This is a genomic window from Microbacterium sp. CCNWLW134 (assembly GCF_037083565.1).
Lineage (GTDB): Bacteria > Actinomycetota > Actinomycetes > Actinomycetales > Microbacteriaceae > Microbacterium.
Genome location: NZ_JBAOJU010000001.1, coordinates 1,731,206 through 1,786,470, shown reverse-complemented (window position 1 = coordinate 1,786,470; position 55,265 = coordinate 1,731,206). Strand labels below are relative to the sequence as shown.

Below are 55,265 nucleotides of genomic sequence, written 5' to 3'. Positions count from 1 at the left end.
GCGGATGTCGTAGCAGATGATCTCCAGCTCGGAGTTGATGCGGAACGTGAACGTCCCCGTCGCGCCCTCCTGCCCGGGCGCGGCGACGCCGTCGTTGTTGATGACCTGATCGGGGGTCGCCATGACCGTGAACGCGCTGGTGAACGTGTCCGGCTCCGCGACCTCGGTCTCGGCGTGCGCGGGCATCGCGACGGTGAGGGCGGCCACTCCGGCCAGGGCACCGATCGTCACCAGGCGGGCGGATGTCTTCTTCGTCATTTCCTCGAACCTTCCGATCTGGACGCGCCGGTCGCATCCGTTGTCGGGGTCTACGAGGCGGAAGGCTCGTACGTTCATCGACGAGCAAAAGTCACCGTGCGATGAACGGATGAACGCTGCCGGCGGTATCACCTGGTGATCGCGAGGCCGTCCCGGCGCCCGGGCGATCACTAGCTTGTGAGGAGACGGGGTGGCAATCAGCGCACGACGGGACGAGGGGGAGAGGATGACCTCGGACCCGCGCCCGACGGAGGACTTCGACGTCCGACGGGCCTTCGCAGAGAACGGCGGCGCTCTCCTGGGGTACGCCGTCAACGCCCTTCGCGACCGTCCGCTCGCCGAGGACTGCGTGCAGGAGACCTTCCTGCGCGCGTGGCGTTCCCGCGACCGCTTCGACGCGGCCAAGGCGACCGAACGCACCTGGCTGTTCGCCATCGCGCGCAACGTCATCGTGGATGCGCTCCGTGCTCGCGCCCGGCTTCCGCGCATCGGCGATGACGCCGAAATCGAGACACGGATGGCGGACGCCATCGACCCGCTGGAACGTCTTCGCATCATCGAGGGCCTCGCGGCGCTCAGTGACGCCCACCGTACGGTCGTCGTGGCGGTGCATGTCGAGGGGCGCAGCTATCAGGAACTCGCAGACGCCACCGGCATCCCCGTCGCCACCTGGCGGACGCGGGCCTTCCATGGGCTCAGGGCCCTGCGGAAACATCTCCAGGAAACCGAGGAGGAATGATGCGCACCCCCGATGACCGCATCGCCGAACTGATGGCCGCCGCGCTCGCCGGCGAGCTGACGGCCAGCGAATCCGAAGAGTGGGAGGCGCTGCGGCGACGCCGCCCCGACGTCGAGGACGAGTTCCGCGAGCTGGCCGCGCTGTCGGGTCGGCTCCGCGAGGGCGATGTCACCTGGACCCCGCCTCGCGATACCGATGCGCTCGGCGACCGCATCCTCCGCGCCGTCGACGCGGAGACCGTGTCCCGCGCGACGGGGTCGCCGGTCACCGCGACGCCCGCACGCGGTCCGCGCGGGTGGATCGCTCCGCTCGTGGCCGCTGCGTGCCTGGTCGCCGGCGTGGCCGTCGGCGTGTCCTGGCCCGATCCGGCGGTCACGACGCCATCGGGACCGCCCGGGACGCTCGGGGCGATCGAACCGGTCGATCTGAACGGTGTGCCCGACGGTGTCGGGATCGAGGCGGACCTCGTGGCCCACACCTGGGGCACCGAGACGGTCGTCGAAGCCACGGGGCTCGACGTCGGCGCGACCTACGAGGTCGTCCTGATCGACGAATCCGGTGTGGAATACTCCGCGGGAGCGATGCTGGGCTCGGAGGTGCCGATCGAGTGCCGCCTCAACGCCGCCGTGATGCGCACCGAGGCGGTGCGTCTCGAGGTCCGCTCGGAGGATCGATCGATCCTCGCGCAGGCGGATCTGCCCGAGGCCTGAGACGCCACCGGGTAGGCTCCTCGAGGCATTGTCCGGGCCCGAGAGCCCGCCGCACCGACTCGAGAGGATCCCGATGCCCGACCTGCAGACCGTCACGCGCGACGCCCGCGTCATCCCGTTCATCGACGAGGGCGAAGGGCCGGTCTCGCTCGTCCTCATCCCCGAGCACAGCCTCGAGGGCGACGCGCTGGGCGCCATCGCGCACTATCTCGCCGAGGAGGCCGGGTTCCGCATCATCCGCATCGACGAGCCCGCCGACGGCGATGCCACCGTCGCCGAGCGTGTGGCGGATGTCATGGCCGTCCTCGACCACGTGGGCCTCGACGATTCCTGGGTCGGTGGACACGGCCCCGGTGGCACGGTCGCGCGGGCGGTGGCGGCCGAGCACACGGCGCGCGTCGACGGTCTGCTGCTCCTCGGAGCGGAGGACACCGATCTTCCGCTCGCACCGGGCATTCCGATCCTCATCATCCAGGGGACGGATGACGCGGTGACCCCGCCGGCGAACGGGGAGCGTCTCCAGGCGTCGGCTGCCGACCGGGCGACCGTGCGCACGGTCTCGGGCGACCACCTCTTCCCGATGTCGCACCCGATCGAGACGGCGCTGTTCATCGAGGAGTACCTCGACTGGGACTGACCCGCGCTGCTCAGCCCTCGAGGTGCAGGATGACGCGGTTCCTGCCGTCACGACTCAGCACCCGCCCGAGCCCGAGGATCATGCGGGCCTGAAGACCGTACTTCGCGTGGAAGAGCGCGGTGCACCGCTCGATCTCGTCCACGTCGTGCTGGATCGTCGCGGTCGCTGAGACGATCGCCGCGCCGGGGTCGACCCTGCCGGCGCGGTCGCTCGGGCGCAGCGTCACGGCGGGGTTTCTGCGGATCCGCTTCACTTTTCCGCTGTCGGCGCCCGTGGTGACCACGAGCCGGTCTGCGTCACGGGCGACCCAGACGGTCGTCGGCACTCCGATACCGTTGCGCCGGAATGTGGTGAGCGAGACGAATTCCTCGGCCGCGAGGGCGATCAGATCATCGGAGGCCATTCTCGGCACGCTACCTGCTGTGCAGGGCCTCGGGGCGGGATCAGCGATTCCCAGCGGGATCCCACCCGTCGACGACGCCCGGCTGGCACACTCGGCTCATGTCCATGGCTGATCCGTTCCTGCCCCTCCCGCCGCGCCGTGACGACGATTCTCCGTTCCAGCGCGAGAACCACTCGCGCGGCGATGAGTCGGAGCCGGATGTCTTCATCGAGCCCGAGGACGGCAGCGCGTCCGAAAGCGGCGAGCCGCCGCTGCTGCCGACGCACTTCCGCACTCCGACCGGTCAGAGCGTCGATCCCGAGCAGGATATCGACCCCGGCGCCTGAGCGCCGGAGCGCCTACCGCGCCGGCCCCGGGTTGGCAAGGGGGCCCCCTTCGGTCGTATCGCCGGAGTAGACATGAGGCATGAAAGTCATCGTCTACGCCGGGAGCGAGTTCCTGACGGGGGATGACCTCGCGACGGCTCTCCTGGAATACAGCGAATCCCTGGGTGCTGCCCACGCCGCCCACATCGTCGAGATCCCGGTCCGAGAGCCCGACGGCTCCACGGTGGGGGCGACGTTCCTGGTGGGGCCGGCAAGTCAGATCGTGGTGAAGGACGCCCCGCTGTCGGGGGCGGAGCTCTCGGCGCCCGACGTGGTGGCGCAGCTGCAGTCTCTGACGAGGGAGCAGCGACCCGTGATGCGGGTCGCCTCCGCTTCCGGTGAGGGGCTGAACTGGGGCGAGGAGTTCTAGGGCGACGGCGCCGCAGCGCCGTCGAACCAACCGTACGTGTTGAACCATGCGGCGCGGTCGGCGGCGTCGCGGTCGTCGGCGGGCCCCGCGAACGCGTCGTGGTCCTCGAGCACACCGTCCTCGAGGGCGACGAAACCCCAGCAGACCGGGCACACGGCCCGGCCGTGCGGAAACCCACCCGGCAGCGACGGGGCGGCCGACGTCCTCGTGCCGCTTCCTCCGCACCACGGGGGATCAGCCGCCGCGTCCGACCACATCTTTCCGGTGCCGACGCGGTTGTGGAGGCCCGGGTGGCCGGTGGGGCGGGTGCACACCGCGCCGGCGCTTCTGCTCCGACACCAGATCCTCGCGGTCGCCATCCCGAGATTGTAGACAGGCGGATGCCGCATCGCGGCCGTCGATGAAAGGATGACCGCATGCCCGAGTCGCCCGAAGTCCAGGTTCTCGCCGACGTCCTCGACGACGCCGTGACCCATCGCCGGATCATCGGTGTGGACGTGGGTGAGTTCCGTTCGTGGAAGACGCGGGACCGACCGGCCGAGGGGCTCGTCGGCGCGACGATCACGGGCGTCACGCGCTTCGGCAAGCACCTGGACATCGACACCGATCGAGGAGACCTCGTGGTCACCCTCGGCCGCGCCGGGTGGGTCCGTCACCGCGTCGATGCGGAAGCGGCTGACGACGAGACCGCAGACTCGTCCGGTGCTTCGACGCCGCCGGCTGCGGTGATCGCCACGCTCGACCTCGACGACGACACCGCGCTGGAGTTCACCGACGCCGGCGAATGGCTCTCGCTGGCCCTGTCGCTCGTGGACCACCCCCAGGACGTGCCCGCGGTGAAGAAGCTCGGACCCGACCCGATGTCGCCGACCTACACCCGGGCCGATTTCGACCGGATCACCCTCGGCCGGCGCAAGCAGCTCAAGGCTCTTCTGCAAGAGCAGGAGAGCATCTCCGGTATCGGCAACGCCTATTCCGACGAGATCCTGCATCGCGCGAAGATCGCCCCGACGACGCATGCGGCGGCCCTCGACGACGGCGAGAGGGAGGTGCTTTTCGAGGCGATCCGCGACGAGCTGTCCGAGGCGGTACGTGCACGACGCAGCATCCCGCTGCCGCGATTGAAACAGGCCAAGGCCGCGTCGATGAGGGTGCACGGACGGACGGGCGAGGCCTGCCCGGTCTGCGGAGGCATCGTCGAGGACGTCCCCGGCTCGAAGGGAGCCGCCCAGTACTGTCCGGTGTGTCAGGGCTCAGTCGACTGAGCCGGCCCGTCCGCGCAGCGGGGATCGGATTAGCATGGAGGGATGACGACTCAGACCTCCGCCACCCAGATCCCCGCCGCGCAGACCGATGACGACGCCAAGCCCCTGGTCCCGGGCGAGAACCTCCTGGGTGCGCCGGGTGCAGCTGCGGGCTCGTGCTGTGGGGGCAGCGCCTGCGGCGTCTGAGTCCTCAGCCCACTCCGCGCACGCCCGCGACGCCGCTCAGAGCGTCTGACCGGCGTGCGTGCCCTCGGCGATCTCCTCGACGACCTTCGCATTGAACGCCGGGAGGTCGTCGGGTGTCCGGCTCGAGACGAGTCCCTGGTCGACGACGACCTCCTCGTCCACCCACCGGGCCCCGGCATTGGTCAGATCCGTCTTCAAGCTCGGATAGCTCGTGAGTGTGCGGCCGTCGACCGCGCCGGCCTCGATGAGGATCCAGGCGCCGTGGCAGATGACGCCGACCGGCTTCTGCTGGGAGAAGAAGGCGCGGGCGAAGGCCACCGAGGCCTCGTCCATTCGCAGATGGTCGGCGTTGACGACGCCGCCGGGCAGCACCAGGGCGTCGTAGGATGCCGCGTCGGCGGCGGTGACAGCCACGTCGACCGCCTGCTCGTGTCCCTTCTTGCCGGTCACACTCCCCGATGCGGGGGAGATCAGGTGCGCCTGGGCGCCGGCGTCCGTCACCGCCTGCCAGGGACTGGTCAATTCGCTGTCCTCGTAACCGTCGGTGAGGAGGAACGCGACGGTCTTGCCGTTCAGTTCGGCCATGACACTTCCTTTCGTGGGGTGCCCCCACGCTAGGCCGGTCCGCCGTCTCGGACCGGGACTTGCCCCCGACAACCGTGACGGCTACGCCTCAGTGCGCCGCGGGGAGGGGAAGCCCTTCGTCGGCGGGCTTGCGCACCAGGAAGGCGCTGAACAGCAGCGGCAGCGACACGATCGCTGCGAGGAGGAACGCTGCGTGAGCGCCCTGCGCGCCCGCATCTTCAGCGCCGGACGCCTCGGCGGCGGCCTGCACGCTCGACATCACGGTGATGAACAGGGCGATGCCGGCTGCCCCGGCGACCTGCTGCACCGTTCCGACCACCGCCGAGCCGTACGAGTAGTACTTCCGATCAAGCGACGCCAGCGACGCCGTGAAGAGCGGCGTGAACGACAGTGCGAGACCGATCGACAGCGCGGTCTGGCCCGCGGCGATGGCCCAGACCGGCGTGGTCGCGGTGAACATCGTGAAGACCCACAGCATCCCGACGGCGATCACGGTGCCCGGGACGAGAAGGACCCGAGTGCCGTACCGGTCGTAGATGCGACCCACGATCGGGCCCGCGAGACCCATGGCCAGGGCGCCGGGCAGGACGATGAGGCCCGACATGAACGGGTCGAGGCCCACCACGTTCTGCGCGTAGAGCGGCAGCACGGTGATGATCCCGAAGAAGGCCGCCGAGAGCAGCGTCATGTGGCCGGTGGCGAAGCTGAAGTTGCGGAAGGTGAACACCCGCAGGTCGAGCAGGGCGTCGTCGGTGCGCTGCAGCCGGATCTGCCGCCAGGCGAAGAGCGCCAGCGCGATCACACCGACCGAGAACGCCACGACGAGGGAGACGGTCGCGGTGGCCGACGCCGACGCCTCCTCGGCGGCGGTGCCGCCATGTGCCGCCGCGGCGCCGCCGATCTGGCTCAGTCCATAGACCAGGCCGCCGAAGCCGAGGGCGGAGAGGATCACCGAGAGCACGTCGATCGGGGCGCGCGTGGTCTCACCGAGGTTGCGGATCCAGATCGCCCCGACGGCGAGGGCGACCAGGGCGATCGGGAGGACGACACCGAAGTTCCAGCGCCAGCCGACCGTGTCGATGAGGAAGCCCGACAGTGACGGGCCGATGGCCGGAGCGAGGGAGATGACGATGCTGACCCGCCCCATCATGCGCCCGCGGGACTGCGGCGGGACGACGTTCATGATCGTCGTCATGAGCAGCGGCATCATGATCGCCGTTCCCGACGCCTGCACGACGCGGGCGACCAGGAGCATGGGGAAGCCGGGGGACAGGAACGCGATCAGGGTACCGAGCGAGAACAGGCTCATCGCGGCGATGAACATCTGCCGGGTCGTGAATCGGCGCAGGAGGAAGCCCGTGATGGGGATCACGACGGCCATCGTCAGCATGAAGGCGGTCGTCAGCCACTGGGCGGCGACGGCGGTGATTCCGAGGTCGACGATGAGACGCGGGATCGCGATGCCCATCGTGGTCTCGTTCAGGATCGCCACGAACGCTGCGGCCAGCAACAGCCAGATGATGCGGCTCTCGATCGGGCTGAGCGTCGCGGGCGTCGCGGCGTCGCGAACGGCGCCGGCGGTGGGGACGGTGTCGGTGGCTGCCACGGGGCTCCTCAGGGCGGGCGGAAGAAAGCGGAGGTTCACGGACGACGCACGCGCGCGCGTGATCCGCGAGGACTGTCTGAGGCTAACCGCCACCTCCGACAGGGCATTCCCGTCGGAGGCGGATCCGTTCTCGCCGGATCGTCAGAGCGCGGTGGTCGGCTCGGTGTCGTCGTCGTCCGCCGACCCGATCGGATCGGTGGGCTCGGGCTCGGGCTCGGCGGCCAGGAGTCCCGCCGGTGTCGGGGACACCAGCTCCTCCTCCGGCACGGCCTTCAACTCGTCGATCTCTGCACGGATCTCGGCGAGGTCCTCCCCGTCGCGGGCGGGCTGTTCCGGAGTGGTCTCGCTCATGGGTCACACCCTACCGAGCCGGTGGGGGTGGGCGTCAGTAGGCTGGCGAAGGTGAGTATGCGCGGGGGAGGCGGCGGGGGAGCTCCCGGCGGCTTCCGGCCGGTCGACATCGAAGCGCAGCGCCGGCTGAACGCCCAGGCGCCGAAGATCCCGAACCTGGGCCGCCGCGTCGTGGCCCTCTTCCGGCCGTACCTCGGACGAATCACGTTGACGGGCATCCTCGTCGTCGTCGGCGCCGGTGTCGCGGTCATCCCGCCGCTCCTGGTGCAGCGGATCTTCGACGACGCCCTGTTTCCCGTCGACGGGGGATCACCCGACATCCCCCTCCTCGCCCGGCTCGTCGCGATCATGATCGGCTTGTTCCTCCTCTCCGCCGTGCTGGGCGTGGTCCAGACGTGGCTCACCTCGACCGTGGGCAATCGCGTGACGGGCGATCTTCGAGTGCGCCTCTTCGATCACCTCCAGGCGATGGAACTGGCCTTCTTCACCCGGACCAAGACGGGCGTCATCCAGTCCCGACTGCAGAACGACGTCGGCGGGGTCTCCGGCGTCCTCACCAACACCGTCACGAGCATCCTCGGCAACGTCGTCACCGTCATCGCGTCGCTCGTCGCGATGATCATCATCGACTGGCGCCTGACGATCATCGCCGTTGTCATGATGCCGTTCCTCGTCATCGTCCAGCGCCGCGTCGGTCAGGTGCGCGCGCGGATCGCCGGAGAGACCCAGGAGTCGCTGTCGGAGCTGACCTCGATCACGCAGGAGACGCTCAGCGTCTCGGGCATCCTGCTGTCGAAGTCGTTCAACCGGCAGCGCACCGAATCGGCGCGCTATGCCGACGAGAACGTCAACCAGGTACGACTGCAGGTGCGGCGGGCGATGAGCGGTCAGGGCTTCTTCGCCGTCGTGCAGGTGCTCATGTCCAGCGTGCCGGCCGTGATCTACCTGGTCGCCGGGCTTCTGGTGACCGGCGGCGCCGACGCGATCACGGCGGGCACGATCGTCGCCTTCACCACGGTGCAGGCGCGACTGCTCATGCCGCTCATGGGTCTCATGCGCGTCGCCCTGGATCTGCAGACATCCGCCGCTCTGTTCGCCCGCATCTTCGAGTACCTCGACCTCACTCCTGCCATCAGCGATGCTCCCGACGCGATCGACGTCGCCGATGCCCCCGGACCTGTGGGGCGGATCGAGTTCCGCGACGTGGTGTTCCGCTACCCCGATGCGGCACCGCAGACGCGGCCCACCCTCGCCGGCATCTCGTTCGTCGCGGAGCCCGGGCAGCACGTCGCCTTCGTCGGACCCTCGGGGGCGGGGAAGACCACCGTGCTCTATCTGACGCCCCGCTTCTACGAGGCCGGTGACGGCGCCGTGCTCTTCGCCGGCGAGGACGTGCGCCATCTCACCCAGGAGTCGATCATCGACCGGATCGGGATCGTCCCGCAGGAGACGTATCTCTTCCACGCCACGATTCGGCAGAACCTCCGGTACGCCAAGCCCGATGCAACCGACGCCGAGCTCGAGTCGGCGTGCCGAGCAGCGAACATCCACCACGTCATCACCGGATTCGAGCGCGGGTACGACACCGTGGTCGGCGAGCGCGGCTACCGGCTGTCGGGCGGTGAGAAGCAGCGGATCGCGATCGCGCGGGTTCTGCTGAAAGACCCGCCCGTCCTGCTCCTGGACGAGGCGACATCGGCCCTGGACACCGTCTCGGAGCGGGTGGTGCAGGAGGCGCTCGACGCCGCGGCCAAGGGGCGGACCACGCTCTCGATCGCCCACCGCCTGTCGACCGTCATCGCCGCCGACGTCATCCACGTGATCGAGGCCGGGCGGATCGTGGAGTCGGGGACGCACAGCGAGCTCGTGGCCGCGGGGGGACTCTACGCCGAGCTCGCCGCGCAGCAGCTCGCCACGACGCGGGTGCTCGAGGCGGAGGCCGAAGACGAGCCGGCCGACCTCCCCGACCGTCGAGCGGACCGCGCGCCGGACGGGGCGCCCGAGCCGCAGATCGACGCCGAGCTCCGGCGCGATCGCGAGGAGGTCGCGCGGCTGCTCACCGAGCCGGTCGTCGTCCTCCCCGACCGTCCGCTGCCCTGAGCTCACCAGAGGGCGGCGGCCGACACCTCCGGCGTGACGACGCGGTCCGACCCGCGCCCCTGCAGGTCGCGGACGAAGGCGCCCAGTGCGCGCCGGTAGGCGTCGTCGGGATGGGTGCGGGCGATGCTCACGAGGGGCGGAAGATCCAGGGTCAGGATGAGCTCGATCCGCGCGCGCACGGCGGACGGGTGCCCCGCGGCATCCAGGATCTCGAGCCCGCCACGGAGTCCGTCGAGATAGTCGCGCAGCACCGGTAGGGCCTCCCTGTGCTGGGTGATCGACGACCCGTCCGCGCGTTCGCGCCATTCGACCACGACATCGGGGATCACATCGAACGACCGCGCGGCGGCGTACATCCGCTGGGCGAGGATCTGATCCTCGTACAGCCGCCCCTCCGGGAAACGCAGCCCCGCGCGCTGCCAGAAGTCATGCCTGCTGACCTTGGACCAGGCGACGATGTTGCCCGATGCCGCAGGATGCTCCTGGAGGGAGGTGCGTCGACGCTCGGGGTCGGTCGCGGCGGCGACCCAGGGCTGGACAGGTCCTGCGGCGTAGGCCCCGCTCTCGTCGGCTCGCAGCCGCACGTAGGCGCCCACGACGAAGTCGCTGCCGGTGTCGTCGAGGACGCTGATGAGGCGCTCGAGAGCGGTGGGTGTGAAGCGGTCGTCTCCGTCGAGGAAGGCCAGATAGGGGGTGTCGACCAGGCCCAGGCCCGTGTTGCGAGCCGCAGCCAGGCCGCGCCGTCCGGCGTGGCTGATCACCGAGAAACGCTCGTCCTCCGCGGCAGCCGCCGCGAAGATCTCCGCGGTGTCGTCGGTGGAGCCGTCGTCGACGAGCACGGCGCGCCACGCGCGGAACGACTGGGCCTGCAGTGACGCCAGCGCCTCCGCCACCCAGGGCCCGACGTCGAACCCCGGGACGATGACGGTGAGGGCGGGTGTCACGGGGCCGATCGTACCGCCCGGACGGCCGCGGCGACCTGGTCGGCCAACCCGTCGGCATCCAGGTCCGGGTGGTGGGGGAAGCTGAATCGGACGGCGGTCTGCGCGACCTCGGGCGCGAATCCCATCGCGAGCAGGACGTGCGAGGGCTCATCGCTGCCTGCCGCGCACGCCGATCCGCTGGAGGACACCACTCCTCGTCGCTCGAGCTCGAGCAGGATCGCCTCGCCGGAGGTGCCGGGGAAGACGAAGCTCGCCGTTCCGGGAAGTCTCTCGGTGGGGTGGCCGGTGAGTCGGGCCTCGGGCACCCGAGTGCGCACGCCCGCGATGAAGCGGTCCCGTGTGGCGCTCGCACGCGCGCTGCTGGTCACCCGTTCGGCTTCGGCCAGTTCGAGCGCCGTCGCGAGGGCCACCGCGCCGGCGACGTCTTCGGTTCCGCTTCGGCGCCCCCGCTCCTGCCCGCCGCCGTGGAACAGCGGTTCGACGGGGACACGGCCCCGAACGACGAGGACTCCCGTCCCCTTGGGGGCGCCGACCTTGTGGCCGGCGATCGCGAGACTGTCGGCTCCGGTGCCGGCGAGGGGGAGCCATCCGGCGGCCTGCACCGCATCGAGATGGAGGGGGATGCGTCGGGCGCCGGTGACGGTGGCGATCGCCGCCACATCCTGCACCGTGCCCACCTCGTTGTTGGCGTAGCCGACGGCGACGAGGGCTGTGTCCTCCCGAAGGGCACCGGCGACCTCCGCGGGGTCGATCCGGCCGTCGTGGTCGACGGGAAGCATGGTCACCGCGAAGCCGTGGATGCGCCTGAGGAAATCCACCGACTCCAGGATCGCCTCGTGCTCGATGGGCGAGGTCACCACGTGACGCGCGGCGCGATGCTGCTGGGCCGCGATCGCGATCCCCTTCACCGCGAGGTTGTCGGCCTCGGTGCCGCCCGAGGTGAAGACGATGTCGCCGGGCCGCATCCCCACGACCCTCGCCACGCGCGCGCGGGCGTCTTCGAGGGCGGCGGCAGCGGCCTCGCCGACGGTGTGGTGACTCGACGGGTTTCCGAACCAGCGGCTCAGATACGGCGTCATGGCCTCGACGACCTCCGGTCGCACCGGAGTCGTGGCGGCGTTGTCGAGATAGAGCAGTGACATCACGCGTCCATCAGCCGACGTCCGCCGGCGTGACCCGGATGTCCAGTCCCAGATCCAACGCGCGGGCGGAATGCGTGAGGGCTCCGACCGAGATGACGTCGACGCCGGTCTCGGCGATGGCGCCCACCGTCTCCAGCGACACCCCGCCCGAGGCCTCCACGATGGCGCGACCGGCCACGATCGCGACCCCGCGACGAAGATCGTCCGGCGAGAAGTTGTCGAGCATGATCGTGTCCACGCGTGCGGCGAGAACGGGTTCGATCTGGTCGAGACGGTCGACTTCGACCTCCACGTGGGTGGTGTGGGGAAGACTCGCCATGGCGGTGCGGAGGGCGTCGGTGACCGAGGCGCCGCCGGCGGTGAGGACGGCCAGATGGTTGTCCTTGACCATCACGGCGTCCGACAGCGAGAAGCGGTGGTTGTGTCCGCCGCCGTCGCGCACCGCCTGGCGCTCGAGCGCGCGAAGGCCCGGCGTGGTCTTCCGGGTGTCCGCGATGCGGGCCGGAGTGTGCGCCACCTCGGCGACGTATCGCGCGGTCAGGGTCGCGATCCCCGACATCCGCTGGGTCAGGTTTAACGCGACACGCTCGGCCGTCAGGATGCCGCGCGCCGGCCCTTCGACGACCGCGAGCACAGCGCCGGGCTCGAACCAACGGCCGTCCTCGACCAGGACGCTCACGGTGATCGCGCTGTCGGTGAGGCGGAAAGCCGAGGCGAAGACGGCCAGACCGCTCGCGACGCCTGCTTCCCGGGCGACGAGCTCCGCACGCGCGGTCGCCGTCGCGGGGATGAAGGCGGCGCTGGTGAGATCGCCCCACGGTGCGTCCTCGGAGAGGGCCGCGGCGACGACCCGGTCGATCGCCGCCGGCGTCAGCATGACGCCACCTGGGCCACCGGCACGGTCGCCGTCGGCGCGTCGGCGCGGACGTGCGCCCCGACGGACTCCCGACGCGCCCGAGCCGCAGCGACGAGGTGCGCGCCGACGAGGAGGAGGTTCGCGTCCTCGTAGTCCTTCTCGGTCGATGCGGCGGACGCCGTCACGCTCCAGGCTCGGAGGACGGCGGCTGCCTCGGCCAGACCCCGCTCGGTGCGAACGAGCCCGGCATGCGTCCACAGCAGGTCCTGCAGTGCCGAGCGATCGAAGGGACCGGGATCGACCACGGCGATCGGAAGGGCCGGCGGGACGTTGCGGACGACACCCGGCGTGAACGGCCAGTCGCGCACAGCGTCCACGGCGATCGTGTCACCCGCCCGTGCGCCGAACACCGCGCCCTCGAGCAGGGAGTTCGAGGCCAGCCGGTTCGCGCCGTGGACGCCGGTGCGCGCCACTTCGCCGACGGCGTACAGACCGGGAAGGGAGGTGCGCCCGTTCAGGTCGGTCACGACGCCCCCCATCAGGTAATGCGCCGCGGGCGTGACAGGGACGGGCTCGGCCGCCCAGTCCCACCCTCGGCGGCGCACGGCGGCGTCGATCGTGGGGAAGCGCTGAGTCAGGAACGCGCGTCGCTCGGCGAGTGTGGGCCGCAGGTGCGTGGCATCCAGTCGCACCGGGCGTCCACCCTGGCGGGTCATCCGGTCGGCGATCGCGGCCGCGACCACATCGCGCGGAGCGAGCTCTCCGTCGGGGTGGACATCGAGGACGAAACGGCGGCCGGTGTCGTCGATGAGCGTGGCGCCCTCTCCTCGCACCGCCTCCGAGACGAGGAAGGCCTCGCCCCGCTCGTCCTCGGGAAGAACGGTCGGGTGGAATTGGAAGAACTCCAGGTCGGCGACGGCGGCGCCGGCGCGAATCGCGGCGGCGATGCCGTCGCCCGTCGCCACCGAGGGGTTCGTGGAGTGGGCGTACAGTTCGCCGGCGCCCCCCGTGGCGAGCACGACCGCCTCGGCGGAGAGCCGGCGCCGCTGACCCGGCGCGTCGGGGGACTCGCCGACGAGCAGCTCGACGCCGACGACGCGTGCGGCGTCGACCACGAGGTCGATGAGGAACGCGTGCTCGATCACCGTCACCCCGCTCTCGCGCAGACGCGCGACGAGGGCCTTCTCGACGGCGGTACCCGTGGCATCCCCTCCCGCGTGGAGGATCCGCGGGTACGAGTGGGCAGCCTCGAGCCCTTTCACGAGGGTGCCGTCGGGTGCGCGATCGAACGCCACGCCGAGCGCGATGAGCTCGCGGATGCGCGCGGGCCCCTCCTCGGCGAGGACGCGGACGGCGTCGGGGTCGCTGAGTCCCGCGCCCGCGGTCATCGTGTCGCGGATGTGGTCTTCGACGCGGTCGTCGCCGAACATCACCCCGGCGATGCCGCCCTGGGCGTAGCGGGTGTTGGCATGCTCGAGGACGTCCTTGGTGACGAGGGTCACCCGGCATCCGCGCTCCACGGCGTGGAGGGCGGCGGTGAGGCCGGCGATGCCGCTGCCGACGACCACGGCGTGCACGGTGGGTGCCGTGCGGGTCATGAGGCGGCGCTCCGTCCGGGATCCGCGGGGGGCTTGGCCGCCAGCATCCGTTCGAGAGCCACCCGGGCGGGGTCTGCGACGTCGGCCGGGACCGTGATCCGGTTCTGCACCTCGCCGCGGACGAGTCCTTCGAGCACCCAGGCGAGGTAGCCCGGGTGGATGCGGTACATCGTCGAACACGGGCACACCACGGGATCGAGGCAGAAGATGGTGTGCTGCGGATGCTCGGCCGCGAGCCGCTGCACGAGGTTGATCTCGGTGCCGATGGCGAACGTCGTCGGTTCGGTCGCGGCCTGGATGGCCTTTCGGATGTAGTCGGTCGAGCCGGACTCGTCGGCGGCGTCGACGACCGCCATCGGGCACTCGGGGTGGACGATGACGCGCACCCCCGGGTGCTCGGCGCGTGCGCGGTCGATCTGGTCGACGGCGAAACGGCGGTGAACCGAGCAGAACCCGTGCCACAGGAGGACGCGGGCGTCTTCGAGCTCGCGGGTCGTGCTGCCGCCGAGCGGCTTGCGCGGATTCCACAGGGGCATCTGCTCGAGGGGGACGCCCATCGCCTTGGCGGTGTTGCGCCCGAGGTGCTGGTCAGGGAAGAAGAGCACCCGGCGCCCTCGTGCGAAGGCCCATTCGAGCACGGTGCGCGCGTTCGAGGAAGTGCAGACGATGCCGCCGTGGCGCCCGACGAACCCCTTGATCGCGGCGGAGGAGTTCATGTAGGTGACGGGGATGACGGGGACCAAGCCGTCCGCATCGGGCGTGTCCAGGTCGCCGTAGACGTCGGCGAGCTGCTCCCAGCACTCCTCGACCTGGTCGATGTCGGCCATGTCGGCCATCGAGCAGCCCGCGGCGAGGTTGGGCAGGATCACCGCCTGCTCGGGACGGGAGAGGAGGTCGGCGGTCTCCGCCATGAAGTGCACGCCGCAGAACACGATCGCCTCGGCGCTCGGGTGCTCGAGGGCGGCGTTGGCCAGCTGGAACGAATCACCGACGTAGTCGGCGTGGACGATCACCTCTTCGCGCTGGTAGAAGTGGCCGAGCACGACGACCCGGTCGCCGAGGACGGCTTTGGCGGCGCGGATGCGGTCGGCGAGCTCGGCCTCGGAGGCCTCGCGGTACTCGCGGGGGAGCTCGCCCTGGCGCGGCGCACCGGTGGGGATCACATCGCCCATCGACGATCCCGGCCCGTAGCCGGGCCGGGCGTCGAAGTTCCAGGGGCCGGCGGCGAGATCGGTCGCGCAGGTCTCGGTCGTCGATCTGCCCGTCACGATCGCCTGGATCTCGTGATCGACCGAGGGGTCGACGGGCTCACGGAGCGCGGGGGTGGGGAGGATGGTGGTCATCGGACACTCGTTTCGGGCGAGCGCGAGAGGGGCCCGCGGTCGGCGAGCTCCACATCGCGGTTGTAGCGGTACAGACGGGCGGGGCGGTGACTGCCGGTGCGGAACCGGTCGGTCGGGATGAGGGTGGCGGAGGTGTCCACCTGGCGCCGGAAGTTCGCGGGGTCGAGCTTTCTGTCGAGGATCGCCTCGTACACCTCGCGGAGCTCGGCGAGGGTGAACTCGTCGGCGAGCAGGCCGTGGGCGATCCGGCTGTAGCCGACCTTGTTGCGCAGGCGCCATAGGGCGTACTCGACGATCTCGTTGTGGTCGAAGGCGAGGCGGGGAAGGTCGGCGGCGTCGAACCACCCGACGTTCTCGACATCGGAGACCTCTTCGGGGCGCAGCAGCGCCCAGTAGACGATCGACACGACGCGGGTGGGGGAGCGGTCGACCGCGCCGAACGCGTAGAGCTGCTCGAGGTAGCTCGGAGCGAGACCCGTGGTCTCGCCGAGGGTGCGGGATGCCGCGGCATCCAGTCCCTCGCAGGCTCCAAACCACCCGCCGGGAAGCGCCCACAGTCCCTCGAAGGGATCCCGGGTGCGCTTGACGAGCGGGAGGACGACCGCGGGCGCGAAACCGGGCCGGGGCGTGCGCAGCGAGAAGATCACCGTCGACACCGCCACGCGGATGTCCTCGACTTCGGGATCCATGTTCTTGTCATCCTGACTCTAAGGTGGTCTCATCTTATTGTCATTGCGACCTGAAGGCAAATGCGACGCCCTGCGGCTCCGCTTCGGTGATGTCACAGGCGAGCGCCGTACGCTGGTGGCTCCCTGCCGAAGGATGGCCGTGCTGCTCGTCGATCTCTTCCTCATCGCCCTGCTGGTGGTGGCGCTCGTCGTCGGGCTTCAGCGTGGTCTCGTGGCAAGCCTCGGGACCCTTCTCGGGCTCGCCGCCGGGGGCGTCGCGGCCTGGTGGCTGGCCCCCGTCATCAACGACGCGTGGCCCTGGCAGGAGTGGCGTCCGCTCGTGGTCATCGCCGCGTCATTCCTCCTCCTCGTGCTCGGCGGCACGATCGGCGGGGTCCTCGGGGGCATGGTTCGTCGCGGTGTGGATCGGGTGAAGCTGCGGGTCATCGACCGGCTCCTCGGCGGCGTGGTGAGCGTCGTCGTCGCCGCGCTCGCGCTCTCGCTCGTCGGCCAGAGCGTGGCGAACACCGGAGCGCCGGTCCTCGGACCGGCGGTGGCGTCGTCGCGCGTCATGACGATCATCAACGGGGTGATCCCGGCGCCCGTCTCCCAGGCACTGGGTGAGTGGCGCAGCTTCGTCACCGACGACGGGCTGCCGCGCCTCGGCGGCCTTCTCACGCCGGAGGTCACGCCCGGCACGGCGACGCCGATCCAGCTGGACGATCCCGAACTCGAGCTTGCGGCGGCATCCGTTCTCCGCGTGTCGGGAACCGCCTTCGCCTGCGGCACGAGCTCGACGGGATCGGGCTTCGTCGTCGCTCCCGACCGTGTGGTCACCAACGCCCACGTCGTGGCCGGCGTCGACACCCCCGTCGTGCAGCCCAACGGGGGCACGGCCCTCGAGGGGCGCGTGGTGTACTTCGACCCGATCGACGACCTCGCCGTCATCGCCGTCGACGGCCTCGGGGTCGCCCCGCTCGGTCTCAGCGATCCCCTCACGGCGGGAAGCGCCGCACAGGTGCAGGGCTATCCGCTCGGAGGGCCCTTCGATGCGAAACCGGCCGAGGTGCTGTCGGTGGGCACGGTGCCGGTTCCCGACATCTACGACGACACCGCCAATCCGCGGGAGATCTATCAGCTCTTCGCCGAGGTGCGACCCGGCAACTCGGGCGGGCCGCTCCTGACCGGAGACGGGGAGGTGGCCGGCGTCGTCTTCGCGCGGGCCGACGGCGACGACACGCGGGGGTTCGCGATGACCAATGCCGAACTCGAACCCGTCGCCGCCGGGGCCTCGGGACTGAACGACCGGGTCTCGACCGGGGACTGCCTGGGCTGACGCGCCGATCGGCGGGGTCTGGGCCCTCGCCCCTCGCGCCGCTATGCTGGCCCCACCGGCCCCGCCGGGAGACAACTTCATACCGGCCCATGACACGGACGGGAGAGCTTCGGCGCCGACGGCGCCGAACACCGAAGGAGCAAGCCTCCCCGCCAATCTCTCAGGTACCGCGTACCGTCCGTGCCGGCCGACTCTGAAAAAGGATGCCGCCGCTTTCTGCGTCATCCGCCGACGGTGAAAGCCCGGGTACGCCCCGGCGCGAAACTCTCAGGTCCATGACAGAGGGGGAGTTCTTCGGCACGGATGACCGTGTCGACCCGATCCGACCGGGAGAACTCCATGGACGACACAGCACGGCAGAGCCCGCTGCACGATCGACACGCCCAGCTGGGCGCGTCGTTCACCGATTTCGGGGGCTGGCTGATGCCGGTCCGCTACACCTCCGACCTCGCCGAACATCACGCCGTGCGCACCGCCGCGGGGCTCTTCGACATCTCGCACATGGCGGAGATCTGGGTGCAGGACGGCGACGCCGCGGGCTTCCTCGACGTCGCGCTCGCCGGCCGGATGTCCACCATGGCGATCGGGAAGGCCAAGTACTCGCTCGTCCTGGCCGAGGACGGCGGCATCATCGACGACGTCATCGTCTACCGCACCGGTGAGCAGCACTTCCTCGTCGTGGCGAACGCCGGGAACCGGGACGCTGTGGCCGGGGCGCTCGCGGACCGCGCGGGCGCCTGGCGTGCCGGGGAGGACGCCCGGATGCGCCCGGTCGACGGTGGCGACTTCGGATACGTCGTCGGTGGTTCAGTGCCCCGGATCGAGGACGTCACCGACCAGACGGCTCTCGTGGCCGTCCAGGGGCCTCGCGCCGAAGAGATCCTCCGCGCCGCGCAGGGGGTCGATGTCGAGGGCCTCGACGATCTCGGCTACTACGCCTGGCGGCAGGGCGAGTTCGACGGCGCGCCGCTCTTCGTCGCCCGCACGGGGTACACCGGCGAAGACGGGTTCGAGCTGATGGTCCCCGTCGCCGCAGCGGGCGGACTGTGGGACGCGCTCCTCGCAGCCGGCGCACCGCTCGGCCTCGTGCCCGCCGGACTCGCCGCGCGTGACACGCTGCGCCTGGAGGCGGGCATGCCGCTGTACGGCCACGAGCTCGGTCGCGGCGTCCGCCCCGCCCAGGCCGGACTCGGACGCGCGGTCGCGGCGGACAAGGCCGACTTCGTGGGGAAGGGCGCTGTCGTCGATGAGAACGCACCCGTGCTCGTCGGGCTCGTGTCGGAGGGCCGCCGCGCGGGCCGCGCGGGCTACGGCGTCTTCGCCGGCGACGCGCGCGTCGGCGAGATCACCAGCGGCGCTCTCAGCCCGACCCTCGGGCACCCCATCGCCATGGCGTACGTCTCGCCCGCGGCATCCGCTCCCGGCACCGAACTGACCATCGATGTGCGGGGCACCCGCATTCCCGCCACTGTGACCGCCCTGCCGTTCTACCGGAGGAAGAAATGACCGACACCAGCGCCCTGAAGTACACCGCCGAACACGAGTGGATCGCCCTCGACGGCGATGTCGCCACCGTCGGCATCACCGACTACGCCGCCGACAAGCTCGGCGACGTCGTGTTCGTCGACCTCCCCGTCGTCGACTCCGGCGTGAGCGCCGGTCAGGTCTGCGGCGAGATCGAATCGACCAAGTCGGTCGGCGAGCTCTACGCCCCCGTCGCGGGCGACGTCGTCGCCGTCAACGACGCGGTCGTCGACGACCCCTCGCTGGTGAACTCCTCGCCGTACGAGGACGGGTGGCTGCTGAAGCTGCGGGTCGACCCCGCCGCGGTCGAGGGTCTTCTCGACCGGGCCGCCTACGAGGCCCTCACGGGGGGCGAGTGATGGCGCGGACCTTCGCCGAACGGCACATCGGCACCGATGCGGCGGCCGAAGCGGTCATGCTCGACACGCTCGGCTACGACAGCGTCGACGCTCTGCTCACCGCCGCCGTGCCGGCATCCATCCGGGCCGCGGCGCGTGCGTCGTCGTCGATCCCCGCCGCGGCCAGTGAGACCGAGGCGCTCGCCGAGCTGCGTGCGCTGGCGTCGCAGAACAGGGTCGCCCGGCCCATGATCGGGCTCGGCTACTACGACACGATCACTCCGTCGGTGATCGCCCGGAACGTGCTCGAGAACCCGTCCTGGTACACCGCCTACACGCCGTACCAGCCCGAGATCTCCCAGGGGCGCCTCGAGGCGCTCATCAACTTCCAGACGATGGTCTCCGACCTCACCGGTCTCGCGATCGCGAACGGGTCGATGCTCGACGAGTCGACCTCGGTGGTCGAGGGGATGCTGCTGGCCCGGCGGGCATCCAAGAGCGCCGCGAACGTCTTCGCCGTCGACGCCGACGCACTGCCGCAGACTCGCGCGCTGCTCCACGCCCGCGCCTCGGCTGTCGGGATCGAGATCGTCGAGCGTGACTTCGCCCGTGGGGAGACCCTGCCCGACGGCGCCTTCGGCGTTCTGCTGCAGTATCCCGGTGCGAGCGGACGCGTCTGGGATCCTTCGGGGGTCATCGACGCCGTCCACGTCGGCGGGGGACTCGCCGTCGTCGCCGCGGATCTCCTCGCCCTGACGCTCCTGGCCTCGCCCGGCTCGCTCGGCGCCGACATCGCCGTCGGGACGACGCAGCGCTTCGGTGTGCCCCTCGGGTTCGGCGGCCCCCACGCGGGCTACATGGCAGTGCGCCAGGGTCTCGAGCGTCAGCTGCCGGGGCGCCTCGTCGGCGTGTCGCAGGATGCCGCCGGTCACCCGGCGTACCGCCTGTCGCTGCAGACCCGTGAGCAGCACATCCGCCGCGAGAAGGCGACGTCGAACATCTGCACCGCCCAGGTGCTCCTGGCCGTCATGGCCTCGATGTACGCCGTGTACCACGGCGCCGACGGGCTGCGTGCGATCGCCACCGAGGTGGCGCAGAAGACCGAGGCACTCGCCGGACGGCTGCGCTCGTACGGGCTGAACCTCGTGTCGGACTCCTTCTTCGACACGCTCCGGGTCGTGACGCCGGGCCCCGCGGAGCGGGTGATCGAGCGCGCACGTTCGAAGGGGTATCAGCTGTTCTGGGCGGATGACGCCACCGTGGGCGTCTCGGTGGACGAGACCACCACCCCCGCCGATCTCGCGGCCGTCGCATGGGCGTTCGGACTGCCGGACGCGGAGCCCGACGGGGCGCGCGACGTCGCCCTCGACGGGGTGGAGGGGCTCCGCGGTGTGCCGGATGCGCTCCGTCGCGAGGACGCCTACCTGCAGCATCCGGTCTTCTCCCAGCACCGGAGCGAGACGGCGATGATGCGCTACCTGCATCAGCTCGCCGACCGCGACTACGCCCTGGACCGCGGCATGATCCCGCTCGGCTCGTGCACGATGAAGCTCAACGCCGCCACCGAGATGGCGGCGGTGTCATGGCCCGAGTTCGCCCGCGTGCACCCGTTCGCCCCGGCAGACGACGTGCACGGGTACGCGGCGCTCATCGAGCAGCTGGAGAGCTGGCTGGCCGAGCTCACCGGGTACGACGCGGTCTCGCTGCAGCCGAACGCCGGGTCGCAGGGTGAGCTCGCGGGGCTGTTGGCGATCCGCGGATGGCATCGCGCGAACGGCGATGAACGACGCGTGGTGTGCCTCATCCCGTCGTCCGCGCACGGCACGAACGCCGCCTCGGCGGTGCTCGCCGGCATGCGGGTGGTCGTCGTGGCGTGCGACGAGGCCGGGAACGTCGACCTCGACGACCTGCGCGCCAAGGTCGCCGCGCACGCCGACGAGCTCGCGGCGCTCATGATCACCTACCCGTCGACGCACGGAGTGTACGAGCACGACGTGCTGGAGATCACCCAGGCCGTGCACGACGCCGGTGGCCAGGTATACATCGACGGTGCGAATCTCAACGCACTCCTCGGCTACGCGCGCTTCGGCGACCTCGGGGGCGATGTGTCGCACCTGAACCTGCACAAGACGTTCGCGATCCCGCACGGCGGGGGCGGCCCGGGCGTCGGGCCGGTGGCGGCGAAGGCGCACCTCGCGCCCTACCTGCCGTCGCACCCGTTCTCGCAGTGGGCCGATCACGCCGGCGGCTTCCGGTTCGAAGGAGGTGCGGTGTCGGCGGCGCCGCACGGATCGGCGGGGATCCTGCCGATCTCGTGGGCCTACATCCGGATGATGGGGGAGCAGGGCCTCACGCGGGCGACGGCGTCGGCGGTGCTCGCCGCGAACTACATCGCGGCGCGCCTGCGCGATCACTTCCCGGTGCTCTACACCGGGGAGGGCGGACTCGTCGCGCACGAGTGCATCCTCGATCTCCGCCCGCTCCGCGAGGCGACCGGTGTGACCGTGGACGACGTGGCCAAGCGTCTGATCGACTACGGCTTCCATGCCCCGACGATGTCGTTCCCTGTCGCGGGGACCCTCATGGTCGAGCCCACCGAGTCGGAGGATCTCGCCGAGATCGACCGGTTCATCGACGCGATGATCGCCATCCGTGCCGAGGCGGCGCGCGTCGCCGACGGCGGATGGCCCGCCGACGACAATCCGCTGGTGAACGCCCCGCACACCGCCGAGGCGATCGTCGACGCCGAGTGGCGGCATCCTTACTCGCGTGAGGAAGCGGTGTATCCGGTGCGCGCGCTGGTGCGCACGAAGTACTGGCCGCCGGTGCGCCGCATCGACCAGGCCTACGGCGACCGCAACCTCACCTGCGCCTGCCCGCCCATCGAGGCGTTCGCCTAGCCTCGCGCTGCCGCGCGCTCCTTCGAAACCGACCTCGGCCGTCGAAACCCATCACGCCGAGGTCGGTTTCGACGGTCGAGGTAGGTCTCGGCATTCAGCGCCGAGGACGAAGCGCCCACATCGTGGCCAAGGCTGCCTCGTTCCGTCGCGTCACGGGCCGCAGGCCCGCGGCGTGCAGCTTCTGGTTGAGTGGCTCGACGAGGTGTGCGTCGTCCCAATCCCATCGCGCCATGTCAGAGAGGGAACGTCGTAGGCGCTCTTCGCGCTTCTTCTCGCGCAGAAGAGCCGCCCGCGCGAGTGCAGGATCTGTGGGGTACTTCCCGTATCCGTCGGACTCGCCGGCCACATTCCAGCGTCGCCAGAAGAAGTCGCACCGGTCGACTGACCCTTCGAACGCGAAGGTGACCTGGAGTTCGGGTGGCTCGTATCCGAGCCACCCGATCACCGCTCTGCTGACGCTTTCGCCGGGCGACTCCGCAACCGGTGTGGCGTTCTCCGCCACCCACGCCAGTCGCCGCTTGCCGCGCGTGGTGTGCTGGCGGTCGGCTACCGCGTCGAAGTCGACGGCTCTGCCTTCGGACTCCAGGCGTCGAAGCGCCGCGTCGGCGACGGCCAGCCCGTACGCCGGGGGGAGAGTGCGGGCGAGATCGACGGCGGTGTCGGCGAGGGATGTCGCCGCCACGCCCGCCGACGCCGTGATGCCACGATGACCGCAGCCCGCATGCACGATCACGTCGCCGAACCGACGAGCATGGCCCACCGGATCGAGCAGGTGTATGAATTGTGGTTCGCCGAATACCGGAAGTCCCAGAAGCGCCGCGGCCGATTCGTGGCTGAAGACGACGCCACCGAGTTTCACAGCCGCAGCGTGAACGCGCGCGAGGTAGCGGTGCCAGGGCGGCAGTGCGCGCCACTCGGAGCGTTCGGCGTAGATGCCGTGCCTCACCCGTATGAGGGACGGATCGGAGCTGGGCCGCCGACCCATCGCCTCGCTCTCCCGGGAGGTCAGCAGGGTGAGGGGACTGGGGTGGATGAGAGACATCGCCCCACCCTCGCGACGAACAGATCCGCGGGGCGCGCGAGAGCCGGGGATGTGGATGACTCGTCGCGACCGCAGCCCTGTGGAGGAGCGGTTGCTCGTGGCCTCGACGCACCGAAACCGAACCACGGCGTCGAAACCGACTTCGCCGTGGTCGGTTTCGACAGCGGAGATCGGTTTGGGCGAATGAGGGGGTGGGGCGGTGGTCGCCGCGGGGGCCGAGCGGGTCAGAGGGTGGGGGAGGGAGACGGGGTGGGGGGAACGGTGGGGGTGGGGGTCGGGGAGGGGATGGGGGCGAAGACGCCGGGGAAGAAGGCGACGGCGAGCGGGTAGCCGACGAACGCGACGATGTCGATGAGGGTGTGCGTGATCACCAGCGGCATCACGCGTCCCCAGCGGCGATAGCACCAGCCGAAGACGACGCCCATGACGAAGTTGCCGATGATCGCGCCGACACCCTGATACGCGTGATAGGCCGCGCGGAGGCCCGCGGTGGTGAGGATGATCGCCCACCACGACCATCCGACGCGCCGCAGGCGGTCGAAAAGGTAGCCGAGGAAGATGACCTCCTCGGTGAGGCCGGCCCGGAGGGCGGCGAGGAGCAGAAGCGGCACCGTGTACCACGCGGCATCCAGCGGCGAGGCGACAACGGCCACCGTCACCCCGAGAGAACGACCGAGGACGTAGAGGCCGAGGCCGGGGACGCCGATGACGAGGCCGAGCAGCACCGCGCGACCCAGGTCGCCGCCGAAGCGACGGAAGTCGAGGCCGATCTTGGCGAAGGCGCTCTTCCCCGGTTCCCACAGCAGGTAGATGACCAGGGCGACGAGGGCCAGGGAGAAGAAGATGTCGAGCAGCTGATAGACGAGGTCCCAGATGGCCGCGGCGTCGCGCGAGGGATTCAACTGCGTCTGCTGGTCGGAGATCCGTCGGTCCTCCTCGAGGGCGCGGATGATCGACCGGACGAAGGACAGGATGCTGTAGACCGCGCTCTGACCGACCGTAATGGCCAGCACGATGCCGATCTCCCACCACGTCCGGGCCCGGGAGAACCCCGTGGGATTCCTCACATCGTGCGGGGGCATCACGGCGGCCATCTTGTCAGATTGTCACACCCCGGTCGCTCTGAGTTAAGGCTCTGTAACGTTTTGGGCCACCCTTTTGACCATCCGCAGAGGGCGTGCTTAGGGTTTCGGTATCCGCGCGGCGTAAGGTCCAGGCCTTTCGCATGCGCACAACCCTGCACAGGAGGAACAGTGAGAATGAAGCGCTTCTCGATCGCGGTGGGACTCACCGCGGTCGGCGCACTCGTGATCTCGGGCTGCGCCCCGGGCGGCGGCGGCGATGCCGGCGACGACTCGGGTCTGGTCGAAGGATCGTCCATCACCGCGGCGTGGAACCAGGCGTTCTACTCGATGAACGGCAACACGTCGTTCGGAAACGCCACGGCCAACAACAACATCAACTACCTGGTGTTGGACGGCTTCAACTACTACAACAACACGCCCGAGCTCATCGAGAACACCTCGTTCGGCACCTACGAGCTCGTCAGCGAAGACCCGCTGACGGTCACCTTCACGGTCAACGAGGGCGTCAACTGGTCCGACGGCACCCCGATCGACGCCGCTGACCTCATGCTCAACTGGGCCGCCCTCTCGCGCGCGCTGGACACCCCGGACTTCGACCCGGCCGAGTTCACCGACCCCGAGACCGGTGAGTTCACCGACGCCTTCCCCACCGACGTCGTCTACTTCGACTCCGGCGCCACGCCTGAGTCGGGCATGGGCCTCGTCAGCGAGACCCCCGAGGTCGGCGAAGACGGTCGCTCGATCACCATGACCTTCGATCAGCCCTTCGTGGACTGGGAGCTCGTCTTCACCTCGCCGCTTCCTGCGCACGTCATCGCCAAGAACGCCCTCGGTCTCGAGGACAACGAGGAGGCCAAGCAGGCCGTCCTCGACGCGATCGAGTCCAACGACGCCGCCGCGCTCGCGCCGATGGCCTCGTTCTGGAACTCGGGCTTCAACTTCACCTCGATGCCCGACGACCCCGAGCTGGTCACCGCCAGCGGCCCGTACATGATCAGCGACTTCGTCGCCGACGAGTACATCACCCTGACGGCCAACCCCGAGTACTCCGGTGACAACACCGCGAACATCGAGGAGATCACCGTCCGCTTCATCCCCGACCCGCTCGCAGCGGTTCAGGCGCTGGAGAACGGCGAGGTGGACATCATCCAGCCGCAGGCGACCGCCGACATCACCACGGCGCTCGAGGGCATCGACGGCATCACCGTGAACACCGGTCTCGGTGGCACGTACGAGCACGTCGACCTGCAGTTCGACCAGGGTCGCAACCCGGAGAACATCTTCTCCAACCCCCAGGTGCGTGAGGCCTTCATGAAGACCATCCCGCGCCAGGAGATCGTCGACACCCTCATCAAGCCGATCATCGGCGACGACGCGATCCTCCGTGACTCGCAGCTCTTCGTCCCCGGTGCCGCGGGCTACGACGAGGCCGCCTCGACCAACACGTCGGCGGAGTACGCCGAGGTCGACATCGAGGGTGCCCGCCAGCTCCTGGAGGAGTCGGGTGTCACCAACACCGAGGTCTGCATCCTGTACGCCTCGAACAACCCGCGTCGTGTCAACGAGTTCGCGCTCATCCAGCAGTCGGCCAACGAGGCCGGCTTCAACGTCACCGACTGTGGCTCCGAGGACTGGGGCGGCCTGCTGGGCACCCCCGGCGCCTACGACGCCTCGCTGTTCGGATGGCAGTCGACGAGCCTGGGTGTCACCAACTCGCTGCCGACCTTCGTCACCGGTGGTATCAACAACCTCAACTTCTACTCGAACGAGCGCGTTGACGAGATCATCGCCGAGCTGAACACCACCTTCGATGAGGAGACCCAGATCGAGCTCCAGGTCGAGATGGACCGTCTGCTGTGGGAGGACTTCTACGGCGTGACGATCTACCAGTTCCCCGAGGTCACTGCTTTCAGCGACCGCGTGACGAACATCGACCCGTCGATCCTCGCGCCGACCATCTTCTGGAACGCGTGGGACTGGGAAGTCACGGACGCCGGCTCGGAGGAGTAAGCGAGACCACGGTTTGACTCGGGCGCCAGCCCGAGACCCGCACCAAGGTCGGGGGGTGCAGATTCCCTCGGGAATCTGCACCCCTCCCGCTTGTTAGACTTCTCCCCGCGGCAGCCGCGCGCTCGAGCTGCATCCCCCGCTCGCGCGCGCGCCGTGCCGACTCATCGATAGGCAGGCAGCCTCACCATGGCTTCATTCATCATCCGGCGGTTGATCGCATCGATCTTCGTGCTCTTCGCCGCCACCTTCTTGATGTACATCCTGGTCTCGCTCTCGGGTGACCCCCTCGAAGAGCTCAGACAGTCCAACGCTCCGAACAAAGCGGAGCTCATGGAAGCCCGCACGCGGCTTCTGAACCTGGATGTCCCCGCACCGCTTCGCTACTTCCTGTGGCTCGGCGGACTCTTCCGCGGAGACCTCGGCATCAGCATCCAGAACCAGTCGGTCAACGCCCTCCTCTCCAACGCACTGACGTCGACGCTGACGCTGGTGACGACGGCGACGGTCGTGGCGATCGTGCTGGGAATCACGGTCGGCATCATCTCGGCGCTTCGCCAGTACACCGGCTTCGACTACACGGTCACGCTCATCGCGTTCCTCTTCTTCTCCCTCCCGATCTTCTGGGTCGCGGTGCTGCTCAAGCAGTACGGTGCGATCCAGCTGAACTCGTGGCTGGCCGATCCCACGATCGCGATACCGGCGATCGTGGTGATCTCGCTCATCGCCGGTGTGCTGTGGATGTCGCTGATCGGCGGCCACTGGAAGCGCCGTCTCATCGTGTTCGGCGCGGCGACCCTCGCCACTGCGGGCGTCCTCGCCTACCTGTCGGCCACCCAGTGGTTCGCCGATCCGAGCATCGGCATCGTCGTCTACGCGGCGCTCGTCATCGGCATCGCCTTCGGCATCACCGCCGTCTCCACGGGACTGCGCAACCGCAAGGCGCTGTACGCGGCACTGGCCGTCGCGGTGCTCGGCATCGCGCTGTACTTCCCGATGATGAACTACATCCTCAACGGCATGACGCTGGGCTTCTTCGTCCTGCTGATCGTCCTGACGATCGTGGTGACCGGCGCCATCGGGTGGTTCTTCGGCGCTCCCGACCGCGGCCCGGTCATCCGCACCGCCATCCTCGTCGGCATCTTCGCCGCCGGTCTCATCGCCCTCGACAAGTACATGTCGTACTGGGAGGCCTACGCCAACTCCAGCCGCATCCGGGGCCGGCCGATCGCGACCGTGGGGGCACAGACCCCCGGGCTCGGGGGGAACTTCTGGGTGCAGGGCATCGACCTCTACACCCACCTGCTCCTCCCGACGATCGCGATCATCCTGATCTCGTTCGCCTCGTACACCCGGTACTCCCGAGCGAGCCTCCTCGAGGTGATGAATCAGGATTACATCCGCACCGCGCGGTCGAAGGGCCTCACCGAGCGCACGGTGGTCGTCCGCCACGCCTTCCGCAACGCCCTCATCCCGATCACCACGATCATCGCCTTCGACGTCGGAGCGGTGGTCGGCGGCGCGGTGGTGACGGAGACGATCTTCGGCTGGACCGGGATGGGGCGTCTGTTCGTCGATGCGCTCCGTGTCTCGGATCCCAATCCGATCATGGCGTTCTTCGTCGTCACCGGGACGCTCGCCGTGTTGTTCAACCTCATCGCGGACCTCGTCTACGCCGCGCTCGACCCGAGAATCAAGGTGGGCTGATGAGCACCGTCACACAAGGACCCGACAACCGCGAGGCCGAGGCCACCGCGGAGATCTCCATCGAGCAGCGCGAGACCGAGGGCCTCAGCCAGGGCCAGATCGTCCGGCGCCGGTTCTTCCGGCACCGCGCGGCCGTCACCTCGATGATCGTGCTGGTCTTCATCGTTGTCCTGGCGTTCACCTCGGTTGGCATCGACCTTTGGGGCATCCGCATCCCGGGCTGGTGGCAGTACGACTGGCGGGAGATCCCACCGGTCGAGAATCGCGGTGCGCCAACTCTCAGTCTCATCCCGGAGTTCCTCGGCGGAGCCGGCATCGCGTTCGGCAATCACCCGTTCGGGCAGGACGAGGTCGGCCGCGACACCTTCGCGGTCGTCATGCGCGGTGCGCAGCAGTCGATCATGGTCATGGTCATCGCCGGTGTCGTAGCGACGATCATCGGCGTGGTCATCGGCGCCCTCGCCGGGTACTACCGCAAGTGGGCCGACTCGGTGCTCATGCGCTTCACCGACATCATCATCACCATTCCGCTCATCGTCATCGGCGCGGTGCTCGGAAACGCGCTCGGCAACCTCGGGGCGGCTGTCCTCGGCGTCGTCATCGGTCTGTTCGCCTGGACGACCCTGGCGCGTCTCGTGCGCGGGGAGTTCCTGACCCTTCGCGAGCGCGAGTTCGTCGATGCCGCCCGGGTGTCGGGTGCGCGCGACAGAAGGATCATCTTCCGCCACATCCTCCCCAACGCCGTCGGCGTCATCGTCGTCAACGCGACTCTGCTCATGGCCGGTGCCATCCTGCTGGAGTCGGCGCTGAGCTTCCTCGGCTTCGGCGTCGTGTCACCCGACACCTCGCTCGGCAAGATCGTCTCCGACAACCAGGCGGCGTTCTCCACCCGTCCGTGGCTGTTCTGGTGGCCCGGCATCTTCATCATCGCGATCGCCCTGTGCGTGAACTTCATCGGCGACGGTCTGCGCGACGCGTTCGACCCCCGCCAGAAGAAGATGCCGAGCGAGCGGGCCATGGCCCGGGCCGCGCGCGCGAAGGGACCGGCGGCGCCGATCCTCGACCGTGTCGACCCGCAGGGGCCCGCCTCGGTCACGGTCGCGGGCGAAGCGGTGTACACCGGCGACGTCGAGAACTATCACGATCCCCGCCCCGAAGAGCCCGGCGATGCCGGTCACGGCCGGTTCGATCCGGAGCGCTGAGATGGCGCTTCTACAGCGCGAGCCCGAGGATGGTCGCCGCGCCGCTGATCGCGAGCGCGGCGATCGTGCCCACGTGCCAGGTGACCTTCTCGGCCTCGGGGTCCTCCCCGGGGGCGAGGAGGCCCTGGGCGCGAAGCGCCTCCCACTGGCCGCGGATGAGCTGGGCGAGGTTTCCGGCCGGCGTCGAGACGGCGTCGCTCGGGCGGAGCGAGCCGAACTCACCCCGGGCGCTCTCGCCGACACCGTCGAAGTCCTTCTCGGCGAGTCCGAGTGCGCGGTGCCGGCCCGGCGCGGGCGCCGCCCACACCGGCACCTTGCCGCGTCCGGTCCGCAGCGTCAGCGCGAAGCGCGTATCGATGTCACGGATCGCCGGCCACGGCACGAAGTGCGTGCGCAGAACGTTGACGACCGTCACCCCGTGCGGCTCGACCGTCAGGCGAGGTCGCCAGAAGAAGGTCCACGCCAGCACCGCGATGAACACCAGGGGCCACGAGTAACGAAGCCCCGACCCCGGGTCATCCACCCACAGCGCAATGATTCCCCCCGCGCACAACACCACGGTCACGACAGCGAGGATGCGGCCGAACACCGGCCTGTAGTCGACCTCCTGGAACGCCATGACCCCAAGCTTCTCAGATGGGATGCCACCGCATGACTGACACCACCGCCAACACCGGCGCCCCCGAGACGATTCTCGAGGTCGACGGCCTCAACGTCGACTTCTGGGTGGACGGGGAGTTCTACCCGGCCGCTGTCGACATGAACTACACCGTCCGCCGCGGCGAGGTCCTCGCCATCGTGGGCGAGTCGGGTTCGGGCAAGTCCACCAGTTCGATGTCGCTCCTGGGCCTGCTGCCTGAGAACGCCCGGGTCACCGGGTCGATCAAGCTCCTCGGCCGTGAACTCCGCGGCGTCGACCAGGCCACCATCCGGTCGCTGCGCGGAAACGAGATCGCGGTGATCTTCCAGGAGCCGATGACGGCCCTGAACCCGGTCTACACGATCGGCTTCCAGATCGTCGAGGCCCTCCGCTCGCACGACCGTTCGCTCGCGCCCTCGGCGGCGAAGGAGCGTGCCATCGAGCTGCTGAGCCTGGTGGAGATGCCCAATCCCGAGCAGTCCTTCCACAAGTACCCGCATCAGCTCTCCGGCGGTCAGCGGCAGCGCGCCATGATCGCGCAGTCGATCTCGTGCGACCCGCTGCTCCTCATCGCCGACGAGCCGACCACGGCCCTCGACGTGACGGTGCAGGCCGAGATCCTCGACCTGCTCCGCAACCTCCACAAGCGCCTGGACTCGGCGATCATCCTGATCACCCACGACATGGGGGTCGTCGCCGACCTCGCCGACCGCATCATGGTGATGAAGAACGGCATCGTGGTGGAGGCCGGTTCGGTGGACGACATCTTCCACCACCCGACGCACCCCTACACCCAGCAGCTGCTGGCCTCGGTGCCGCACCTCGGCCTCGGGGTGCTCGAGCCGATCGACGAATCCGCGGTCGACGAGGTGGTCAGCGAAACCTCGGCCGTTCCCACGATCGCCTCGATCCGCGAGCACGCCAACACCCAGCGCGTCGTCGAGACGAGGGAGCCGGTGCTGTCGTTCGAGGATGTCGCGATCGAGTACCCCAAGCGGGGGCGCATCCCGGCATTCCGTGCGGCCGAGCACATCGATCTGCAGATCTATCCCGGCGAGATCATGGGACTCGTGGGGGAGTCGGGGTCGGGCAAGACCACGATCGGTCGCGCGGCGATCGGCCTCATCCCGATCGCGGAGGGAAAGCTCACCACCGTCGGAACGGACATCTCCCACGCCACGCAGAAGGATCTCTTCGCCATCCGCCGTCGAACCGGGATCGTCTTCCAGGATCCGGCGTCATCGCTGAACCCCCGGATGCCGATCGGTCAGTCCATCGGTGAGCCGATCCTCCTCGCGGGAGAGGCCAAGGGCAAGGACCTCGATCGAAAGGTCGAAGACCTCCTCGACCAGGTCGAGCTGCCCCGCTCGTACCGGAACCGCTTCCCGCACGAGCTGTCAGGCGGTCAGCGCCAGCGTGTGGGTATCGCCCGCGCTCTGGCCCTCGCCCCCGAGCTGCTCGTCGCCGATGAGCCGACCTCGGCCCTGGACGTCTCGGTGCAGGCGCGCTTCCTCGATCTCCTCCAGGAGCTGCAGCAGGAGCTGCAGTTCGCGTGCCTGTTCATCAGCCACGACCTGGCCGTCGTCGACATCCTCGCCCACCGCATCAGCGTGATGCACCTGGGCAAGCTCGTGGAGACGGGCACGCGTGATGAGATCCTCCGTGGCGCGAAGGATCCCTACACCCAGCGCCTCATCGCCGCGGTCCCGGTGCCCGACCCCGAGGCGCAGCGGGAGCGCCGGGAGGCACGCGCGGCCCTCCTGGGACGCTCCGCGAGCTGACCCTCGTCCGCGCCTGCGAGGCTCCTGAACGGGTCGCGCAGGCGTGGACGGTAGGATGGGGTCCGCCCGATTCCGGGCTCTTCCCACAGCTTCAAGGATTCCCTCATGGCGCGCGCCCTCCGTCCGGACCTCCGCAACGTCGCGATCGTCGCGCACGTCGACCACGGCAAGACCACCCTTGTGGACGCGATGCTGCGGCAGACCGGGTCGTTCGGCGACCACGCCCACGTCGAAGAGCGGGCGATGGACTCCAACGATCTGGAGCGCGAGAAGGGGATCACGATCCTCGCCAAGAACACCGCGATCACCTACAACGGCGCGCACACCGACGTGCCGGTCACGATCAACGTCATCGACACGCCCGGTCACGCCGACTTCGGCGGCGAGGTGGAGCGAGGCCTGTCGATGGTCGACGGCGTGGTGCTGCTGGTCGACGCCAGCGAGGGTCCGCTTCCCCAGACCCGCTTCGTGCTGCGCAAGGCCCTGGAGGCCAAGCTCCCCGTCATCCTGCTGGTGAACAAGACCGACCGCCCCGACGCGCGCATCGCCGAGGTCGAGGAGGAGGCGCACGACCTGCTGCTCGGTCTCGCCTCCGACCTGCAGGACGACGTGCCCGACCTCGATGTCGACGCGCTCCTCGACGTTCCCGTCGTGTACGCGTCGGGGCGCGCAGGGGCTGCCTCGCGCACGCGCCCGGCCAATGGCGAGCTCCCCGACAACGACGATCTCGAGCCGCTGTTCGAGGCGATCCTCCAGCACGTGCCTGCGCCGTCCTACGACGACGAGGCTCCGCTGCAGGCATGGGTGACGAACCTCGACTCCAGCCCCTTCCTCGGGCGCCTCGCGCTCCTGCGCGTGTTCAACGGCACGCTGAAGAAGGGTCAGACCGTCGCCTGGGTCCGCCACGACGGCTCGCACTCCACCGCGCGGATCACCGAGCTGCTGAAGACCCGTGCGCTCGAGCGCTACCCCGCCGAGGAGGCGGGCCCCGGAGACATCGTCGCCATCGCCGGTTTCGAGGACATCACCATCGGCGAGACCATCGCCGACCCCGAGGACGTCCGGCCGCTGCCTGCGATCACCGTGGACGACCCCGCGATCTCGATGACCATCGGGACCAACACCTCGCCCCTGGTCGGAAAGGTCAAGGGGCACAAGGTCACCGCCCGCATGGTGAAGGACCGCCTCGACCGTGAGCTCATCGGCAACGTCTCGCTGAAGGTGGTCGACATCGGCCGGCCTGACGCCTGGGAGGTGCAGGGCCGTGGCGAGCTCGCCCTCGCCATCCTCGTGGAGAACATGCGGCGCGAGGGCTTCGAGCTGACCGTCGGCAAGCCTCAGGTCGTCACCCGGAAGGGTGAGGACGGCAAGGTCAAGGAGCCCTTCGAGCACCTCACGATCGACGCCCCCGAGGAGTATCTCGGCGCCATCACCCAGCTCCTCGCCTCGCGCAAGGGCCGGATGGAGACGATGGTCAACCACGGCACCGGATGGGTGCGCATGGAGTTCGTCGTGCCGTCGCGCGGCCTCATCGGTTTCCGCACCGAGTTCCTCTCGGTCACCCGCGGCACCGGTATCGCCAATGCGATCTCGCACGGCTACGACGATTGGGCGGGACACATCCAGTCCCGCCAGAACGGGTCGATCGTGGCCGACCGTGCGGGCGTCGTGACCCCGTTCGCGATGATGGCTCTCCAGGAGCGCATGAGCTTCTTCGTCCAGCCCACCGAAGAGGTGTACGAGGGCATGGTCGTCGGCGAGAACACCCGCGCCGACGACATGGACGTCAACATCACCAAGGAGAAGAAGCTCACCAACATGCGCTCGTCCACCGCCGACGAGCTCGAGCGTCTGACCCCGCCGCGTCAGCTGTCGCTGGAGGAGAGCCTCGAATTCGCGCGAGAGGACGAGTGCGTCGAGGTGACGCCCGAGAAGGTGCGCATCCGCAAGGTGATCCTGGATGCGACCGAACGTGGTCGCGCTGCGTCGCGGCTGAAGCGCCAGGACGCCAACGTCTGATCGGGACCGTGTCCGTCGCGGGCCGGTTCAGCGCGCTTCCGAGAGCAGAACGGCGGATGTCGCAGGCACGAGTGCCTCGAACACGTGGGGCGCGTCGCCGGCGTAGGTGAGGAAGTCTCCAGGCTCGAGGGTCACGGGGTCCTCTTCGGGACCGACCAGCGCCCGCCCCGAGATGAGGACGACGTACTCGACCGTGCCCCGGGGGTGGGGCGCCGAACGGCGTGTGCCGCCGGGATCGGCCCGGATCACGTAGAGGTCGCGCCGGGCTCCCGGGGGGCACGCGGACAGCAGCGCAGCGGCGTAGGGCGCCAGAGCAGAGGGGACCGCCGGCACCTGGCTCGCTCGGACGAGGCGGGTCACCGGGGCCGGGTCGTCCACGAAGACGGAGAAGGGGATTCCGAGCGCCGTCGCAATCGCCCAGAGCGTCTCGACGCTGGGATTTCCCGCTCCGCTCTCCAGCTGAGACACCGTCGCCTTGGACACCCCTGCGCGCCGCGCGAGCTCCGAGACCGTCAGGCCGGCCGCGTCGCGTTCGCGACGGAGCGAGGTGGCGATGCGGGCTCCAAGCGACTCCATGTGTTCAGTATGTCAAACGATCGTTCGCTTGACTGGAATAACCTCGTCGTCCAGGATGATGTCGGATCTCCTCCCGGAGCATCCCGCCGAACAGGAGCTCACGTCATGAACGAGCACGCCGACGCCCGTCAGGCCTGGCGGGATGCACTCGGTGTCGCGCTGGCCACGAGCGCGTACGGGGTGTCCTTCGGCGCGCTGTCGGTGGCGGCGGGGCTGGATGTCTGGCAGACGTGCGTGCTCAGCCTGCTGATGTTCACAGGAGGGTCGCAATTCGCCTTCGTCGGCATCATCGGAGCAGGGGGAGTGGCGGCCGCTCCCGCCGCGATCGCCTCCGCTGCGCTTCTGGGCGTGCGTAACATCGCCTACGGCATGCGGATGTCGGCGATCGTGGGACCCGGTGCGATGAAGCGGCTCGCAGCCGCCCACGTCACCATCGACGAGTCCACCGCCGTCTCCCTTGCGCGAGGCACCTCGAGAGGACGGGCGATCGGCTTCTGGGTGACGGGCGTCGGCATCTACGTCGGCTGGAATCTGTCCACGCTCGCCGGGGCCCTTCTCGGTGACGTCCTCGGCGATCCGCGCGCCTGGGGACTCGACGCCGCGGCCGCAGCGGCGTTCCTGGCCCTCCTGTGGCCGCGTCTGCGGGAACGGCAGGCCATCGCGACCGGCATCGCCGCGGCCGTGGTCGCCACGGTGCTCACCCCGGTGCTCCTGCCCGGTGTCCCGGTGCTGGTGGCGGCGTTCGTGGCTGTGATCATCGGCTGGGGGAATCTCCTCGGCCGCGCCCCGACCAGCGCGGTGCCGAAGCAGGAGATCTCATGACGCTCTGGACGGCGGTCCTCATCGCCTCGATCATCTGTGTGGCGCTGAAGACGGTCGGTTATCTCATCCCGCCGAAGGTCCTGGAGGCACCCCGCCCGGCCCGGATCGCCGATCTGCTGACCGTCGCGCTGCTCGCGGCGCTCGTGGCCGTGCAGACCCTCGGCGCCGGCCAGGCGATCGTCGTCGACGCTCGGGTGCCCGCCGTGCTGGTGGCTGCCGGCCTGCTCCTCGTGCGTGCCCCCTTCCTGGTGGTGGTGGCCGCCGCCGCCCTCACCGCCGCCCTCCTGCGGTGGCTGGGGTGGGCGGCCTGATCGCCGCCGGGGTGACGCGCAGCGCCTACGCTGGTCTGATGCGCACGTCCACCCTCGCCCGCATCCTCACCTGGATCGTCGCGGTCGTGATCGGCGGAGCGTACGGACTGGCGGGGACCATCGCCCACCCTTTCACCCTGTGGGTCCTTCCCGTCGGCCTGACGCTCGCGATCATCGGGTCGACGGCGCTCCTGATCGCCATCCGTCTCCTCACCGCAGACCGGTGGGCGACGCTCGCCGCCGGCCTCGGGATGCTCGCTGCCACGCTGGTCTTCTCCGGCGAGGGCCCGGGAGGGAGCGTCATCGTCCCGCAGACGAGTCTCGGAATCGTGTGGACGTTCTCGGTGCCCCTCGTGGTCGCGGTGGTCGTCGCGTGGCCCGACCGGATATCGGTGCCGGCGAGGCCTGCCCGGTCGGAGACCATAGACTGATCACGTGACGTATGTGATCGCCCTCCCGTGCGTCGATGTCAAGGATCGCGCCTGCATCGACGAGTGCCCGGTCGACTGCATCTACGAGGGTGAACGCTCTCTGTACATCCACCCCGACGAGTGCGTGGACTGCGGTGCGTGCGAGCCCGTCTGCCCGGTCGAGGCGATCTACTACGAGGACGACCTCCCCGAGGAGTGGTCGGACTACTACACGGCGAACGTCGAGTTCTTCTCCGACGTGGGCTCGCCCGGCGGTGCCGCCAAGGTCGGCGTCATCGCGAAGGACCACCCGATCATCGCCGCCCTTCCTCCCCAGGACCACTGACCGTGGGGGTCGCCGACCTCGCCGACTACCCCTGGGATGCCGTCCGGCCGTTCGCGGTGCGGGCTCAGCAGCATCCCGACGGCATCGTCGACCTCTCCGTCGGCTCACCGGTGGACCCCACGCCCGACGTCGTCGCCGCGGCGCTGCGTGACGCGACCGACGCGCACGCCTACCCTCAGACCGCGGGAACGCCCGCGCTGCGGACCGCGATCGCCCAGTGGTACGCCCGGCGGCGCGGGGTCCCCGGCCTCGCCGACGATGAGGTGCTGCCCACCGTCGGGTCGAAGGAGTTCGTCGCCCTCCTCCCACTCCTCCTGGGTCTCGGGCCCGGCGATGTCGTTGTGCACCCGCGCGCGGCGTATCCGACCTACGAGGTCGGCGCTCGGCTGGTTGGTGCGACGCCGTTCGCCTCGGACGACCCGGCGCAGTGGCCCGACGCGACCCGGCTGGTGTGGCTGAACTCGCCCGGCAACCCCGACGGTGCGGTGCAGGATGCCGCGGCCCTGCGTGCGGCGCGGGAGCGCGCGCGCACCGTCGGCGCGATTCTCGCCTCGGACGAGTGCTACGCCGAGCTCGGCTGGGACGCCCCGTGGGACGCGACCCCGATTCCCTCGGTGCTCGATTCGCGCGTCACGGACGGTGACCGGCGCGGCGTGCTGTCGGTCTACTCGCTGAGCAAGCAGTCCAACCTCGCCGGCTACCGCGCAGCCTTCGTCGCCGGAGACGCCGCTCTTCTCGCCGGGATCCACACCGCCCGCAAGCACCTCGGTCTCATCCCCCCGGCGCCCGTGCAAGCCGCGATGGTCGCCGCGCTCGGCGACGACCGCCACGTGCACGAACAGCGCGAGCGGTATCGCCGACGCCGCGACATCCTCCGACCCGCCCTGATCGATGCCGGGTTCCGGATCGACCGCAGCGAGGGCGGCCTGTACCTGTGGGCGACGGAAGGACGCGATGCCTGGGAGAGCCTGTCGGACCTCGCCGATCTCGGCATCCTCGTCGGCCCCGGCACGTTCTACGGACCTCACCATCCGCAGCACATCCGGCTGTCTCTCACCGCGTCGGACGAGCGGATCCAGGCAGCGGCCGCCCGGTTGCGCGCGAGGGGAATCGTCTGATTCCTCCAGCCGATTCCGTCGGGCTTTGGCGGTGACAACAGTAGGCGCCGAGGCCCGATAGGCTGTAGGCGGCGTCGCGACACGCGTCGTGGGCCGCATCGCTCGAGCAGGGAATCGTGACGCTCGGGCTGACGACACCCCCGGCACGACCAGGAATCGCGAGGAGGCGCCGTGAGCGACGGAACCCAGCAGGAGAAGGCAACCTTCACGATCGGGGAACGCACCGCCGAATTCCCGGTGCTGGCGGGGACGGACGGCATCCCCAGCGTCGACATCTCCACCTTCATGCGCCAGACCGGGCACACCACCCTCGACTACGGGTTCGTGAACACCTCGGCGACGAAGTCGGCCATCACCTTCATCGACGGCGACAAGGGAATCCTTCGGTATCGCGGCTACCCCATCGAGCAGCTGGCGAAGAACAGCACCTACCTCGAGGTCGCCTGGCTGCTGATCTACGGTGAGCTGCCCACGGCCGATCAGCTCGCGGAATTCGACAACCGCATCCGTCGCCACACTCTGCTGCACGAGGATCTCAAGCGGTTCTTCTCCGCTCTTCCCCACACGGCCCACCCGATGTCGGTGCTCTCCGCGGCGACGGCGGCGCTGTCGACCTATTACGAGCGCGAGTCCGATCCGAACAATCCCGAGCACGTCGAGCTGAACACCATCCGGATGCTCGCGAAGCTCCCCGTGATCGCCGCCTACGCGCACAAGAAGAGCGTCGGGCAGGCCTTCCTCTACCCCGACAACTCGCTGAGCTTCGTCGACAATTTCCTGAAGCTCAACTTCGGCGTGCTCTCGGAGATCTACGACGTCAACCCCGTGATGACCCGCGCCCTCGAGCGGCTGCTGATCCTCCACGAGGACCACGAGCAGAACGCCTCCACCTCGACCGTGCGGCTCGTCGGCTCGACCGGCGCGAACCAGTTCTCCTCGATCTCAGCGGGCATCAACGCGCTGTACGGTCCGCTGCACGGCGGAGCGAACGAGGCCGTGCTGGAGATGCTCGGACGCATCCGCGACTCGGGCGAGGGCGTGCGTCGCTTCGTCGAGCGCGTGAAGAACAAGGAGGACGGGGTGAAGCTCATGGGCTTCGGGCACCGCGTCTACAAGAATTACGACCCGCGCGCCAAGCTCGTGAAGGAATCGGCCGACGAGGTCCTCGAGGCGCTGGGCGTCAGCGATCCGCTGCTGGACCTCGCGAAGGAGCTCGAGACGATCGCGCTCGAGGACGACTACTTCAAGGAGCGTCGCCTCTACCCGAACGTGGACTTCTACACGGGCGTGATCTACAAGGCGATGGGTTTCCCCACCCGCATGTTCACCGTGCTGTTCGCCATCGGCCGCCTTCCCGGTTGGCTGGCGCACTGGCGCGAGATGCAGCAGGACCCGCAGACCAAGATCGGCCGTCCGCAGCAGCTGTACACCGGGGCCGTGGAACGGAATTATCCCGGCGAGGTCTGAGCCGCCCGCGTCACTCACTCCACTCCGCATCATTCCAGCAGGGGCAGCGGCGGGAGCTTCTCCCCGGCGTGGATGCGTCGCAGCATCTCGCCCGCGTGGTCGGGCACGTCGTTCTCGAGGTTGCGCGGTGGGCGCTCGTACCCGCCGGAGGCGGGTCGCTCGGGGATCTCGATGACAGGACGCTCGATATCGCGGTACGGGACCTGCGACAGCAGGTGCGCGATCATGTTGAGCCGGCCGCGGCGCTTGTCCTCGTTGTCCACCTCGAACCACGGCGCCTCGGGGATGTCGGTGTGCACGAACATCGTGTCCTTCGCGCGGGAGTAGTCCTCCCATCTGGTGATCGACAGCACATCGTTGGGGCTGAGCTTCCAGCGGCGCATCGGGTCCTTCGCCCGCGAGCGGAAGCGGCGCTCCTGCTCCACGTCCGAGACGCTGAACCAGTACTTCAGCAGCAGGATGCCGTCTTCCGCCAGCATCCGCTCGAAGATCGGCGCCTGGTGCAGGAACCGGTGGTACTCGGCATTGGTGCAGTAGCCCATCACGTGCTCCACACCGGCCCGGTTGTACCAGGAGCGGTCCATCAGCACGATCTCACCGGCCGCGGGCAGGTGGGTGATGTACCGCTGGAAGTACCACTGGGTCCTCTCGCGGTCGGTGGGAGCGGGCAGGGCGACGATCCGCGTGACGCGGGGGTTGAGGTATTCCGACACCCGCTTGATCGTCGAGCCTTTGCCCGCCGCATCCCGGCCCTCGAAGATCACCACGATGCGGGCGCCGGTGGCCTGCACCCATGCCTGCATCTCGACCAGCCGCGCCTGCAGCCGGGCGAGCTCGTTCTCGTACAGTTCCCGTGGGATCCGGCGTGCCATCTCGGCTTCCTTAGGCGTGCAGCGACTCGTTGAGGGTGACGCCCACCCCGGCCCGGCGCACCGCCTCGACGGCGCCGGTGAGCGAGTTGCGGCGGAAGAGCAGGCCGTTGCGGCCCGACAGCTCGGCGCCCTTCGCGAGGGGCTGCGTTCCGTCGGCGTGCACGGGCTCGTCGGCGAGCACGACCTTGGTGCCGGCGGTGACGTAGAGGCCCGCCTCGACGACGCAGTCGTCACCGAGGGAGATGCCGATTCCGGCGTTGGCCCCCAGGAGCGTTCGTCTGCCGACGGAGATGCGGTGCGAACCGCCGCCCGAAAGCGTCCCCATGATCGAGGCGCCGCCGCCGATGTCGCTCCCGTCGCCCACGATCACGCCCTGCGAGATCCTGCCCTCGACCATCGATGCGCCGAGCGTGCCGGCGTTGAAGTTGACGAAGCCCTCGTGCATGACCGTGGTGCCGGGGGAGAGGTAGGCGCCCAGACGCACTCTCGACGCATCGGCGATGCGGACCCCGGTCGGCGTGACGTAGTCGAGCAGTCGCGGGAATTTGTCCAGTCCTTGAACCTGGATTCCGTCGCGGGTGAGGAACGGACGCAGTCGCGTGAGGTCGTCGGGATGCATGGGCCCGGCCGTCGTCCAGGCGACGTTCGGAAGCTGGCCGAAGATGCCGTCGAGGTTCAGGTCGTTGGGCGCGACGAGGCGGTGCGACAGCGCGTGCAGGCGCAGATACGCGTCCGCCGTGGAGGTGGGCGGGTGGTCGAGATCGATCTCGAGCGCGACGACGTCGATGTCGACGGCCCGACGGGGGTCGGGGACGGCGTGACGCTCGATGTCCGAAGGTGCCAGCGCCGGATCGAAGCCGGTGGGGAGCCGCCCGACGCGCGGCTCGGGGAACCAGGCATCCAGAGCCGTGCCGTTCTCGGCGATCGTCGACAGCCCTACGCCCCACACCCAGCGGTCTTCACTCATACCTCCACGGTAGCGAACCGGAGCCGACCACCAGACAGTCGGGCTCGTGCGCGCTGGGTAGACTCCAGGGCGTGCCCGCGATCGATCTGTCCGCGTCATCCGTGGATCTCACCCGGACCATCTGCGACATCCCCAGCGTCTCCGGTGAGGAGACTCCGCTGGCCGATGCGATCTTCGCGGCGATCACGGACCTCCCTCACCTGGAGATCTACCGCGACGGCGACACCATCGTGGCGCGGACGAATCTCGGAAGGGCTCAGCGGGTCGTGATCGCCGGGCACATCGACACCGTGCCGATCAATGCCAACGTGCCCACCCGCGACGTCGACGTCGACGGTGAGGCCTTCCTGTGGGGCCGCGGGACGGTCGACATGAAGGCGGGCGTCGCGGTGCAGCTCAAGCTCGCCGCCGAATTGACCGCGCCCCGCGTGGACCTCACGTGGATGTGGTACGACCATGAGGAGGTCGACGCCGATCTCAACGGCCTGACCCGCCTCGCTCGGACGCGCCCCGATCTGTTCGCCGGCGACTTCGCCATCCTCGGCGAACCGTCCAACGGAACCGTCGAGGGTGGCTGCAACGGCAATCTCCGCGCCATCGTGCGCACCTCGGGCGTGCGGGCCCACAGCGCGCGGGCCTGGGTGGGGGTCAACGCCATCCACGCCGCGGCGCCCGCACTGGCGCGGCTCGCCGAGTACCGTCCGCGCGATGTCACCGTCGACGGGCTGGTCTATCGCGAGGGGTTGAACGCCGTCCGCATCCACGGCGGCATCGCCGGCAATGTCATCCCCGACGCCTGCGAGATCGAGGTGAACTACCGCTTCGCCCCCAGCCGCAGCGGTGAGGAGGCCGAGAGACACGTCCGCGACGTCTTCGCGGGATTCGATGTCGAGGTCGTCGATCTGGCCGAGGGGGCCCGACCGGGGCTGGACGCACCGCTCGCGCAGGAGTTCGTCGACGCTGTCGGCGGCCAGCCCCGCCCCAAGTACGGCTGGACCGACGTCGCGCGCTTCTCGGCCCTCGGAGTGCCCGCGGTCAACTACGGGCCCGGTGATCCGCACCTTGCGCACCACGACGAGGAGCGGGTTGCGCTCGCGCAGATCGAGGACGTCGAGCGCGGGCTCCGGGCGTGGCTGGCGGACTGACCGCCTCGCTCACCGGGCGTCGCACCGGGGCGGTGCTGTTCCGTCATCCGGCGCTCTTCATCCTCCTCCTCTACATCGCTGCGAGGGGGGTGACCACCAGCCTCTTCCTCCTCACCTCGGCGTGGGCTCCCGCGGGCAGCCGCTTCGGCCCGGGTGCGGGCCTGGCCGACTACATCGTCGGGTGGGATGCGCAGTGGTACTGGTTGATCGCCGTCGAAGGGTATCCCGCCCAGCTGCCGCGCGACGACGAGGGCACGGTCGGGGAGAACGCCTGGGCCTTCATGCCCGTGTTCGCCCTGCTGGCGCGAGTGGTGGGCGCGCCCCTGGGAGCGTGGGGGGCGGGCGGGGTCCTCGTCGCCCTCGCCGCCGGCTACGGCTGTTGCGTTCTCATGTGGATGCTGCTGCGCGAGCGCATCGGTCGGATCGCCGCGATGTGGGCCGTAGCCTTCTTCGCGTTCGCACCTCTCGCGGCGATGTTCCAGGTCGCCTACGCCGAGACGCTGTTCCTTCTCCTCCTGCTGTGGATCCTGCGGGGTCTGCAGACTCGTCGATACGGCTGGATCTACCCGGCGGTGGTGCTGATGGCGTACACCCGCCCCGGAGTCCTCGCTGTGGCGTTGCTGTTCGGGCTCTACGGGATCTGGCGTCTCGCCACGCGGCGGAGCGAGCCGCTGCGCAGGGTGGAGATCGTGCACATCCTCGCGCTCGGGGCGCTGGCCACGGCCACCGGGTTCTCATGGACGTTCATCGCCGGCGCCGTCACCGCCGATCCCACGGCGTATCTGGACACCGAGCTGGCCTGGCGGCGGGTATGGGTGGGGGACACCGGCGGATTCCTTCCGTTCGAAGGATGGGCGCAGGCGGCGCAGTTCTGGTTCGTCGCGTGGGGCCTGCCCGCGTGGCTCGGATTCGTCGTCCTGGGGCTCGGAGTGGTCGTGGTCGGCGGCCTTCTGCTTTTCGAGCCGCACGTGGCGCGCCTCGGAATCGAGGTGCGGCTCTGGGCGGCGAGCTACCTGGTGTACCTGCTGGCGGTCTTCTTCCCTCAGTCCAGCGTCTTCCGGCTGCTGTTCCCCCTCTCGCCTCTGTGGGGGGCCTTCGCGACGCCTCGCCATCCGGTCTGGCGGGGATCGGTCCTGGTGCTGTGCGTGGTCGGTCAGTGGTGGTGGATCTGGAACATGTACGGACTCGGCACCTCGTTCTGGCAGATCCCCTGAGCGATCCACGGCACGGGCACGGGGTGATGCCGCGGCACGCGGTGCACCCGATAAACTCGACTGATATACCGACGACGAAAGGGAGCCGCGATGGCAGCCATGAAGCCGCGAACCGGGGATGGGCCGATGGAGGCCGTGAAGGAAGGACGCCTCATCATCGTGCGTGTCCCGCTGGAAGGCGGTGGCCGTCTGGTGGTCTCCGTCAACGACGCGGAAGCGAAGGAGCTCTACGACGTCCTCGGCGAGGTCGTCGGCGCCTGAGCCTTCGCCACAGATTCTGAGTGAAACGACCGGTCCTCGGACCGGTCGTTTCCGTTTGACCCGGGGCCGTCGGCGTCTGGTCAGGCGTCCGAGCCGACGGTGGTGAGCTGCAGGAGGCTCTCTCCGACGATGGAGAGCGCGCCGATCACGGCGGAGGAGGCCAACGTCTCCTGAATGAGCGATCGGTAGGCGGTGGTCACGGCGTCGCGGCGCACCGGATCGGCGACGGCGCCGCCGCGAAGGACCCGGGGCACCAGTACCGTGCCGCCGGTGCGGGCCAGGCGCAGCCCGTGTTCGACGTATTCCAGGACGCCGTCGGGATCGGCGTCGATGAGGACGATGTCGTAGGACGCCTCGTTCATGCGGGGGAGCACGTCGGAGGCTCGACCGGTGATGAAGCGTGCGCGGGCCGCGGGGATGCGCGCCTCGGCGAAGGCCTGGCGGGCCGCACCCAGGTGCTCGGGCTCGTTGTCGATCGTCGTGAGGGTCGCCCGCGGCGATCCGTGGAGGAGCCACAGACCCGAGACTCCGCCCCCGGTACCGATCTCGACGATGTTCAGAGCGCGGGACGACGCGGCGATGAGCGCGCACTGCGCGCCCACAGCGGCGCTGATCGGCGCGGCGCCGAGCTCGAGGGCATGGGCTCTCGCGCGGGCGATGTGGTCGGGTTCGGGAGTCGCTTCGTCGGCGAAACGGTGGTTCGCGTCGTGTTCGCCCATGCGCTCGTCCTTCCTGCCGGCCTGCCGCCTCAGCCTACGGTGATCCTGCGGGCTGACTCCTCAGGCGCGGCGGTAATCTGGACGCATGTTCTTCGGGATCACGATCGAGAAGCTTCTGCTGATCGGCGTGATCGCCGCTCTGCTCATCGGCCCCGAACGGCTGCCCCGCTACGCCGAGTCGCTGGCCCGGTTCACCCGCCGTACCCGCGACTTCCTCCAGGGGGCGAAGACGCGGGTGCGCGACGAGATGGGGTCGGATTTCGACGACGTCGACTGGCGGTCGTTGGACCCCCGCCAGTACGATCCCCGTCGCATCATCCGGGAGGCACTTCTCGACGACGCGCCCGTGGCCACCGTCCGCGCGGCACAGGCCGCGTCAGTCGTGACGGCGATGGAAGCCGCGCCCGCGCGCAAGACGTCGCTCGCCGCCGGCGAGCAGCCGCCCTTCGATAGCGAAGCCACCTGACGCCCGTCGGCGTGGCTGCGGGCCCGATCGGGCTCAGCGGGTGCGCAGGGGGAGTGCGCGGCCCGACAACCCCCGCGGCGAGCGTGCCAGCCGCGCGGCGAGGTCGGTCATCGCTCGCGCGGCCGGGTCGTCCGGGTGTGCCAGGACGATCGGCGTTCCGGCGTCACCGTCTGCGCGCAGAGCAGGACTCAGCGGGATCGAAGCGAGAAGATCGACCTGCTCGTCAGGTGTCGACAGGGCGCGGGCGACCGCTTCCCCCCCTCCGGACCCGAAGAGGTCGAGGGTTGTTCCGTCGGGGAGCGTCATCGGCGCCATGGTCTCGACCACGCCCACGACTCGCTGACCGGTCTGCCGGGCGACCAGTCCGCTGCGCACGGCGACATCGGCTGCTGCCGACTGCGGGGTGGTGGTCACCAGGACCTCGGCGTCGGGGAGGAGCTGGCCGACCGAGATGGCGATGTCACCCGTGCCGGGCGGCATGTCCAGCAGCAGGATGTCGAGGTCGCCGAACCACACGTCGGTGAGGAATTGCTGCACCGTGCGATGGAGCATCGGCCCGCGCCACGCGACCGCGCCGAGCGGGGCGTCCTCGGGACCGCGTCGCAGGAACATCCCGATCGAGACGACCTTCACGCCGTGCGCGATCGGGGGGATCATGAGGTCGTCGATCCGGGTGGGCTGCGGGACGGATCCGTCCTCGGAGACCAAGCCCAGCAGTCCGGGGATCGAGAAGCCGTGGACGTCGGCGTCGACGAGACCGACCGACAGGCCGGATGCCGCAAGGGCGACGGCGAGGTTGGCGGTGAGCGTCGACTTGCCGACGCCCCCCTTGCCGCTCGTGACCGCGATGACCCGGGTGAGGGAGCCGGGTCCGAAGGGCATCTCGCGACGCGCGCGGCCTCCGCGGAGGCGCTCGGTGAGCGCTGCCCGCTCATCGGCGGTCATCACGCCGAGGGTGACGTCGACGTCGTGGATGCCGGGGACGGATGCCGCGGCGCGGCGCACGTCGGATTCGATGCGATCGGACGCGGGGCAGCCGACGATCGTCAGCGCGATGGCGACGTGGGCGACCCCGTCGGCGGTGCGGACGTCCTTGACCATCTGCAGCTCGGAGAGCGGACGCCGGAGTTCGGGGTCGGTCACCGCGCCGACGGCGTCGGCGACGGCCGAGGTCAACGCGGCGTCGCTCACGGCCGCTCGCCGGGGGCGTCGCGTCGCTGGTCCAGGTCCTCCAGCAGCGCTCGCAGCTCGCTCCGGAGGGTGTCCTTCGTGACCACCTCGTCGGAGAAATCGCGCAGTGTCATCCGCAGGGCCACGATCTCACGGGCGAGGTACTCGGTGTCGGCGAGGTTCCGCTCAGCGCGCTGACGGTCCTGCTCGATCTGCACCCGGTCGCGGTCGTCCTGACGGTTCTGCGCGAGCAGGATGAGAGGCGCGGCGTACGACGCCTGCAGCGAGAGGACGAGGGTCAGGGCGGTGAACCCGAACTCCGCGGAATCGAACCGCAGCCAGATCGGCATGAGCGTGTTCCAGGCGATCCAGCTGACGCAGAAGAGCGTCAGGCCGAGCAGGAACACCGGCGTGCCCATGTTGCGGGCGATCCACTCGGTGAATCGCCCGAATCGGTCGCGTGAGGGCTGCGGGGTGCGGCTGAGAACCCCGGACCGTCCCCGCGGGGCGTCCAGCGACACGGCGCCGCGATTGCCGCGCGCCATCAGCGCCGCCCCGTCTGGCGCGCCGCCGGGGCGGCGGTGAGCGGAGGTCGGGCGCCGTCGTCGCCGTCATGCGAGCGCCAGTCCTCGGGGAGGAGGTAGTCCAGCACGTCGTCGACGCTGACGGCGCCGACGAGCCGGTGCGCCCGATCCACGACCGGCAGCGAGACGAGGTTGTAGCTGGCCAGCATGCGTGCGACCTCGGCGGCCGATGCGGTCACCGGGACGGGATCGAGGGTGTCGTCGATGATGGTGCCGAGTCGTTCGTGGGGCGGATAGCGCAGCATCCGTTGAAAATGCACGGTTCCGAGCAGGCGGCCCGTCGGCGTCTCATAGGGCGGCAGGGTGACGAAGACCGCCGCGGCGAGGGCCGGATGCAGCTCGTGACGCCGGATGAGGGCGAGGGCCTCGGCGACGGTCGCGTCGGCGGAGAGCACGATCGGCTCGCTGGTCATGAGTCCGCCCGCGGAGTCGGGCAGGTACTTCAGCAGTTCGCGGACGTCCTCGGCCTCTTCGGGTTCCATCAGCTCGAGGAGCTCCTCCAGACGCTCCTCGGGAAGCTGCCCCAGGAGATCGGCGGCGTCGTCGGGTTCCATGTTGTCGAGGATGTGCGCAGCGCGCTCGTCGCCGAGCTGCTCGAGGATGTGGACCTGCTCGTCCTCGGGCATCTCCTCCAGCGCGTCGGCGAGGCGCTCGTCGGAGAGCTCCTCGGCGACCTCGAGCAGTCGGTCATCGGGAAGGTCGAGAAGGGTGTTGGCGAGGTCGGCGGGTTTGAGCTCGGAGTAGGTCGCGACGAGCTGCTCCGCGGACTGCGCCTCGCCGGAGGTGTGATCCTCGCGGACGTCGGCCCACGACGAGAAGGTGGTCGGCCCCTTGGCGAACGGCGAGGCGCTGGTCTTGGGCTTGCGGAGGAACAGCTGGCCGACGTCCCATTCGCCGAGCCGGTTCCGCTCGATCGCCACATCCTCGATCACCGCGTGACCCGAACCGTCGCGGAAGTAGACCTTGCGGCCCAGCAGCTCCGACATCACGCGCACCTCGCCGCCGCGCTGCTGGAACTTCCGCACATTGATCAGACCGGTCGTGATGACCTGCCCGGTGGCGATGGAGGTGACCCGGTTAATCGAGAGGAAGACGTTCCGCCGGCCCGGGATCTCGACCACGAGTCCGATGACGCGGGGCGGATCGTCCTTCCGATAGATCACCACGACATCGCGGACCTTGCCCAGGCGATCGCCGGTGGGGTCGAAGACGGAGCACCCCGCCAGGCGCGCGACGAAAACCCTCTGCGTGCTCACGGGTCAAGCGTAGTCGCGCGTGGGAGGATGATGAGATGAGCATGATGGGTGGAGGGCGCCTGCCGCAGGGTTTGGGGGAACCGGGTCAGGCCATCGCGAGCTTCCCGACGTACGAAGCAGCCCAGAAGGCCGTCTCGACCCTGATCGCGGCGGAGATCCCCGCCCGCGACATCGCGATCGTCGGCCACGACCTGCGCTCGGTCGAACGCGTCACCGGGCGGCTGGGATATGCCGAGGCGGCGCGATCGGGCGCCATCAACGGTCTGCTGCTGGGCATGCTGTTCTCCGCGATCCTCGTCCTCGGGTCTCCCTCCGTCCCGATCCAGGCCTTCGTCGGCGTGCTATTCGTCGGCATCGCCATCGGCATGCTCCTGAGCCTCATCACCTATTCGCTTGTGCGCCGCCGGCGCGATTTCGCCTCCGTCATGCAGGTGATCGCCGAACGCTACGACGTCACTGTCAGCGCGTCCGACGTCGCGAAGGCACGCGGCGTGCTGGGTCCGCGTGCGCACTCGCCCGCGCCGGCCGCCGAACCGGTCGACGCGGCCGCGGTCGCCCCCGCGGCTCCGGCCGGGCCGGGGACCGGTGAGACGGCGGATGCCGGGTCGGGCGCCGCGACGCCCGCTGATGCCGAGCCTCCCCGCTACGGCGAACGGGTGGCGCCTCCCGTGTCGTCCGGACGAGATGCCGACGAGGGCTCTGCGTCCGAGCCGAGATGACGCTGACGCGCGCCGAACGCATCGGGGTCGAGCTTCCGCGCGGCACCGTCGACGTGACGGCCTTCGTGACGCTCCCCGAGGCGCCCTGGGGTGGCGTGGCACTGGCTCACGGCGCGGGAGCGGGGCCCGAGCATCCCTTCCTCATCGGCGTCGCCGACGCGCTGGCGCGTCAGGGCCTCGGCGTGGTGCGCTTCGCCTTCCCCTACCGCGAAGCCGGGCGTCGCATGCCGGGTCCGGTCGCGCACGCGACGGCGACCTGGTCCGCGGCGATGGCGGCTCTCTCGGGCTGGTGCCCGGAGGTGCCCCTCTTCGCCGCGGGGAAGTCGTACGGCGGTCGGATGGCGTCGCTGGCTGCCGCGGCGGGCATGATCCACCCCGCCGCCCTGGTCTACCTCGGCTACCCCCTCCACCCGCCCGGTGAGCCGGAGAAGGAGCGTGCCGGCCACCTTCCCGACATCTCACCGCCTCAGCTGTTCCTGTCGGGCACCCGCGACCCCTTCGTCCACCCCGCCGATGCGTGGGAGCGCGTGGTCGCCGGATGCCGCGAGGCGACCCTGACCTGGATTCCCGGGGGGGATCACTCCTTCGAGATCGCCGGGCATCGGCGTCCCGCGCAGGCGATCGGCGGCGAGCTCGGAGACCTGATCGCGACGTGGCTGAGACAGCGGTCGGATCAGCGACCGGCGGCGTAACCCTGCATGCCCCGGGGGTTGGCGGCGGCCCACAGCAGAGTCGCGTCCGAGCCTTCCGACGCCTCGCGGCCGACGGCCGAGACACGACCGAGCGACCAGTCCCCGGCACGGGTGACGACGTGACCGCGCCGCTCGAGACCGCCGATCACCGCGTCGCCGAGTCGATCCTCCACCACTGCTCCGGCGGGAGTCCACGTGCGGGGCCAGAACGATTCGGGCAGCGCGGTGGAATGCAGTGCGGGGGCGTCGATGGCCTCCTGCGCGCGATAGCCGCCGACGATCATGCGCAGCAGGGCGAGCAGCTGCCACTGATCCTGCTGGTCGCCGCCCGGTGAGCCCATGGCGAACCAGGGTCGCCCGTCGCGGAGTGTCAGTGTCGGTGTCAGAGTGGTCCGGGGGCGCCGACCCGGCTCGAGTGAGGAGGGGTGGCCGGGTTCGAGCCAGGTCATCTGCAGTCGCGTGCCGAGGCAGAAGCCGAGCGCGGGGATCGTGGGGGAGGACTGCAGCCATCCGCCGGAGGGCGTCACCGAGATGATGTTGCCCCAGCGGTCGGCGACGTCGATGTGGCAGGTGTCGCCCCGGGTCTGACCACGACGGTCGACAGTCGGCTCACCGGTTCCTGCGCCGCCGGCGCGGTCGTAGGCGGTCCGCAGCGGCGGTGTCCAGGGTTCGGCCCCGCTCAGACGCCCGGGTCGAAAGGTCGTGGCCGCCTCCTCACCGATGAGATCCCGACGCGCAGCGAGATAATCCTCGTCGAACAGACCGGTGATCGCGCCGGCGTCGGACGCGTCTCCGAACCACGCTTCGCGGTCGGCGAAGGCGAGCTTCTGGGCCTCCAGGATGGTGTGCGCGCCGCGCTCGGTGGAGGGGTCGAGCAGGTCGTCGATCAAGGGTTCGAGGAGTGCCAGCGTCTGCACGAGTGCCGGACCCTGCGTCCACGCGCCTGCCTTGGCGATCGTCACACCGCGGAAATCGCGGGTGAGGGCCGGTTCGTATCCCGCCTCGAAGGCTGCGAAGTCGGATGCGTCGATGACCGCGGAGTGCATCCCCCCGCCGGAGTGCCGGTGGGGTGTGCGCAGGAAGGTCGCGGCCTCGTCGGCGACGAACCCTTCGCGCCATTCGCGGCGCGCGGCGTCGATACGCGCCGCCCGACCGACCCCACCCTCGTCGCGCACGGGGCCCGCGGCGTGCACGAGACCTTCGAGCACCGACGCGTAGGCCGGATTGCGCACGACGTCGCCCGCGCGCGGGGGTTCACCCCCCGGCATCCACAGGTCGGCCGAACTCGTCCAATCGTCACGGAAGAGATCGGCGACCCGTGCGATCGTGGCGGCCGCCTGGGCGATCAACGGGTGTCCGTCGCGCGCGTAGCCGATCGCATAGGACAGCACCTCGGACAGCTCCCATGTGCCGTGGTCGCGCAGCAGGACGAGCCAGGCGTCGACAGCTCCGGGGACCGCGGCGGCCAGGCCTCCTGCCCCGGGCACGAGATCGAGCCCCTCAGCGGTGTAGTGGGCGATGCTGGCGCGCGCCGGCGCCGGACCCTGACCCATCAGCACGACGGGGGTCGGATCTTCGGCGGTGGCGAAGACGCCGACGAGATCACCGCCGGGTCCGTTCAGGTGCGGCTCGACCACGTGCAGCACGAACGCGCCGGCCACCGCCGCGTCGAACGCGTTGCCGCCGCGCTCGAGAACGGACTGTGCCGATGCGGTGGCGATCCAGTGCGTGGAGGCCGCCATCCCGAAGGTTCCCGCAAGCGTCGGCCGGGTGGTGAACGGGGCGGGAGGGGTGAAGGTCACAGGGCGGTCGGAGCGGTCGAGGCGTGCCGGGCGATCCACTCCTCGACCTCGTCGGCGGTCCGCGGGATCGAGGCAGACAGGTTCTCGGGGCCGTCCGCGGTCATGAGGACGTCGTCCTCGATGCGGACGCCGATGCCTCGGTACTCCTCCGGAACGGTGAGGTCGTCGATCTGGAAGTACAGACCCGGCTCGATCGTGAAGACCATTCCCGGTTCGAGGATGCCGTCGTAGTACATCTCCCGGCGCGCCTGGGCGCAATCGTGCACGTCGATCCCGAGGTGATGGCTGGTGCCGTGCACCATGTACCGGCGGTGCTGTCCGCCGCGATCGGCGTCGAGAGCCTCCTCGGCGGTCACCGGGAGAAGGCCCCACTCGGCCGTCCGCTGTGCGATCACTCTCATCGCCGCTTCGTGGACGGAGCGGAAGCTCACCCCGGGGCGTGCCGCGGAGAACGCGGCGTCGGCGGCTTCCCGGACGGTCTCGTACACCCGCCGCTGGACATCGGTGAATCGTCCGCTCACCGGGATCGTCCGGGTGATGTCGGCGGTGTAGAGGCTGTCGACCTCGACCCCGGCGTCGATGAGGATGAGGTCGCCGGGGGCGACCGTTCCGTCGTTGCGGGTCCAGTGCAGGTAGCAGGCGTGGGGACCCGACGCCGCGATCGTGTCGTAGCCCTCCCCGTTCCCGTCGGTGCGTGCTCTCAGGTGGAAGACCCCCTCCACCACGCGCTCTCCGCGCGGATGGGCGAGCACACGGGGGAGTTCGGCCACGATGTCGTCGAACCCGCGGGCGGTCGCCGCCACCGCCAGGCGCATCTGCTCGACCTCGAAGGCATCCTTGACCAGGCGGAGCTCGGAGACCGCGCGGGTCAGCTCGGCGTCGACGTCGAGAAGCAGGTCTCCGTCGGCCGTCAGGAAGTCGTCCACATGGCGGGTATCGAGGCCCAGGTCTGCAGCGACGCCGGCGAGAGCGGGCCGCGGTCCGATCCAGAACTCGCCGATCGACGCGTCGGCGTAGAACTCCGCCGTCGTGCGGTCGGCGCGCTCACGGAAGTACAGAGTGGCGCGGTGGCCGCCCTCGGGCAGAGGATCCATCACCAGCACCGCACCCGGTTCGGAGTCCGAGCCCCAGCCGGTCAGGTGGGAGAACGCCGAGTGGGCGCGGAAGGGGAAGTCGGTGTCGTTGCTGCGCTGCTTCATCTCCCCCGCGGGGATCACCAGACGACGCCCGGGGAAGGCTGCCGACAGTCGCTCGCGCCGCGCCGCGGCGTACTGCGCCTGAGGCCGCCGCGGCGGGAGGGAGTCGGGCCGCTCGGCCCACCCCGAGGAGATGCTGTCGAGGAAGCCCTGGGGGAACGGCTGACGGCGATTGGTGGTCGTGTTCGAGGTGGTGTCGCCGGAGGTGCTCATCCCTCCAGTGTCGCACTCCGCCGCGGCATCCGATCGGGAATCGCCCGGTCCGCGTCTCAGCTCGCAGGGTCGAGCTGCACGATCAGGGGACGATGGTCGCTGCCGGAGTCGTCCATGGTGCGCAGCACCACGGACGCCGTCGGCGTCCACTGCGGGGAGACCATCACGTGGTCGATGCTCGTTCCCAGCAGCGCCGGCACCGACGTGGACCACGTTCCCACCGAGCCGTTGCCGGTGCGACTGGCCACGTCACGGCACCGACCCATGTCACCCCCGTCCACGCCCAGTCCACCCATGTGATCGAGGGTGGCGTTGAAGTCGCCCGCCATGATGACGTTCTGATCGGCGCACTGATCGGCCAACCACTGCAGGTCGGTGCGCCACTGGTCCATGTACTCCTGGCGAGGGGCCACGGCGTGCGCGGCGACGACGATGGGCCCCTCGCCGTCGACCGGCATCGCCACCGCGCTCGGCAGCGTGGAGGTGTTCGTCGTGCCGTTGACCGACGACTCGATCACGCTGTAGTCGCCGAGCTCGGGAGTGATGAGCAGGGTGGTGGAGTGCGCGTCCCATCCCTCGCCGGCGAAGTACTCGGTGTGGTGCGCCCACATCGGATGCCCGAGCTCGCGCATCGCGATCGCGACCTGCTCTCCGGTCTCGATGGTCGTCTCGGGGAGGGTGACGACGTCGGCATCCATCGCCACGGCGACCCGCGCGATGCTCTCGGCTGTCGTCGCCTCTCCGGCGGTGTTCCACGTCATGACCCGGATGCTGCCCTCGCCCTTCTCCGGGAGGGTCTCGGCGCCGATGCCACGGCCGAGCACGGTGGTGAGACTCACCGCCGATGCTGCGACGCAGATGAGGGCGAGGCTCAGCGCGAGGGCCCGCATCGGCCGGATGATCGCCACGAGGAGGAAGAGGATCGCCGCAGCGGCGAACACCACGACGAGGAGGGGGCGGAAGGAGACGATCTGGGCCACCGGGAAGGTGCGGTCGAGCCGGAAGAACGACGGCCACGTCAGGACCGCGGCGGCGATCGCCGCCACCACGGCAAGCAGGATCCCGACCAGGCGAAGCACATCGCGACACTATGCGATGAGTCTGAAAGATCCGTCTGCCCGACGCCGGGGGGCGCCGTGGCGGCCCGTGCCCTGCGGCCGACGGTAGCGTGGGAGGATGCACCCCTCTCGCGGACCCCAGGGCCCGGGGGATCTGCACCTGCACTCCGTCTACTCCGACGGCACCGAGACGCCGGCCGAGGTGATGGCCGCCGCACACCGGCATGGGATGCGGACGGCTGCGCTGACAGACCACGACACCACGGCGGGCTGGAGTGAGGCCGCCGACGCCGCGTCTGCGCTGGGGGTGACGTTCCTGCCGGGGATGGAGCTGTCGGCCAAGTACCAGTGGCGGAGCGTGCACATCCTGGCCTACCTCTTCGATCCGGATGACGCGCAGCTGCGTGTCCTCACCGACCGCATCCGCTCCTCGCGCATGGACCGCGCGCAGGAGATGGCCGAGCGCATCAGCGCCGACTTCGATCTGGACTGGAGTGACATCCTGGCCCAGACCGCCGACGGAGCCACCGTGGGGCGACCGCACATCGCCGACGCCCTCATCGCGCGCGGATACGTGCGCGACCGCACCGAGGCCTTCTCGCGCATCCTGCACCCCGGAGGCGACTACTACGTCGCGCTCTACGCGCCTGATCCGGTCACCGCCGTCGAGCGGATCGCCGGGGCGGGCGGTGTGGCTGTGGTGGCACACCCGGCCGGACGCGGGATGCTGCCGCACGGGGTGATGCAGCGGATGCTCGACGCAGGCCTGGCGGGGCTGGAGCTGCGCCACCGGGAGAACATGGCCGACCAGGTTCGTCAGCTGCGCCGGATCGTGGACGAGCGGGATCTCATCGTCACCGGCTCCAGCGACTACCACGGGCAGGGAAAGCCCAATGTCCCCGGAGAGAACAGCACCGAGACGGCGATGATCGAGCGGATCATCGCGCTGGGGAGAGGAAGCAGCCCCGTCCTGGGGTGACCAGGACGGAGCGGCGCTCCGCTGCGGTCAGGAGATGACGCGGGCCTTGAGGCGCTCGTATTCCTCCGGGGTGATGGTCCCCGCATCCAGCAGGGCCTTCGCCTTGGCGATCTCATCGGCCGGGCTCGGATGAGCCGAGGTGCCGGCGACGGACTTGATGTACTCGTCCTGCGCCTTCTGCATGGCACGCACCTGGGCGGCGCTGCGCTCGGCCATGCCGCCGCCGCGTGCGATCAGATAGACCAGGGCCGTCAGGAAGGGGACGAAGATGAGGAAGACGATCCAGATCGCTTTGGCCCACCCCTTCATCTTGTGGTCGCGGAAGAGGTCGCCGATGATCGCGAACAGCGCGAACAGGTAGGCGATGAAGGCGAAGGCCCAGAGGAACCACCAGATCAGGTCCCAGAACGATCCCCAGAATCCCTGGTACTCGATGACGTCGGTGAAGCGCACGGTCGTGCCTTTCTTAGCGAGGTGACACGCCGCATCCTGCGGCGTCTGGCTCACCATATCGCTCGAACGGGCTCACCGTCGGGACGTTGTCAGCCGACCGTGGGTGCGCCGCCGGTGCGGGGAGCCCGGCGGCGGCGCCGACGGCGTGCCGGGGCGGCGTTGCCGTCGTGGTGTTCCTTTCCGCCGCCGTCGTGCGTGCCCTGGCCGGCGGTCTCGGCCGCGCTTGCCGCGCCGTGCTCGGCCTGCACGCTCGCGGCGTCGGGCGATGCCGTGGCTTCACTCCGCCGACGGCGGCGGCGGGGCGCATCGGCGCGCGCCGAACGATCGGACGCGGCGCCGGAGGTCTTCGTCGTCTCGGCGCGCGGGGCGGTGGTGAGCCGGCCGCGCACGCCGGCGGGGATGCCGAGGTCCTCGAACAGATGAGGGCTGGAGGAATAGGTCTCGAGGGGCTCGGGCTGACCGAACTCCAGCGCACGGTTGATCAGCGCCCACTTGTGCAGGTCTTCCCAGTCCACGAAGGTGACGGCGATGCCTGTCTTGCCGGCGCGGCCGGTGCGCCCCGCACGGTGCAGGTAGGTCTTCTCGTCGTCGGGGATCGTGTGGTTGATGACGTGGGTGACGTCGTCGACGTCGATGCCGCGGGCAGCCACGTCGGTGGCGATGAGGATCTCCTTCTTTCCCGCCTTGAACGCCGCCATCGACCTTTCCCGGGCCTCCTGGCTCATGTCGCCGTGGACCGCCA

General features: G+C 69.7%; 57 protein-coding genes and 2 riboswitches (2 of these 59 running past the window's edge). Of the genes, 30 read left to right on the top strand and 27 right to left on the bottom strand.

Annotated elements, in window-relative coordinates; all coding sequences use genetic code 11:
• Positions 1-258: the 5' end (the start) of a CHRD domain-containing protein gene (locus tag V6S02_RS08505; protein WP_336400505.1), read on the bottom strand. 456 nt of this gene lie to the left of the window's left edge; the window shows 258 of its 714 coding nt (coding positions 1-258); it begins with the start codon at positions 256-258; its stop codon lies beyond the left edge, outside the window.
• Positions 259-484: 226 nt separating this feature from the next.
• Between V6S02_RS08505 and V6S02_RS08500 the strand changes: the two genes are divergently transcribed.
• The 3 genes from V6S02_RS08500 (at position 485) to V6S02_RS08490 (ending at position 2,344) form a co-directional block, all read left to right on the top strand.
• Positions 485-997 (top strand): sigma-70 family RNA polymerase sigma factor, encoded by a 513-nt coding sequence (locus tag V6S02_RS08500; RefSeq protein ID WP_336400504.1) that lies wholly within the window; start codon positions 485-487, stop codon positions 995-997.
• On the top strand, positions 997-1,707 hold the full coding sequence (locus tag V6S02_RS08495) for an anti-sigma factor (protein ID WP_336400503.1): 711 nt from the start codon (positions 997-999) through the stop codon (positions 1,705-1,707). Before V6S02_RS08500 ends, V6S02_RS08495 begins: the two co-directional genes overlap by 1 nt.
• 73 nt (positions 1,708-1,780) lie before the next feature.
• Positions 1,781-2,344: an alpha/beta fold hydrolase gene (locus tag V6S02_RS08490; RefSeq protein WP_336400502.1), complete on the top strand. Its 564-nt coding sequence runs from the start codon at positions 1,781-1,783 to the stop codon at positions 2,342-2,344.
• A 10-nt stretch (positions 2,345-2,354) separates the two neighbouring features.
• On the opposite strand, the gene V6S02_RS08485 is transcribed toward V6S02_RS08490, so the two are convergent.
• The gene (locus V6S02_RS08485) at positions 2,355-2,747 is read right to left on the bottom strand and encodes a PPOX class F420-dependent oxidoreductase (RefSeq protein WP_336400501.1); all 393 of its coding nucleotides are present in this window, start codon (positions 2,745-2,747) and stop codon (positions 2,355-2,357) included.
• 98 nt (positions 2,748-2,845) lie between these two features.
• Here V6S02_RS08485 and V6S02_RS08480 point away from each other — a divergent pair, with 98 nt between their 5' ends.
• Positions 2,846-3,073 (top strand): hypothetical protein, encoded by a 228-nt coding sequence (locus tag V6S02_RS08480; protein ID WP_124293582.1) that lies wholly within the window; start codon positions 2,846-2,848, stop codon positions 3,071-3,073.
• Between the two features lie 79 nt (positions 3,074-3,152).
• Complete coding sequence (locus tag V6S02_RS08475) at positions 3,153-3,482, top strand: hypothetical protein (RefSeq protein WP_124293581.1); 330 nt, start codon at positions 3,153-3,155, stop codon at positions 3,480-3,482.
• Here V6S02_RS08475 and V6S02_RS08470 read toward each other — a convergent pair.
• On the bottom strand, positions 3,479-3,841 hold the full coding sequence (locus V6S02_RS08470) for a hypothetical protein (protein WP_336400500.1): 363 nt from the start codon (positions 3,839-3,841) through the stop codon (positions 3,479-3,481). The genes V6S02_RS08475 and V6S02_RS08470 overlap by 4 nt on opposite strands.
• Positions 3,842-3,898: 57 nt before the next feature.
• On the opposite strand from V6S02_RS08470, the gene V6S02_RS08465 reads away from it, so the two are divergent.
• On the top strand, positions 3,899-4,747 hold the full coding sequence (locus V6S02_RS08465) for an Fpg/Nei family DNA glycosylase (protein WP_336400499.1): 849 nt from the start codon (positions 3,899-3,901) through the stop codon (positions 4,745-4,747).
• Between the two features lie 42 nt (positions 4,748-4,789).
• The gene (locus V6S02_RS08460) at positions 4,790-4,933 is read left to right on the top strand and encodes a hypothetical protein (protein ID WP_164478184.1); all 144 of its coding nucleotides are present in this window, start codon (positions 4,790-4,792) and stop codon (positions 4,931-4,933) included.
• 36 nt (positions 4,934-4,969) lie between these two features.
• Here the strand turns inward: V6S02_RS08460 and V6S02_RS08455 are convergent, their stop codons facing one another.
• The 3 genes from V6S02_RS08455 to V6S02_RS08445 all read right to left on the bottom strand — a co-directional run bounded on the left by V6S02_RS08455 (position 4,970) and on the right by V6S02_RS08445 (position 7,475).
• Positions 4,970-5,518 (bottom strand): type 1 glutamine amidotransferase domain-containing protein, encoded by a 549-nt coding sequence (locus tag V6S02_RS08455; protein WP_124293578.1) that lies wholly within the window; start codon positions 5,516-5,518, stop codon positions 4,970-4,972.
• 88 nt (positions 5,519-5,606) lie between these two features.
• The gene (locus V6S02_RS08450) at positions 5,607-7,124 is read right to left on the bottom strand and encodes an MDR family MFS transporter (RefSeq protein WP_124293577.1); all 1,518 of its coding nucleotides are present in this window, start codon (positions 7,122-7,124) and stop codon (positions 5,607-5,609) included.
• Positions 7,125-7,265: 141 nt separating this feature from the next.
• A complete protein-coding gene (locus V6S02_RS08445) occupies positions 7,266-7,475 on the bottom strand; it encodes a hypothetical protein (protein ID WP_141939073.1) in 210 nt (69 codons plus the stop codon).
• Between the two features lie 57 nt (positions 7,476-7,532).
• Between V6S02_RS08445 and V6S02_RS08440 the strand changes: the two genes are divergently transcribed.
• Positions 7,533-9,575 (top strand): ABC transporter ATP-binding protein, encoded by a 2,043-nt coding sequence (locus V6S02_RS08440; protein ID WP_336400806.1) that lies wholly within the window; start codon positions 7,533-7,535, stop codon positions 9,573-9,575.
• 2 nt (positions 9,576-9,577) lie between these two features.
• On the opposite strand, the gene V6S02_RS08435 is transcribed toward V6S02_RS08440, so the two are convergent.
• The 6 genes from V6S02_RS08435 to V6S02_RS08410 are packed head-to-tail and all read right to left on the bottom strand — an operon-like array spanning position 9,578 to position 16,147.
• The gene (locus tag V6S02_RS08435) at positions 9,578-10,519 is read right to left on the bottom strand and encodes a glycosyltransferase family 2 protein (RefSeq protein ID WP_336400498.1); all 942 of its coding nucleotides are present in this window, start codon (positions 10,517-10,519) and stop codon (positions 9,578-9,580) included.
• The gene (locus V6S02_RS08430) at positions 10,516-11,655 is read right to left on the bottom strand and encodes a cysteine desulfurase family protein (protein ID WP_336400805.1); all 1,140 of its coding nucleotides are present in this window, start codon (positions 11,653-11,655) and stop codon (positions 10,516-10,518) included. Before V6S02_RS08430 ends, V6S02_RS08435 begins: the two co-directional genes overlap by 4 nt.
• Before the next feature lie 16 nt (positions 11,656-11,671).
• Positions 11,672-12,538 carry a carboxylating nicotinate-nucleotide diphosphorylase gene (gene nadC / locus V6S02_RS08425; protein ID WP_336400497.1) on the bottom strand — a complete coding sequence of 289 codons (867 nt, stop codon included), beginning with the start codon at positions 12,536-12,538 and terminating at the stop codon, positions 11,672-11,674.
• Entirely contained in the window at positions 12,532-14,115 is a 1,584-nt protein-coding gene (gene nadB / locus V6S02_RS08420; RefSeq protein ID WP_336400496.1) for an L-aspartate oxidase, read from the bottom strand. Before nadB ends, nadC begins: the two co-directional genes overlap by 7 nt.
• A complete protein-coding gene (gene nadA / locus V6S02_RS08415) occupies positions 14,112-15,458 on the bottom strand; it encodes a quinolinate synthase NadA (RefSeq protein WP_336400495.1) in 1,347 nt (448 codons plus the stop codon). Before nadA ends, nadB begins: the two co-directional genes overlap by 4 nt.
• Entirely contained in the window at positions 15,455-16,147 is a 693-nt protein-coding gene (locus V6S02_RS08410) for an NUDIX hydrolase (protein WP_336400494.1), read from the bottom strand. The genes nadA and V6S02_RS08410 overlap by 4 nt, the downstream gene beginning before the upstream one ends.
• A gap of 133 nt (positions 16,148-16,280) precedes the next feature.
• Between V6S02_RS08410 and V6S02_RS08405 the strand changes: the two genes are divergently transcribed.
• The 4 genes from V6S02_RS08405 (at position 16,281) to gcvP (ending at position 22,224) form a co-directional block, all read left to right on the top strand.
• Positions 16,281-17,462, top strand: coding sequence for a MarP family serine protease (locus V6S02_RS08405; protein WP_336400493.1), 1,182 nt, complete (start codon positions 16,281-16,283; stop codon positions 17,460-17,462).
• An 89-nt stretch (positions 17,463-17,551) separates the two neighbouring features.
• A riboswitch (glycine riboswitch) is annotated at positions 17,552-17,649 on the top strand.
• Between the two features lies 1 nt (position 17,650).
• Positions 17,651-17,751: riboswitch (glycine riboswitch) on the top strand.
• Between the two features lie 50 nt (positions 17,752-17,801).
• Entirely contained in the window at positions 17,802-18,968 is a 1,167-nt protein-coding gene (locus tag V6S02_RS08400; RefSeq protein WP_336400492.1) for a glycine cleavage system aminomethyltransferase GcvT, read from the top strand.
• Entirely contained in the window at positions 18,965-19,345 is a 381-nt protein-coding gene (gene gcvH, locus V6S02_RS08395) for a glycine cleavage system protein GcvH (RefSeq protein ID WP_124293568.1), read from the top strand. The genes V6S02_RS08400 and gcvH overlap by 4 nt, the downstream gene beginning before the upstream one ends.
• Positions 19,345-22,224, top strand: a complete 2,880-nt coding sequence (gcvP, locus tag V6S02_RS08390; RefSeq protein ID WP_336400491.1) for an aminomethyl-transferring glycine dehydrogenase — start codon at positions 19,345-19,347, stop codon at positions 22,222-22,224. Before gcvH ends, gcvP begins: the two co-directional genes overlap by 1 nt.
• 94 nt (positions 22,225-22,318) lie before the next feature.
• On the opposite strand, the gene V6S02_RS08385 is transcribed toward gcvP, so the two are convergent.
• Together V6S02_RS08385 and V6S02_RS08380 are read right to left on the bottom strand one after the other, a co-directional pair.
• Entirely contained in the window at positions 22,319-23,266 is a 948-nt protein-coding gene (locus tag V6S02_RS08385) for a hypothetical protein (protein ID WP_336400490.1), read from the bottom strand.
• Between the two features lie 224 nt (positions 23,267-23,490).
• Positions 23,491-24,348 carry a CPBP family intramembrane glutamic endopeptidase gene (locus V6S02_RS08380; RefSeq protein ID WP_336400804.1) on the bottom strand — a complete coding sequence of 286 codons (858 nt, stop codon included), beginning with the start codon at positions 24,346-24,348 and terminating at the stop codon, positions 23,491-23,493.
• A gap of 177 nt (positions 24,349-24,525) precedes the next feature.
• On the opposite strand from V6S02_RS08380, the gene V6S02_RS08375 reads away from it, so the two are divergent.
• From V6S02_RS08375 to V6S02_RS08365, 3 genes are all read left to right on the top strand, one after another.
• Positions 24,526-26,361 (top strand): ABC transporter family substrate-binding protein, encoded by a 1,836-nt coding sequence (locus V6S02_RS08375; RefSeq protein ID WP_336400489.1) that lies wholly within the window; start codon positions 24,526-24,528, stop codon positions 26,359-26,361.
• A 186-nt stretch (positions 26,362-26,547) separates the two neighbouring features.
• Positions 26,548-28,065 carry an ABC transporter permease gene (locus tag V6S02_RS08370; protein WP_336400487.1) on the top strand — a complete coding sequence of 506 codons (1,518 nt, stop codon included), beginning with the start codon at positions 26,548-26,550 and terminating at the stop codon, positions 28,063-28,065.
• Complete coding sequence (locus tag V6S02_RS08365) at positions 28,065-29,267, top strand: ABC transporter permease (protein ID WP_336400486.1); 1,203 nt, start codon at positions 28,065-28,067, stop codon at positions 29,265-29,267. Before V6S02_RS08370 ends, V6S02_RS08365 begins: the two co-directional genes overlap by 1 nt.
• A 10-nt stretch (positions 29,268-29,277) precedes the next feature.
• Here the strand turns inward: V6S02_RS08365 and V6S02_RS08360 are convergent, their stop codons facing one another.
• A complete protein-coding gene (locus V6S02_RS08360; protein WP_336400485.1) occupies positions 29,278-29,886 on the bottom strand; it encodes a PH domain-containing protein in 609 nt (202 codons plus the stop codon).
• Between the two features lie 32 nt (positions 29,887-29,918).
• On the opposite strand from V6S02_RS08360, the gene V6S02_RS08355 reads away from it, so the two are divergent.
• Both V6S02_RS08355 and typA read left to right on the top strand, forming a co-directional pair.
• The gene (locus V6S02_RS08355; RefSeq protein ID WP_336400484.1) at positions 29,919-31,688 is read left to right on the top strand and encodes an ABC transporter ATP-binding protein; all 1,770 of its coding nucleotides are present in this window, start codon (positions 29,919-29,921) and stop codon (positions 31,686-31,688) included.
• A 105-nt stretch (positions 31,689-31,793) separates the two neighbouring features.
• Positions 31,794-33,707, top strand: coding sequence for a translational GTPase TypA (typA, locus tag V6S02_RS08350; protein WP_124293560.1), 1,914 nt, complete (start codon positions 31,794-31,796; stop codon positions 33,705-33,707).
• A 27-nt stretch (positions 33,708-33,734) separates the two neighbouring features.
• Here the strand turns inward: typA and V6S02_RS08345 are convergent, their stop codons facing one another.
• Complete coding sequence (locus tag V6S02_RS08345; RefSeq protein WP_124293559.1) at positions 33,735-34,283, bottom strand: helix-turn-helix domain-containing protein; 549 nt, start codon at positions 34,281-34,283, stop codon at positions 33,735-33,737.
• Between the two features lie 105 nt (positions 34,284-34,388).
• On the opposite strand from V6S02_RS08345, the gene V6S02_RS08340 reads away from it, so the two are divergent.
• From V6S02_RS08340 to V6S02_RS08315, 6 genes are all read left to right on the top strand, one after another.
• Positions 34,389-35,105: an AzlC family ABC transporter permease gene (locus V6S02_RS08340; RefSeq protein WP_336400483.1), complete on the top strand. Its 717-nt coding sequence runs from the start codon at positions 34,389-34,391 to the stop codon at positions 35,103-35,105.
• Positions 35,102-35,416, top strand: a complete 315-nt coding sequence (locus tag V6S02_RS08335) for an AzlD domain-containing protein (protein ID WP_124293557.1) — start codon at positions 35,102-35,104, stop codon at positions 35,414-35,416. The genes V6S02_RS08340 and V6S02_RS08335 overlap by 4 nt, the downstream gene beginning before the upstream one ends.
• A 38-nt stretch (positions 35,417-35,454) precedes the next feature.
• Positions 35,455-35,847 carry a histidinol dehydrogenase gene (locus tag V6S02_RS08330; RefSeq protein ID WP_336400482.1) on the top strand — a complete coding sequence of 131 codons (393 nt, stop codon included), beginning with the start codon at positions 35,455-35,457 and terminating at the stop codon, positions 35,845-35,847.
• Between the two features lie 4 nt (positions 35,848-35,851).
• On the top strand, positions 35,852-36,172 hold the full coding sequence (gene fdxA, locus V6S02_RS08325) for a ferredoxin (protein ID WP_124293555.1): 321 nt from the start codon (positions 35,852-35,854) through the stop codon (positions 36,170-36,172).
• Positions 36,173-36,174: 2 nt separating this feature from the next.
• Positions 36,175-37,290, top strand: a complete 1,116-nt coding sequence (gene dapC, locus V6S02_RS08320; RefSeq protein WP_336400481.1) for a succinyldiaminopimelate transaminase — start codon at positions 36,175-36,177, stop codon at positions 37,288-37,290.
• Positions 37,291-37,461: 171 nt separating this feature from the next.
• A complete protein-coding gene (locus V6S02_RS08315) occupies positions 37,462-38,757 on the top strand; it encodes a citrate synthase (RefSeq protein WP_124293553.1) in 1,296 nt (431 codons plus the stop codon).
• A 29-nt stretch (positions 38,758-38,786) separates the two neighbouring features.
• Here the strand turns inward: V6S02_RS08315 and ppk2 are convergent, their stop codons facing one another.
• The gene (ppk2, locus tag V6S02_RS08310) at positions 38,787-39,629 is read right to left on the bottom strand and encodes a polyphosphate kinase 2 (RefSeq protein WP_336400480.1); all 843 of its coding nucleotides are present in this window, start codon (positions 39,627-39,629) and stop codon (positions 38,787-38,789) included.
• Between the two features lie 10 nt (positions 39,630-39,639).
• Positions 39,640-40,596: a 2,3,4,5-tetrahydropyridine-2,6-dicarboxylate N-succinyltransferase gene (gene dapD / locus V6S02_RS08305; RefSeq protein WP_336400479.1), complete on the bottom strand. Its 957-nt coding sequence runs from the start codon at positions 40,594-40,596 to the stop codon at positions 39,640-39,642.
• Between the two features lie 71 nt (positions 40,597-40,667).
• On the opposite strand from dapD, the gene dapE reads away from it, so the two are divergent.
• From dapE to V6S02_RS08290, 3 genes are all read left to right on the top strand, one after another.
• On the top strand, positions 40,668-41,741 hold the full coding sequence (gene dapE, locus V6S02_RS08300; protein ID WP_124293550.1) for a succinyl-diaminopimelate desuccinylase: 1,074 nt from the start codon (positions 40,668-40,670) through the stop codon (positions 41,739-41,741).
• A complete protein-coding gene (locus V6S02_RS08295) occupies positions 41,726-42,955 on the top strand; it encodes a hypothetical protein (RefSeq protein WP_336400478.1) in 1,230 nt (409 codons plus the stop codon). Before dapE ends, V6S02_RS08295 begins: the two co-directional genes overlap by 16 nt.
• 90 nt (positions 42,956-43,045) lie before the next feature.
• Positions 43,046-43,216, top strand: a complete 171-nt coding sequence (locus V6S02_RS08290; RefSeq protein WP_124293549.1) for a DUF3117 domain-containing protein — start codon at positions 43,046-43,048, stop codon at positions 43,214-43,216.
• 80 nt (positions 43,217-43,296) lie between these two features.
• Here the strand turns inward: V6S02_RS08290 and V6S02_RS08285 are convergent, their stop codons facing one another.
• Positions 43,297-43,935 carry an O-methyltransferase gene (locus V6S02_RS08285; protein ID WP_124293548.1) on the bottom strand — a complete coding sequence of 213 codons (639 nt, stop codon included), beginning with the start codon at positions 43,933-43,935 and terminating at the stop codon, positions 43,297-43,299.
• An 85-nt stretch (positions 43,936-44,020) separates the two neighbouring features.
• Here V6S02_RS08285 and V6S02_RS08280 point away from each other — a divergent pair, with 85 nt between their 5' ends.
• Positions 44,021-44,401, top strand: coding sequence for a Sec-independent protein translocase TatB (locus V6S02_RS08280; protein ID WP_124293547.1), 381 nt, complete (start codon positions 44,021-44,023; stop codon positions 44,399-44,401).
• A 33-nt stretch (positions 44,402-44,434) separates the two neighbouring features.
• Here the strand turns inward: V6S02_RS08280 and V6S02_RS08275 are convergent, their stop codons facing one another.
• The 3 genes from V6S02_RS08275 to V6S02_RS08265 are packed head-to-tail and all read right to left on the bottom strand — an operon-like array spanning position 44,435 to position 47,411.
• On the bottom strand, positions 44,435-45,592 hold the full coding sequence (locus V6S02_RS08275; protein ID WP_336400477.1) for an Mrp/NBP35 family ATP-binding protein: 1,158 nt from the start codon (positions 45,590-45,592) through the stop codon (positions 44,435-44,437).
• Positions 45,589-46,116, bottom strand: coding sequence for a DUF1003 domain-containing protein (locus V6S02_RS08270; RefSeq protein WP_322411917.1), 528 nt, complete (start codon positions 46,114-46,116; stop codon positions 45,589-45,591). The genes V6S02_RS08275 and V6S02_RS08270 overlap by 4 nt, the downstream gene beginning before the upstream one ends.
• Positions 46,116-47,411 (bottom strand): magnesium transporter MgtE N-terminal domain-containing protein, encoded by a 1,296-nt coding sequence (locus V6S02_RS08265; protein ID WP_336400476.1) that lies wholly within the window; start codon positions 47,409-47,411, stop codon positions 46,116-46,118. The genes V6S02_RS08270 and V6S02_RS08265 overlap by 1 nt, the downstream gene beginning before the upstream one ends.
• A gap of 35 nt (positions 47,412-47,446) precedes the next feature.
• Between V6S02_RS08265 and V6S02_RS08260 the strand changes: the two genes are divergently transcribed.
• Both V6S02_RS08260 and V6S02_RS08255 read left to right on the top strand, forming a co-directional pair.
• Positions 47,447-48,130, top strand: a complete 684-nt coding sequence (locus V6S02_RS08260; RefSeq protein ID WP_336400475.1) for a general stress protein — start codon at positions 47,447-47,449, stop codon at positions 48,128-48,130.
• A complete protein-coding gene (locus tag V6S02_RS08255) occupies positions 48,127-48,822 on the top strand; it encodes an alpha/beta hydrolase family protein (RefSeq protein WP_336400474.1) in 696 nt (231 codons plus the stop codon). Before V6S02_RS08260 ends, V6S02_RS08255 begins: the two co-directional genes overlap by 4 nt.
• Here the strand turns inward: V6S02_RS08255 and V6S02_RS08250 are convergent.
• The 3 genes from V6S02_RS08250 to V6S02_RS08240 are packed head-to-tail and all read right to left on the bottom strand — an operon-like array spanning position 48,804 to position 53,112.
• The gene (locus tag V6S02_RS08250; RefSeq protein ID WP_336400803.1) at positions 48,804-50,624 is read right to left on the bottom strand and encodes a gamma-glutamyltransferase family protein; all 1,821 of its coding nucleotides are present in this window, start codon (positions 50,622-50,624) and stop codon (positions 48,804-48,806) included. The genes V6S02_RS08255 and V6S02_RS08250 overlap by 19 nt on opposite strands.
• A complete protein-coding gene (locus tag V6S02_RS08245) occupies positions 50,621-52,033 on the bottom strand; it encodes an aminopeptidase P family protein (protein WP_336400473.1) in 1,413 nt (470 codons plus the stop codon). The genes V6S02_RS08250 and V6S02_RS08245 overlap by 4 nt, the downstream gene beginning before the upstream one ends.
• 56 nt (positions 52,034-52,089) lie before the next feature.
• Positions 52,090-53,112: an endonuclease/exonuclease/phosphatase family protein gene (locus V6S02_RS08240; RefSeq protein ID WP_336400472.1), complete on the bottom strand. Its 1,023-nt coding sequence runs from the start codon at positions 53,110-53,112 to the stop codon at positions 52,090-52,092.
• A gap of 97 nt (positions 53,113-53,209) precedes the next feature.
• On the opposite strand from V6S02_RS08240, the gene V6S02_RS08235 reads away from it, so the two are divergent.
• The gene (locus V6S02_RS08235; protein ID WP_336400471.1) at positions 53,210-54,070 is read left to right on the top strand and encodes a PHP domain-containing protein; all 861 of its coding nucleotides are present in this window, start codon (positions 53,210-53,212) and stop codon (positions 54,068-54,070) included.
• Between the two features lie 27 nt (positions 54,071-54,097).
• Here the strand turns inward: V6S02_RS08235 and V6S02_RS08230 are convergent, their stop codons facing one another.
• Positions 54,098-54,523: an SHOCT domain-containing protein gene (locus tag V6S02_RS08230; RefSeq protein WP_240638594.1), complete on the bottom strand. Its 426-nt coding sequence runs from the start codon at positions 54,521-54,523 to the stop codon at positions 54,098-54,100.
• Positions 54,524-54,612: 89 nt separating this feature from the next.
• A protein-coding gene (locus V6S02_RS08225; protein WP_336400470.1) for a DEAD/DEAH box helicase crosses the window boundary here: on the bottom strand, positions 54,613-55,265 show its 3' end. Its footprint extends 811 nt past the window's final position; only the last 653 of its 1,464 coding nucleotides appear in the window; the start codon falls outside the window, past its right edge; the stop codon is at positions 54,613-54,615.

Coding starts and splice junctions, on each gene's coding strand:
- V6S02_RS08500 (WP_336400504.1), top strand. CDS start 485: ATGACCTCGGACCCGCGCCCGACGGAGGACTTCGACGTCCGACGGGCC.
- V6S02_RS08495 (WP_336400503.1), top strand. CDS start 997: ATGCGCACCCCCGATGACCGCATCGCCGAACTGATGGCCGCCGCGCTC.
- V6S02_RS08490 (WP_336400502.1), top strand. CDS start 1,781: ATGCCCGACCTGCAGACCGTCACGCGCGACGCCCGCGTCATCCCGTTC.
- V6S02_RS08485 (WP_336400501.1), bottom strand. CDS start 2,747: ATGGCCTCCGATGATCTGATCGCCCTCGCGGCCGAGGAATTCGTCTCG.
- V6S02_RS08480 (WP_124293582.1), top strand. CDS start 2,846: ATGTCCATGGCTGATCCGTTCCTGCCCCTCCCGCCGCGCCGTGACGAC.
- V6S02_RS08475 (WP_124293581.1), top strand. CDS start 3,153: ATGAAAGTCATCGTCTACGCCGGGAGCGAGTTCCTGACGGGGGATGAC.
- V6S02_RS08470 (WP_336400500.1), bottom strand. CDS start 3,841: ATGGCGACCGCGAGGATCTGGTGTCGGAGCAGAAGCGCCGGCGCGGTG.
- V6S02_RS08465 (WP_336400499.1), top strand. CDS start 3,899: ATGCCCGAGTCGCCCGAAGTCCAGGTTCTCGCCGACGTCCTCGACGAC.
- V6S02_RS08460 (WP_164478184.1), top strand. CDS start 4,790: ATGACGACTCAGACCTCCGCCACCCAGATCCCCGCCGCGCAGACCGAT.
- V6S02_RS08455 (WP_124293578.1), bottom strand. CDS start 5,518: ATGGCCGAACTGAACGGCAAGACCGTCGCGTTCCTCCTCACCGACGGT.
- V6S02_RS08445 (WP_141939073.1), bottom strand. CDS start 7,475: ATGAGCGAGACCACTCCGGAACAGCCCGCCCGCGACGGGGAGGACCTC.
- V6S02_RS08440 (WP_336400806.1), top strand. CDS start 7,533: ATGCGCGGGGGAGGCGGCGGGGGAGCTCCCGGCGGCTTCCGGCCGGTC.
- nadC (WP_336400497.1), bottom strand. CDS start 12,538: ATGCTGACGCCGGCGGCGATCGACCGGGTCGTCGCCGCGGCCCTCTCC.
- nadB (WP_336400496.1), bottom strand. CDS start 14,115: ATGACCCGCACGGCACCCACCGTGCACGCCGTGGTCGTCGGCAGCGGC.
- nadA (WP_336400495.1), bottom strand. CDS start 15,458: ATGACCACCATCCTCCCCACCCCCGCGCTCCGTGAGCCCGTCGACCCC.
- V6S02_RS08410 (WP_336400494.1), bottom strand. CDS start 16,147: ATGGATCCCGAAGTCGAGGACATCCGCGTGGCGGTGTCGACGGTGATC.
- V6S02_RS08405 (WP_336400493.1), top strand. CDS start 16,281: ATGGCCGTGCTGCTCGTCGATCTCTTCCTCATCGCCCTGCTGGTGGTG.
- V6S02_RS08400 (WP_336400492.1), top strand. CDS start 17,802: ATGGACGACACAGCACGGCAGAGCCCGCTGCACGATCGACACGCCCAG.
- gcvH (WP_124293568.1), top strand. CDS start 18,965: ATGACCGACACCAGCGCCCTGAAGTACACCGCCGAACACGAGTGGATC.
- gcvP (WP_336400491.1), top strand. CDS start 19,345: ATGGCGCGGACCTTCGCCGAACGGCACATCGGCACCGATGCGGCGGCC.
- V6S02_RS08385 (WP_336400490.1), bottom strand. CDS start 23,266: ATGTCTCTCATCCACCCCAGTCCCCTCACCCTGCTGACCTCCCGGGAG.
- V6S02_RS08380 (WP_336400804.1), bottom strand. CDS start 24,348: ATGCCCCCGCACGATGTGAGGAATCCCACGGGGTTCTCCCGGGCCCGG.
- V6S02_RS08375 (WP_336400489.1), top strand. CDS start 24,526: ATGAAGCGCTTCTCGATCGCGGTGGGACTCACCGCGGTCGGCGCACTC.
- V6S02_RS08370 (WP_336400487.1), top strand. CDS start 26,548: ATGGCTTCATTCATCATCCGGCGGTTGATCGCATCGATCTTCGTGCTC.
- V6S02_RS08365 (WP_336400486.1), top strand. CDS start 28,065: ATGAGCACCGTCACACAAGGACCCGACAACCGCGAGGCCGAGGCCACC.
- V6S02_RS08360 (WP_336400485.1), bottom strand. CDS start 29,886: ATGGCGTTCCAGGAGGTCGACTACAGGCCGGTGTTCGGCCGCATCCTC.
- V6S02_RS08355 (WP_336400484.1), top strand. CDS start 29,919: ATGACTGACACCACCGCCAACACCGGCGCCCCCGAGACGATTCTCGAG.
- typA (WP_124293560.1), top strand. CDS start 31,794: ATGGCGCGCGCCCTCCGTCCGGACCTCCGCAACGTCGCGATCGTCGCG.
- V6S02_RS08345 (WP_124293559.1), bottom strand. CDS start 34,283: ATGGAGTCGCTTGGAGCCCGCATCGCCACCTCGCTCCGTCGCGAACGC.
- V6S02_RS08340 (WP_336400483.1), top strand. CDS start 34,389: ATGAACGAGCACGCCGACGCCCGTCAGGCCTGGCGGGATGCACTCGGT.
- V6S02_RS08335 (WP_124293557.1), top strand. CDS start 35,102: ATGACGCTCTGGACGGCGGTCCTCATCGCCTCGATCATCTGTGTGGCG.
- V6S02_RS08330 (WP_336400482.1), top strand. CDS start 35,455: ATGCGCACGTCCACCCTCGCCCGCATCCTCACCTGGATCGTCGCGGTC.
- ppk2 (WP_336400480.1), bottom strand. CDS start 39,629: ATGGCACGCCGGATCCCACGGGAACTGTACGAGAACGAGCTCGCCCGG.
- dapD (WP_336400479.1), bottom strand. CDS start 40,596: ATGAGTGAAGACCGCTGGGTGTGGGGCGTAGGGCTGTCGACGATCGCC.
- V6S02_RS08290 (WP_124293549.1), top strand. CDS start 43,046: ATGGCAGCCATGAAGCCGCGAACCGGGGATGGGCCGATGGAGGCCGTG.
- V6S02_RS08285 (WP_124293548.1), bottom strand. CDS start 43,935: ATGGGCGAACACGACGCGAACCACCGTTTCGCCGACGAAGCGACTCCC.
- V6S02_RS08280 (WP_124293547.1), top strand. CDS start 44,021: ATGTTCTTCGGGATCACGATCGAGAAGCTTCTGCTGATCGGCGTGATC.
- V6S02_RS08270 (WP_322411917.1), bottom strand. CDS start 46,116: ATGGCGCGCGGCAATCGCGGCGCCGTGTCGCTGGACGCCCCGCGGGGA.
- V6S02_RS08260 (WP_336400475.1), top strand. CDS start 47,447: ATGAGCATGATGGGTGGAGGGCGCCTGCCGCAGGGTTTGGGGGAACCG.
- V6S02_RS08255 (WP_336400474.1), top strand. CDS start 48,127: ATGACGCTGACGCGCGCCGAACGCATCGGGGTCGAGCTTCCGCGCGGC.
- V6S02_RS08245 (WP_336400473.1), bottom strand. CDS start 52,033: ATGAGCACCTCCGGCGACACCACCTCGAACACGACCACCAATCGCCGT.
- V6S02_RS08235 (WP_336400471.1), top strand. CDS start 53,210: ATGCACCCCTCTCGCGGACCCCAGGGCCCGGGGGATCTGCACCTGCAC.